Raw genomic sequence first — 56553 nt, 5'->3', positions numbered from 1 at the left:
GCGTACCGGGCGGAGCGTTTCGAGCTTGCGGGCGGCGCGCAGCATGTTGAGTTCGGCGGTGACGTTGAGCCCGTAGCCGGATTTGATCTCGACCGTCGACACACCCTCGGAAAGGAGCGTGTCGAGCCGCGGCAGTGCGCTTTCGACAAGCTGATCGACGGTTAGCGCATTTGTCGCCTTCACCGAGGAAACGATGCCGCCGCCGGCCCGCGCGATCTCTTCATAGGTGGCGCCTTCAAGCCGCATCTGGATTTCGCGAGCGCGGTTGCCGCCGTGCACGAGGTGCGTGTGGCAGTCGATAAGGGCGGGCGTGATCCAGCGGCCTTCGCAGTCGGTTGTGCGACTGCTTTTAACCAGCTCACGAGGTAATAGGGCTTCCGGACCGACAAATTGAAGCTGACCATCATCGACGATGATCGCTCCGTTTTCGATGATGTCTAGGGTCTCCCTATCGGAAGCGACCGTGATCAGATGCGCGTTTCTCCAGACATCGACCACCCGCACCTCCTGATTTTCTCGTTGCTCCCGTACGATTATGTATATATCTATTCAGACAATTTGCAAGATGAAAAAATCCATACAAGTCAGGAAGAGAAATGGATCAGCTATATGCGTGCAACGTTCTTCTGCCCTCCGGATGGGCAAAAAACGTCCAACTATCTCTCAAAGAAGGGAAAATCGCTGCGATCAAGTCAGACGTTCCGCCGGAGCAAGCCGTCGGCGAACGTCACGACGTGCTACTCCCAGCGATGCCGAACCTGCATAGTCACGCATTCCAGCGCGCAATGGCAGGTCTAACCGAGACGCGTGGGGCTGGTGTTGACTCATTTTGGAGTTGGCGTGCGCTCATGTACCGGTTTGCACTCTCGATGACCCCAGACCAGATGGAAGCGATTGCTGCGCAGCTTTACATGGAAATGCTTGAAGCCGGTTTTGGTCGGGTCGGCGAATTCCATTATCTGCATCACGATAAGGATGGAAACCACTACTCCAACGTTGCAGAGATGTCAGAGCGGATCGCCGCGGCCGCCAATGACACAGGTATTGCTCTGACGCTGATTCCGGTTTTTTACGCCCATTCCGGATTTGGCGCGCAGCCGCCGGGAGAAGGACAGCGACGCTTCATCAGCTCGACGGAAGGGTTTGCTCGACTGACAGAAGCAGCTGCAAGTTCAATTGCTTGCTTGCCTAACAGTCGGATCGGCATCGCACCTCACTCGTTGAGAGCGGCAACATTGGATGAAATCCGTGCGATCTTGCCGGTAGCGAATGGCGGGCCGATTCATGTCCATGTCGCCGAGCAGACCAAGGAAGTCGAAGACTGCGTTTCGTTTTGCGGTGCACGACCCATCGAATATCTTCTCGCAAACTTCTCCGTTGATGACACCTGGTGCTTAATTCATGCCACTCACATGACGCCCGAGGAAACGGTCGCTGTTGCAAAAGCAGGAGCCGTCGCCGGTCTTTGCCCGATTACCGAGGCCAATCTTGGCGACGGTATATTCCCTGCGACTGATTTTCTGGCTGCCGGCGGCTCATTCGGGATCGGTTCCGACTCTAATGTTTTGATTGCGGTCAGTGATGAGCTACGCCAGTTGGAATACTCACAGCGTCTAGCTCACCGTTCGCGCAACGTCATCGCATGGCCAAACCGCTCAACAGGTCAAACCTTGTATGACGTGGCGGTGAAGGGCGGCAACAAAGCCTTGGCAGCAGCATCGAATGTAGCACCAGGGGAGCCCGCCGACTTAGTGTCTTATAATCTTCATCGGCCCTGGTCCAAGGATCACGCAATCCTCGACCACATCATATTTGCCGGCGCCCCAAAGCCGGATTGTGTTTGGGTGCATGGGGTGAAGCAGGTAACGGGGGGGCGCCACCATCATCGTGAGAGGATCGAGCGGCGTTTTCGCACTGCGTTAGAGGCCCTGATGTCTTTATGACGCCGCCTTCTTACAAGGCCCAAAGCTCACCGGGGACCTAGCTGCTCGTCGAGGTCGGGTAGCTACATAGATGCGACACGAGGTGAATGGAAAATTACATCTTGCAAGAGGATAAAAATTTCCATACATTGAATTTGTCTTACCCAAACCTAATAAAAGGGGAACTCAAGTGAAGACCATCTTGACTGCTACCGCGCTCACTCTCGCGATGGCGACTTCCGCATTGGCTCAAAGCAAGGAATTGGTCGTCGCGGCCTTCGGCGGCGCCTATACCGACGCCATCAAAAAGAACATTGCCTCGTTCGAAAAGGAAAACGACGTCAAAATCACATTCGTGCCTGCGTCGGGCGCCGATGGTCTTGCAAAGGCGATGGCCAAAGAAGTCGATGTGGTACACGCTGACATGGCATGGGCAACCCGCGGCGAAGCGCAGGGTGCTTTTGAAAAGCTTGACCCGGCAATTGTAACGAACTTGGAGAAGCTATACCCGAAAGCGCGTTTTTCGGATTACGGCGTGATTACCAACTTCGGCCAGTACGGCATTGCCTACAAGCAGACGGAAGTTAATCCCGCCCCCACTTCCTGGTTGGACCTGTGGAACGATCAATATTCTGGCGCTGTCACAACGGCCGGGTTTGACGCAGCAAACATCGAGCTGCTCGTCCTCATGGCAAAGCTCAATGGCGGGAGTGAAGACAACATCGACCCCGGCTTCCAGAAGTTGGCGGAGTTGGGGAAGCACATCACAGTCTTCTATAGCCAGCACCCGCAGCTCCTGGACCTCTTCCGAAACGGTGAAGTCGTGATGGCTCGCTGGCTGCGTGGACGCGTCGATTGGGCCAACAAGCAGGGCGTTGAGCTCCAGTTCGCTGTGCCGAAAGAAGGTGCGATTGGCCTAGTTTCGACAGTTCATGTCGTGAAGGGCCGCCCCAACACGGAGCTTGCCATGAAGTTCGTGAATAATCTCCTCGGAGAGGCAAGCCAGAAAACCTACGCGACGGATCTCGGCTATACACCGGCACGTATGGGCCTCGATCTGTCGGGCGTCAATGTGCCTTACAGTGATGAGGTCGTAAACTCGCTGCTCATTTCCGACTGGAGGAAGATCGTTCCCCAGATGGACGCATGGAAGGAGCGGTGGGAAAAGGAAGTCGTCGCGCGATAATCTCACCGGTCAACTTTCCGATGTGCCCGGCGTCTCTTCGCCGGGCCCTTTCTACAAAACGTATGGTGATGTGATGGGCGAGATTAGCGTAAGAAACATTACAAAAAGCTGGGCGGATTTCGCAGCGCTCAAAAACATCAACCTTGATGTGCGCGAAGGCGAATTCCTGTCTATCCTGGGACCCTCCGGTTGCGGAAAGAGCACTTTGCTACGCATTATCGCCGGGCTTGAAAACCCGACCGGTGGGGACATTGTGATCGCCGGCAGGCGCGTTACGGATGATCCCGTCTGGAAGCGCAAAATTGGCTTTGTATTTCAGAACTTTGCGCTTTGGCCCCATCTTACGGTCTTCCGCAACGTTTCAATGGGATTGGAGCTTCGTAAGACTCCTAAGAATGAGGTCCATGAACGCGTCATCGAAGCACTGCGCATGGTCCAACTTGAGGCGCTTGCAGATCGGCTACCTTCCCAGCTGTCCGGCGGTCAACAGCAACGTGTCGCGCTTGCGCGCGCAATTGTCCTGAAGCCCCATGTTCTCTTGCTCGATGAGCCGTTAAGTGCCCTCGACAAGAACTTGCGCCAAGACATGCAGGTCGAGCTGAAGGCGCTGCAGCAAACCTTAGGGTTGACCACCGTCTTCGTAACCCACGACCAGGAAGAGGCGTTATCGCTATCTGACCGTGTCGTGGTGATGAACCGTGGGGTGATTGAGCAACTCGACACCCCGGACAACATCTACAACAAGCCTGTTTCTGAGTACGTTGCGCGGTTTGTAGGCGAGGCCTTTTTCTTCCGCGGGGCTTTAGAATGCCTTCGTGGTGGCAAACATCTCAGGATGCAAGATGGCAGGTCTGTCCCAGCTAACGCGGAGTTTGAAGCGAGCCCTGGAGAAGCGGTCGGGTTCGTTCGGCCGGAATGGATCTCGCTCAGCAAGCTGGATGACCCTAATCCCGATGTCCTTCAGGGAAAAGTTGAACGCCTGATGTTCTTCGGGCAATCGAGCGACTATATCGTTCGCGTCGGTGATCATCCCATGCGCGTCAAGCGGAGGAGTGACGTGCCGACATTGTCCGAGGGTGACACCGTAGCTGTTCATTGTACTGCGCGGCTACTTCCCAATGAGGGGAAAGCCCGATGAAAAAACCCGGTATTCTCTTCCTACCCGCACTCTCGATTCTCGCTGCGTTTTTCGTACTTCCGCTGATCTGGGTCTTTATTCTCAGTTTCATGGGAACCGGCCCCACGGGCGAGGTGCTGAGCGAATTCACGCTTTCCAACTACGCCCGGTTCCTCGGGGATAGTTATTACTTGGATGACCTGCTTTGGCGGACTATCAGGATGGCGGCCGTGGCTACGGTGTTTTCCGTTGTCATTGGTTACCTAGGAGCCTTCTTGATCGTTCGAGCTCACGAGCGTGCCCAGACATGGATGATCCTCCTCGTGATGCTGCCGCTTTGGGTAAATCTGGTCGTACGGACCTTGAGTCTTATGGTGGTGCTCGGCCGCACGGGCCCAGTCAATCAACTCCTCGTAGGTCTCGGATTAACCGAACGGCCGTTGCAACTGCTTTACAACGAGACATCCGTGATCATCGGTATGGTGCAGGTCGCGGTACCCTTTGTCGTGATGTCCATCTACGGAGTGCTACAATCCATCCCGCGCCAACTAGAGCATGCTGCCATGACTGTCGGCGCGACACCAGTCGAAGCATTCAGGAGGGTGACTTTGCCGTTGAGCGTGCCGGGAATCCTGGCAGGTAGCGTCCTTGCCTTCGGCATCAATGTCGAGTCGTTCGTAGTGCCGATCCTGCTCGGTGGCGGCCGTGTCCGGTTTATGAGCGTGGCAGCCTACGAGACGGCGACGCAGTCGAACAATCTGCCATTTGCCGCCACGATCGGCGTCATTCTCCTGATAGTTACGATGGTGATGCTTGGTGTGTACCAGTGGGCGGTTCGCTCCGCCAGCCGGCCAGCCACGCTGGCGCCGGCAACCTGAAAGGCGATCCTATGCAAAAGACATTTCTCACGACTGCGCTTTGGTATGTGGGTGCCGTTCTCTTCTTCGGCTTTCTACTGGCCCCGCTGCTAATTCTCATCGCTGTTTCGTTCAACCCAACCGCAATGGTGTTCCCGCCCCAGGGCTTCACCTTGAAATGGTACGGGACGATCCTCGAGAAGCCTGATTTTCTCACAGCGGCTGTTGCAAGCACGATCCTGGGAGTGGCGACAGCTGTCGCTACGACCGCTCTGGGCGTGCTTGCCGCGATCGGCCTGCAGAGATACACGGGAGCTGCGAAGGGCGTGGTGTCATCACTCTTGATGTCGCCGCTTTTCATCCCGGCCGTTATCGTCGCGCTGGCATTGTTTCAGATCATATTCATGATGGGTATCGTCAACAATGTGTGGACACTCTTGGCAGCCCACATCGTTGTAACGCTTCCCTATCCCGTCCGAAACGTCATGGCCCAGATGGAAAATTTCGACGCTCGGTTGGAGGAAGCCGCTCTAAGTGTTGGTGCTACGCCGGCGCAAGCATTACGGCGCGTCACTCTGCCGTTGCTTAAATCAAGTATAATTCCATCTCTGATTATCGTCTTCGTTCTGTCGTGGAACAACTATACGGTATCGGTCTTCTTGGCCAACAAGGATTGGACAACCCTTCCCTTGCAACTTCGCGCTTACTTACAATATGAATACGAACCTTTCGTCGCGGCAATGTCGACGATCCTAATTGTTGCTTCGATCGTTTTGCTCATAATAGTGGACCGCACTGTCGGTCTGGGAAGCGTACGCAAGCCAAGCAATTAATGGAATACTCCAGTCGGCCTGCTTTGTGGCCGACTGGATTTAGGGGACTGTACCCCCTGGAGGGAAAGCTTGGCGGCTGAAGTCTCTGAGGCGTAACCATGCCCCCAAGGCCGCAGTTTGCTTTGACTGATCTTGCAGGTTTTCGTTGAAAACGGCCGAGGAACGTCGGCAAGACAGGGAATTGGATCCACGCAGTTGGCTTGCCAGTAATTGCCACCCGCCCTTAGCATCACGATCCACGATCAGCGCTTGGTGACGAATGCTAAATCACGCGACATCCGGAACTAACTGACAAAAACCTTTCGGCGCTTGGACGACCGGTCGATCGAATCCAGTCGCTTTTGAGCCTCTCCGTTCATATTATTGCACATTGCATCCAATAGCACGGACACGAGGGCAGAAGCCGCCGCGTAGGAATCGAAAACCAGTCTGCTGTCGACGCGGGCCGTCAGCAGAAAATCGGCGATCCCCTCATGATCAGTGAAGCCGGAGTCCGCTATAATGGCTATCTTCATGCCAGCATGGCGCGCCAGTTCGATCGCCTTCAATGTTTCCCGAGGATGCAGTGGCATCATGAAAACTAACATTGTGCGGCCGCCGGCAGCATAACATTGTTCGATTTGATCCTCGACTAGGGAGCCGCCCGAAGCCAGCAGTCGAATGTCTGGGTGTACCTTCGCGGCAAAATACGCGAACTGGGTAGCAAGACCAGCTGATGCCCGCAGGCCGAGAACGGCGAGAGGCCGCGAGTTTGCCAATGCCTTGCCAAACTGATCAATTGCCTTCTTATCTGAGAACGATTGCGCAAGCTCTGTTAGATTTGCCGCTTCTGCCAGCAACGCGGTCTGGAAGCGGTTTGCTTGTGTTTCGGAGGGCAAGTCCGACCCCGCGTGCGCGCTACGCAAGAATCGGCGCATTTCGAGGTAGCCGTCGAAACCAAGTGCTACGGCAAAGCGCGTAACCGATGGCTGGCTGACATTCGCCAGTTCGGCGAGTTCCATACTTGATAAGAAGCCGAGCTGCGCGCTGTTCTCGATCATCTGCTGCGCGATCCTGCGGTGTGCAGGTGTCAACCGCTGACCAGCCGTTCTGCGTTCGATCTCCGCTCTTAGCGCTTGGCGATCGGACGGTTGAAGATTTGAGGTGCTGTTTGCAAGGTCCTCGTCAACAATCACAATACTGCCTTCCGTCACGAAAGACCTCCGCAGGTTCATAATGTATCAAAATATTCAAAATTGAGTCCAACGTATAGCCCTGTTTCGCTCTCGACGCAAAAAACCAACCCGCATTCTCGAAGCCGCGAATTAAAGGAGGCCGGATCTCATGCGTCGTGTGTGTGGGGGGTGCTCCGCCGCCGCGGCAGACGGCAACTTTGGTCGATTCGAGCAAACTGGCTAGGCCATTCGCAAAGGAGAAGTAGCGCGAATGCCGGCTGCCTCACACTGGTAGATGATTTGGTATGGAAATATTCATGAAATAGTGTATTGTTAGTTTCAATGCAGAAAGGGGGGGTCGTATGACGCCGATAGACGCACCTGAATTCAATTATCTACCGGTCCGGCTGTCCCTTCCGATGCTGGAGGACTATCAGACGTTCGACAGCCCTGCCATAGCGCTGGTAAACGCATTCTGGGGCCGTCCACTAGCCATCGCATTCCGTGCAGCTGTGAGGACCCTTGTTCGAGCCACGTTAAACTGGCGCCTCTTCGGAACGGCTGGGCGCTAGCCTGGCAAGCATCGTCCCCGGTGGGCTCGGATCGCCGCTTGGTGACCAGGGTGGTCGCCTCGGTAAGCACCAAGTGAAGGCTACTGACATCCTCAGTTCGCCCTCGTCTACCTTTGGTTGTGGCGAAGAACAAGTTCGCTGCAGTTACCGGTCGGGGTGTGTGCCCCGCTTGGAGGTACGAGATTTGCTGAGCGGTCATTTTCCCGCGATGGACGGGATTCCAACGAAAAAGCCTCGGTGTTCACCGAGGCTTTTTTTGCTTTTCATTTGCGCACAAAATCAGAGCGCAGAGACGAGCTTGCTCACGGCCGTCACTTCGTTCGGCAGCCGATGCGGGAATGCAACACCCAGATTCCACGGGAAGATGAAATGGATCCAACGGTGCATACGAATGACGTAGGTCATCATAGCGCCGGTCAGTTCGACATACTGTTCCTTCGTCTCGAGGGTATCGAGAGCGTCGGAATACATCTGTCCGATTTCATGCATGTTCGTCAGACCCAGGTCGGTCATGAATTCGAACACGTTGAAGGTACCCGTGAGGAACTCGCGCGTCAGCCTGTTCATCGTGGCAAGCTGCATGTCGTCGTACTGCGATACCTTGAGGAAGCGGTACATTACGTCAGCGCCTACGAGCATCAGATACGCTTCGAGGTGGACAAGAACAGTAAAGGACTGCTCGCGCGTACCTGCGCCGCTGTCGATGATGCCCCAGCGAATCTTCTGGATTTCGCTGGGCTCCTCGAACCAGACGCGATCGATCTGTTGCTCAATGATTGCCTTAGCTTGGCGCCAGTCACCCTCGAATTTCTTGATAGCGGACATTAAGAAGCCCTCCGGACATTGATTTCGATCACATTGCGGCGCGGCAGAGCAACTGTCTGCTCATATACGAGTTCGCCGAGTTCCTGTAGCGTTGCGAGATCTTCCTCAAAGACCTCCGCGAACTTGTTGACGTTCGCACTCTCGGTGATCTTGCCGTAGGTTAGGCAGATCGTTTGACCCGGAGCGTAAAGGTACACAGCGCCCGGATGACGCTGAACCATGTTACTGCGTCCGAGATGGACGATGCGGGTCGGCATCCAAATTGCTTCACCGGAGATTACGACGTGGCCAAGAACGCTTTTGAGCGGTAGCTGCGCCAGAACCTGCTCCACGACATCAGGGTTTTCCTGTGTTAACAGTTTGGCCCGGAACGACTTTCCGACACTTGGCGCGTCGAACAACAAAATTTCTGAGGACGGCATGATGGCTCCTTTTCGCGATTGAATAAAAAATTGCCGTAGAAATATGTATGAATAAAACTATACAGAATGTCAATGAATGGATGAATTCATTTTTGCGCGAGGTTGCCGGTTCTCGATCCCGACAGGCCGAAATACCGTGCGTCCCGCTCAGGTCTGGCATCGTCTCAGCTCGTTTGTGACTGGAAATGATCTGTTGGAAATTTTCGCTTGGGCAATGCAACCCGGCTACAACCCTGTGCGTCGCCCGAATGACCAAACCCAAAATCTCGCTTGAGGCGTAGGTCCGCGATCGGGAGCACCGGCGATGAGGAGGTGCGGAGCATGCGCCACGCCTTAATGGAAGCGCTCAGTTGAGCGCTGCAGCTCACCAAAGGCCTGAACTGGCGCAAGCATCGTCAGGCGGTCACCGAACTGGGCCGCATGTCGAACCGCGAACTGCGCGACCTCGGCATCGAACGCGCCGACATCGACCGCGTCGCACGCACGGCCTTCGCCCGCTAAGGCGACCTACACAAACTGACTAATCTGCCAAGCGCCTGCATCTCCTGCGGACGCTTTTGCTTTGTGGGGACATGACGTGCAAAAGAAAACCCCGCCGGGGAAGGCGGGGCAAGGCTCGCGCACCAGTTGGCTCCCTGGGACGCGGGGAAGAAACTCCATCAGAAAACTGACACGCGCACATAGCGGAGAACGAAACACGGTGGGAAGGTCGCTTTCCGTGAATCCGGTACGCTGCCGCTAATATATCACTCGCTTAACTGTGCGCCGCAACTCCGTGGCACATTGCCTGCTAGATTAGGCGAGCTTTGGTTCTTCCGTGATCTCATAAGCTTCCGTCGGCCCTTCCATTTCTCGCACGCCCTTGAATGAAGGATGTCGGAGCTTCCCGTCTTGCGTCCAAGTACGATACTCGACATCGGCGACCAGGAGTGGCCGCGCAAAGACTGCTCCTTTGCGCCTCAACGTTACCGCCGGCCTGTCGGCAGGAATCGCGTTCAGTAACTCCCGTAGAGCGGTGGATTCCTTGTTGCTCCACCCGGTTCCGCATCCGCCGACATAGACAAGGCCTTCGCCCTTTCTCGCAGCTAGCAGCAGCCGGCCGATCGCGCCTGGCATCGTCGATGGCTCATATCCTACGATGACGAAGGTGTCTCGACGCGCGCATTTGATTTTCAGCCACTCCGGTTGGCGGCCCGATCGATAGGGCTTGTCCCGGCGCTTGGCGACGATGCCTTCAAGCCCATGCTCGCACGCGACGCGGAAGAAGGATTCTCCGTCGGCCTCGACCTCTTCGGAGAAGCGGATCGCGCTGGTGCGGCCGGCGACGATCGGCTCAAGGAGACGACGGCGCTCGGCCAGTGGCAGCTTCCGCAGATCAAGCCCGTCGAGATATAGAAGGTCGAAGGCAAAGAAGACGATATCGCTCGCATCATGTGCGCTGGGTCGTTTGCCGACCGCGCGCTGTAGCAGGCCGAAATCGGAACGGCCCTGGTCGTCGAGGACAACTGCTTCCCCGTCGATGATCATGGAAATGTGGCCGAGCTCGCGCGCCTCGGCGGCGATAGATCCAAACTTCTTTGTCCAATCGTAGCCGCCGCGGGTGACCGCCCTCACCTCACCTGGCTCGACATGCACCGCGAGCCTGTAACCGTCCCACTTCACCTCGAAGGCCCACTCCAGTCCGGTCGGTGGCTTGTCGACGAGGGTTGCCACGCATGGTTCGACGCGCCGTGGCATCGGATCGGCCGGCGTCGCGGGAACTGATTTCTTTCGAAGTGTTTTAGCCATGGCGCATTAACGCACGAAACACGGAAAACGTCTAAGCTGCCACTCAGGAGGAACCCCATGCCGAAGCCGCCGATACTCTCGTCACCGAAGCGCGGTGGCGCCTATCCAGATCGAGATCTGGATTGCCAAATGGCGATTGAAGAATTCTTCCGGACAGTCGCCGAGAAAGCGCAGGTGGCAGGCTGGTCTGAGCGAGAGGTCGCTGACGCACTGATCGAACTGGCGCATCATCACTGGTTTGCCCTCGACGCCAAGGATCGAATGTTCGAGGACGCCGCCGGCGTGATCATTCGGCGACCGAAGATGTCGCCCGTGCACTGACCTCCCTATTTCTCGGCGTTGACTCTCGCCTCGCATGAGAACAATATAAGAACATTCGAAGGCGAAAACCGCCGCCTACCAGCCGTCTGAAGATTGAAGCACTCCGGCGCAATCCGGAGAAGGAGAAGCCATGTCCGCCGTCCTGCATCGAAGCGAGATCGAAGAGAGCGAGGATCCAGTCGACGAGTTTGTCGCCGCGCTCGCGTGGCACCGAGGCGACAAGGACGCGACCATCCGAACACTCCTCGAAGACTGCAGGCACCTGCGCGAACAACTGACGCTGGCCGGCGCGACGATGAGCGTCGGCTTTGCCCGCGGCTGGCGACCGGCCCTTGAGCGCTCGTTGGATGCCGAGGCATGACCAACTTCGCCCTGAAACATCGATGGCGGCCGGCATGAGTGACGAACAGCCGGGCGCGCAGAGGTCGATTGAAGGACCATGGGTGCATCTATGCGAGCACCCTGGGTGTACGAAGTGGGGCGGTTTCGGTTTCTCGGCCGGCAAAGGCCCTTCGAAATGGTTTTGCTTCGAGCATCGGCCCAAAACATGGCCGCCAGCTCGGCAGCAGTAAAGCACATCACCGGCGCCGCGGCGGCCGCCAGCCACTCAATGCGGGCAAACTCGGAAAGGTTCAGGTGCCTGCGATGGCGCGCGTCCTATATGCAAACCACTCCTATCCTTCGCACCTGAAACTCGTCTGCCTCAAAGCCGATTGGCAGATTTGCTTCCAGGCCAACGGAACGCTCGACGGTCGCCGTATCCGCGCATGGCTTCGCAAGGTTGACGCTCAATTCGTTTGCGAAGTCGGCAAGGAGTGCCAGGTCGAAAACATGCCGGAATTCGAGCGACTGAATTTCTTTGGCGACAGATACCACCTGTCAATCGATGAAACCGACGATGCCGGCAAACGCACGAAGTCGCTTGCCGGCGCGGACAACATCCACGCCGCTCGCGCCGCGTTCGACGCACTCGTTCCGCAATATGCAGGCCGTCGCATCATCCTTCGCGAAGGGGCGAGGATCCTGCTCGTCGCGAAAGGCGGCAAGATCGAGGGTTAGGCCGTTGAACCCAAGCCGCGCCGCAATACTTGAGAACGTCGGATGAAACATCACCGGGGAATTGAGTTGGTTTCCGAACGCCGCCAGATCGACCCTGAAGAAGGCATCGGCCATATCCGCTTCTGCGACCTTGCCGAATGGGAGATCGTCGGCGCCCGGTGCGCCAAGTGTGGCTTCAGCAACTGGCTTGACCGCTGGAAGCTCGCAAATAAGTATGGCGCCGAAACGCCGATCGCCGTTCTCCGTCCATACCTGCGCTGCAGCAAGTGCGGCAATCGGGACGGCAACGGCCTGAGACTGGGTGCGATCAATCGCAACGCCTGAGAGGACGCATGTGGAATAAGTACACGATCGAAGTGCTCTTTGACGAACTCTGGCGCCGCTCGAAGGCGACGCGGGATATCACCAACCGAGCGAACCCGTCGCAGGAAGCCTATCCTGATAGGGTCGCGCCGGTGGTTCGGAATACCCCCGATGGCGAGCGCGAGATTGCGAACCTCACTTGGGGCATGCCATCGCCATTATTCGTCACCAAAGGTAAGCCCGACTATGGCGTGACCAACTTCGCAACGTCGAATCCCCGCACTGGCGGCGCTGGCTCGGCGTGCAGAACCGCTGCCTGGTGCCATGGACCGCCTTCATTGAATGGGAAGACACGAAACCGAAAAAGACCGAACGGCAGTTCGTGATAGACCCGAGCAAGCCACTGGCCTTCTTCGCCGGCATCTGGACGCCTTGGAAAGGCGAACGCGGCTCGCAGAAGAACCCGCGCGCCGGTGAGCATGAACTGTTCGGCTTCTTGACTTGCGAAGCGAATGCTGTCGTCAAGCCGATCCACGCCAAGGCTATGCCGGTGCTGCTGACCAGCGAGGCCGACATCGATCTATGGATGACAGCCGAATGGGACCTGGCAAAGGTGCTGCAGCGGCCATACCCGAACGAGGAGATGGCCGTACTTCCAGCGGCAACGACGACGACGGAGCCCCTGTTGATCTAATCCTGATCATATCGGTGCAAAAAGGTCACGAGATCGATAGGTTAGGCCGATCGTCAGCAGCTTCCAAAACGGAATTCTTCTCATTGGCATTCAAAGTGCCTCGCGTCGCGATTAGGTATGCCGCCATATAGGTTAGCTTTAGCCTCGATTCCCGGTCGCCCCGCGGCTTGTAATTGACGATCGCCAGCCAACCGGCTTCTTCATCGCGCGCAACGTCCAATAGGCCATTTGCGTAGGCGACATCCGTGACCTCGCCGGCCGCCCTGCGTCCGTCCCACGCGCGAACCGCATCCGCTGCCGCGCGTTGCGCCGCGATATGGCGATCCATCAGCTCGCGAAGGGAAACAGCAGGTACCGCCGCCCTTTCTTCTCCATTTCCGCCTCTGTCGGTCTCTATATGAAGCGCTGACAATGACAAAATTGGCATGGTTGAGTTTCTCACCGATGGCAAAAGGAGCCCTCCTCCCGGCAGTTGCACGCTTCATCTTGGAAGCGCCACAAAGTTGCGTTCAACAGAAAGGGCCGTAGATTGAGGGCAGAGGCACGATAGGAAACGAAATCCAGCGAAGCGAAACGAAACCAGGGCCTGTAAGCCGTTGATAAAAAACGGAAAGTTTTTTCTTCCACCGTCGAAAGACGGGAGTGATTTCAAAGAGCTATTCAAACAATTGGCTGCGGCGGGCGCGGGGCGGCCATTGGGCAACGATGGCTTCCCGGCTGGCCCATGGACCCCTGATCTGCTTGCCGAGGCGATTTCCCAGATCGATTCCAACCGGATCGGGGTCGATCTGCGAACAGTGCAGCTCTGGTTTCAAGAGAACGATAAAGGAATTAGCACGGCCAACATTCGTTGGCTGGCAAGGGTTTTTGGGTGCGATGATCCGGCGGCAACCAGCGAATGGCAGATAGAGCTTAGTGCGGCGCAATCTCGGTTAACCGCCAAGAGGCGATATTCGAAGAAAGCGGGAAGCATCGTCGCGCTAGGGGCTCCTGATCTGGAACGCACTGCGACCGCCGATGATGAGCCAGAGCCGCCGGCAGAGCTGACGCAGGATACAGACGGCCAGGGGCCGAGTCGGCGTATCAGTTTGGCGAGTAGATCGGAGGCGCTTTTTAGTCGCGGATCTCCCTTGAATTTACCGGCATCGGTGTTTGCGGGTGCCACCGCTCTTGGGTTTTTGTCTTATATTACGGGGATTCACAACGCTACTTACAGCCGGGCAGATGGCCTGGTTAAGCAGGTTGGATTCCTTTGGGCGCCGAATTGGACATTCGTCTTCATGGTGCTTCTACCGCTGTTTTTTGCGTTCGTAATAGAGCTGCTGGTCTTCTGGAAATATGAAGGGCGCTTAAAGCTTGTAGCGCAGGGCGACCGGATGGAAAGCGACGAGGCTTGGGCGCGCAACGTTGAAGCTTCTTCGTATACATTTTGGGCGGTTTTTTTAATCTGTGTGTTGTTCGCCGGTCTTTTTCAGTGGATCGGCGTGTCCTTGATTCCGTTGATCAAGGGTGGAGGCAACTACGCGATAGATTGGGGCAAGCTAGCAATTGTGCGCCCTGAGGTTATATCGCTGCCGATGCAGATTGTATTCACAGGGCTCGCTTACCTCTACATGTGCCTATGCTTCTATCTGTTCTTCGTAGGTCTCATTTTGCTTCATACATTGGTCCATGACCTTTGGAAAATTGGAGAAGAATCGAAGGATCGGCCGGGAGTGGATTATCAATACGAGGTCTATAAAGTCAGCCCACGGGTGATGCGCGGAATTTTTCGGTGTACTGTTTTGGGGATTCTGATCGCCATATGCATGAAGGCCCAAAGCTCTTACCTGACATCGACTGGCGAGAATATTGCGGCTTGGTTGGTCAGCGATATGTCTTCAGCCCTGTCCGAGCCTAAGGATGTGAGCACCGGGTTTCGCTATAGGATGCCGACGCATTACACCAGCCTACTTATCGCTATTTCGACCTGTGTTGTTTTTCTGTATGGCTCCATCCGTTTAGGCGCCGAAAGCCGATTTCATCTGCCCTTGTGGAAGATGTCGGCGGTTGTAGCGTTACTCTTTGCTGGCTACCTGCTAATCGGTGCGTTTGCAGGCTTTTCGATCCTCCTGGGCATTGGAGTGCTGCTCGCAATATACGGCCTAATCGATCCAGGGTTTGGCCGATGGCGAGCGAGCGAGTTAGGAAACAATCAGAGTGTATCATAGCTGGCTTGATCGGTGGGATGAGCGGCGGGCGCGACGCGGCGAGGAAGCGAAGAAAACAACCGATTTCATCCTTGACGCCGACCGCGCCTTTCCAGGCGCGAAGAACGTAGCGACTATCGAGGAGTTTTGTGTCCTTGCGGACCAGGCTGTGGCTGATCAGGCCTATTTCGATGAGCCCGGCGGGGACCATCAGCGTTTTCAACGGCAAGACGGGTGGCTCAAATTTCCTTCGGATATTGCCACTGACGTTGAAGAGAACAACGCCGTCTGGGCGAAAATCACAGAAGGCGGGTCGGTCGATAAGGCGATGGTGATTTTTCACCATTGGAATGCAAGCGCTCGCAATCGTCAGATTGCCAGCTTTTTCTCGCGGCGCGGGATCACGGTTGTCGAAATGGCTTTGCCCTATCATTTCGAGCGCAGCCGTTCCGGCTCCCCGTACGCCGATTATATGCTTAGCCCTAATCTCGGCCGAACGATCCAGTCTGTAAGGCAGGCAGTCTGGGATGGGCAAAAGCTCATACGCTGGCTCAAAAGCGAAGGCTATCGCGAGATTTCGGTTCTCGGCATGAGCTTGGGTTCCTGGGTCGCTGGAATGATCGCCGCGCACGACTCCGCAGTGTCCAAAGCCTCGTTGTTTCTGACGGCGGGGAGTCTCGCGGACATGGTTTGGACGGGGCGCGCGACACGATCGATACGTGAAAGCCTTGAGCCTAAGATTGAGCTGACCGATCTAAGAAGGGCCTGGGGTCCACTGAATATGGAGAACTACGTGCAGAGCTTGGCGCGGTCCGATCTCGAACTTCACGTTGTGTTGGCTAAGAGAGACAAGGTTGTCTTGCCAGAGCTATCGGTGGGCTTCATGCAGAAGCTGAAGGACGCCGGAGCCAGGCCAAATATTCTGCAATTAAACTGCGGTCACTATTCGCTCGCCATGCCGCCTTACATTTTGTTGGCCGGTTTGAGCTTGAAGCGGTTTCTGTCGAAAGCTGACAAATCGGCCCGGCGAACATGAGCTTGACGTTGGAATCTCGCTCTCCAGCATGACCCGCTCAGACCGGCGCATTGCCATTTTCGGCACCTCCCTGCAAAGGATCAACAACCGACGGAAGAGATGGCGCGGCTAGCGCCGCGCCGTCACCCTCGCCTCCGTTGCTATCGATGGTCGTTTGAGACTCAATGTGATTGAGCAGGCTCAGAACGTCGCGCAAGGTTTCCTCGTCGAAGCTCCGGAGCTTTTCGATCGAGGCCAACAGGAGTTCCGCGCAGGTTTCCGTTTCACCCCAAAGGTGGCGCGCCGGCGACGATAGAATCTCTTCCGGACTCGCCCCCAGGACCTCGCAAAGGTGCACCAGACGGCCGACCGTCAGACGGGAAACGTTGTTTTCGTAACGCTCATAGACCCGCTCGCTAAGACCAAGCAAGGTCGCCACCTTTTTCCGCGCCAGTCTTCGCCGATCCCGTGCTTCCCTCAGGCTTGAGCTGATTTGGCCTTCAAGTTCCGCACTGAGAATAACCCGACCGTCGATGGGCTTGCGATAGATAGGTTTACCGATTTGAGGGTCTTCAACTTGCTGTAAACCGAGGTCTAAAATCCATTGCTCGAGAGACGGTCCTGCCAAGAGTGATCCTGCCCGTAGGTTGTTAGTGGTCCAGATCTTTCTAACCCAAATGGTTGTATCTTTGGACCCATTAAAACGTCTTGTCTCGAATCAATTTGGCGCATCGCTGACGCGACCCGCTCTATGCCTTCGGCACGAAGCCCGCTGAAAACGGTCTTCGCCCATGCGGGTAACGATCGGTTGCGCAAGAGCCACTGCGCGGCCGCCTCGCCTTGACTGCACCAATTTGCCTCCAAATCCCGTTTACAGCGCGCTTGAAAATCAGCATATTGCCCGCCGGAAAAACCAATCAAGAGTTGGTGATGGCAAGTCGCTAGCCCTTCTTGTCATCCACCTGGGGGGCCGTCCTGATCTAACGAGGCAGGGCGGCCCTTTCCGTATCTGAAACGGCGGCCGCCAGGCGGCCGGCTCTGTCTTCCGTAGGAGGGAAAGAGGGCGCCGCCCTCTCTCCCTCACAAGTGAAAAAACGGTCTCCCCGTCCTTCCTCCGCTCGCCTTCATCTCGCTCCGTGCAGGATCGACGCGGATCCGCATACGCAGATCATGCGTCGCCCCTTCGGCTTGCCTCGGGCGGGCGAACCCCCTCCGTTTTGTTCCCTTGCCTCCCTCTCTCCCGCTGCTCCGCGCGAGCTCGGGGAGCAGGAGCGGGGCTCCTGCCCCTCGGGCAAGAGCTAGACCGCTTCGCGGAAAGGAAAGGGCTAGAACCATGATGCGCGTGAACATTGCTTACCTGTTGGACCCGGAATCCACGATTTTTAAGCCTGTCGAGCTTCTCGTTTCGATGGGCATCCGGCCGATTTATGACGTGATCGGTTGCCGCTTGCTCGAAGCCGTGCGGTTTGATGAGAAGCACACGCTTTACGTCGACGAGGAAGGATTGCAGGACGGCCTGACCGCCTTCACCATCTTTGAAGGCTTCCCGCAGCCGATCGCCGGCAAGATCGTGCTTGTCGGTGGCGATGGCAGCACACCTTACACGTCCCCCCTCATCAGCCTTGAGGATGCGGCAAAGCATTTCAAGTGCTGCCGCCCGGTCCTGGACCCGGTGTTTGCCAAGGCCGACGAGATTTCACCGGGCGGGATCATCATCGCCGGAGCGCTCGCAGGCTTGCAATGCCGCATCGAGCGCCGCGCCCCTACCCTTGTGGAAGGAGAGGCATGATGAAAATCGCAGCCTTTGAAAACAACATCCTCGCCATCGTCGCAGGAACCTTCGCCGCAACCATTGCGGCGGAGGACATCGAGGCGCAGTTTCACGCCCTCACCCACTTCCCCGACCGGCGCACGAAGGCCGAGCTTTCCGAGCTTGCGGAGCGGTTGAACCAGTTCGCCGCTTACGTGGCCGAGCTTTGGGACAAGGCCTGCGCACCTATTCCGGAACCGGAAATTGAAGCCTTCGCCCGCCGCCACGTCGAATTGACGCGGCGCTATTGGGCGGCGGAAGGCCGTTGGATGAACTGGTTTATCACCGGCCCCGCCCGCTTTCCCGTCGCCCGCAATGAAAAGCGCATGAGGATTGCCGACGCGCGCCGCGCCGACCTCAAAGCGCACGAGGCGATGGCCCGCAAGGCAGTGAAGCGGAAGGCGTTCCCGCATGGCACGGATGATGAGCCGATCCGTTCCGGCGATCCGGTCGCCCTGCAGAAGATCATGACGCGCATCGAGGAGACGGCGCTTGCCATCGACCGGATGAAGGCCGCGAACGCGATTATCCGGCGCATGGAAAAGGACCTCGTCAGCGAAGAGGACATGATTGCCGCCGTCGTGGCGAACACCGGCCTTTCCCCGGAAGCCGCAGCCGACGGCATCAAATTAGCGCCGTGGCAGTCCCGGCGCGGTTTCACGACGACCAACAGCCGCGCCGAGCTTCGCCGCCTGCAACAGCGCCTTGCGGTCCTCGCAAGGATGAAGGAGCGCGGCACTCAAAGCCAAGAGGTCGAGACGAGCGCCGGAGCCGTCGAGATCAAGGAGAACGCCGACATCGCGCGTATCCAGTTGATCTTTCCCGGCAAGCCCGATGATCCGACGCGGCGCGTCCTCAAGGCCAATGGCTTTCGCTGGTCGCCGTCGCAAGGCGCGTGGCAACGGCATTTGAACGAGGCCGGGCGCTACGCGGCGCAATCCGTCCTGAAAAAGATCAGCGGCGCCGGCGCCGCTTGATCAACCGCCCCCAAATTCGAAGGAAGGACATTCCGATGACCCAGGCAATTTATTTCGTCATGGAGTTTCACGGCACGGGCGATCCCTATTTCGGCGGCACGGCCGCCGATTGGGCGCTCTACAAGACCGAGGACGGCGGACAGGCGTTCATCAGTGCCGCCGACGCGCAGCGCCGGAAATTGGTCATGGCCTATTATCCGACCACGACGGAGGCGGAACATGCCGGAAACGCAGCCAGCACAAGGAAAGGTCGGATTTCCGCCCTTCCGGCCAAGCTCCGGCCGGAGGTGCCGACCGGGCAGATTTCTTGGATTGTCGGCAACAAGCATGTCGGTGAGAACGATAGCGAGCTCGCCGAGGATATGGCCGACAGGGCGAAACGGGCGGGCGCGACCGATCCGGACATGGTGGCGCAGATCGTCGCCTATGCCCTTGCCTGCCACCGCGCCAATCAGTCGCTTGTCGCTTATTTCAACCTGTAGGGAGCGGACATGCGACACCAGCGCCGCAACGTCGAGGTTTTCGATACGCCGTCAGGCATGGGCGGAAGCTTCACGGTTTCCATTGTCGAAGAGCTTGCCGCCGATAAAGTGCGGGTGCGCGTCTGGTACGGACGCGCAACCGCGAAGGGTTGGGAGGCTTGGACGGATTGGGACGTGTGTGGACGCCCCGGAAGATGCAAGCGGAATCTTACTTCGGTACAGGCATGTGGTCAGGCGCTGACGTGTGTCCGGCCTCATGTGGCGAGATCGAGACGCCGCGGGCCTTTATGGAGTTCGTGGATCGGATCCCAATCGGCTACGCGTGCTTCTCAGCACTCATCCCACTGCTGGTTTATCCGATCCCGTTCTCTGACCGATTGCCCATAATCCTCCGTTAGACCTCACCACATTCCCGACGTCTCGCGACTTCTGGCTGCTGCGTCAGGCAGAGCCAGGGGCCGGAGCTTCGTAGACGCCCCCGCGGGCCATGAGAGCCCAGGCGATACGCGCCAATTTGTTGGCCAGAGCGACTGCAATCAGCTTTGGCGGTTTCGTCAGAAGCATTCTTGCCAGCCAGGTACCAGCCGGAGCGCCGCGTCGCCTCGCCCACCGGACGACGGTCGTGGCTCCAATGATGAGCAGCCGCCGCAAATCCCGCTGCCCCATTTTCGATGTCTTTCCCAGACGCTCCTTGCCTCCGGACGAGTTCTGTTTAGGCGTGAGCCCGATCCACGCCGCAAAATCACGGCCCTTGGAAAAGGCCGCCGCCGATGGTGCTAAGGCTTCCATTGCTGTGGCGCAGATCGCACCAATCCCTGGGATAGTGGTCAAGCGCGAGGCAACCTCGTCCTGTCGAGCTCTGGTCCGCAAGTCTTGCTCCACGACGTTGATCTTGTCCGTGAGAGATTCGATGTGCTGCAAAAGTCCGAAGCTGAGGCTTCTGGCGATCTCTGGCATGTCCGGATGCGTTTCGATCAATTGCCGCAGACGGGGAACGTTTTGCATCCCTTGCGCGGCGACTAAGCCGTATTCCATCAGATGCCCCCGCAACGCGTTGATCGTTTGCGTTCGCTGTCGGACCAAAAGGTCGCGAACCTTGAACGTCATCGAGGAGGCCTGCTTTTCAGCGCTCTTGATCGGGACGAAGCGCATGGTCGGACGGGAGGCAGCTTCCGCGATGGCTTCCGCATCGGCGGCATCGTTCTTCTGGCGCTTGACGAAAGGCTTCACATAGGACGGGTTGATCAGCCGAACCTCATGTCCCAATTTGCCGATCTCTCGTCCCCAGTAATGCGCGCTGGCGCATGCTTCCATCGCGACGATACAGCATGGGAGCTTGGCAAAAAACTCGAGCATTCTGCCGCGCCCCAGCTTCTTTCGGAGGACTACCCTCCCATCGGGGCTCGCGCCATGGATCTGGAATACTTGCTTTGCCAGGTCTAAACCGATGATGCCGATCTCGTTCATAACCATTCTCCTTGAAGGAACACCCTCCACATACTGTCACATTCGAGACCGTCGGGGGGCGTCCACCCCATCGGCTACGGTTTCGAGACGGAGCGAGCCGCCCTCACCAACCAGCGGACAATGCCGCTTTTCAAATAGATCGAGGCCGCGCCATGGCGCGGCCTTCCCCCGAACCGACCAAGAGGAGCCGACATTGAGCCGCTACACCGTTGAAGTGAAATCCGCCACCAAGGCCGACCCGGAAGCCGCGATCGGCTATGATCGGCCGCTGAGGACCTTTTTTCTACAGGCGTTCCTCGACCCGGAAACCGACGAATGCGCCCTCTGGCTTGGCGCGTTCCTTGAGGAATACCCGAGCCTGGAATCGATCATCGAGACCGCGCGGGGGCAAGGCTACGAGGTTCACGGCATCACGTGCGAAATGATGCTGGCAATGATCAAGGAAGCCGGACCGCTATCCCCGCCGAGCCTTGGTGAACGACTCGGCATAGTGCGGTAAAGACTGCGATTAAGCGCTGGCCGTTCCAATCCCGCATCGAGCGGGCCAGGAACAGAACGAGGGGCGCCCCTGACGCCCCTCCCCTCGTGCTCCCCTCCCCCACCCACGGCGGCCGCCGCGCTGACGCAGGCAGGCTCACTTCGGCTTGTTGTCGTTGTCGGCCGTCGAACACTGGTGCTCGCATAGATCCCCGCTACAGCAAAACCGCGACCGAGGATCCGGCCTGAAGGCCGGATGGCGATTTGCCGATTGACGGCGAAGGCGGCGGACCGGGACTACGAAGGCCGCGTTTTCCGGCCTCTCCTTAGTGGCTGTACGCAATCTGTTGCTGCGCACGATACGTCAGGGTCGGCCTTGGCGTGCAACCCTAAAGGGTTCTCCTCTCCGCTTCGCTCCGTTGCGACCGCTTCGCGGTGCACTCGGCCGTCCCAGCCGTATTCGAGCTTCGCGATTACGCACAACCACTAAGGAGGATCACCCTAATGAAAACGCTCGTAACCTTCTGCCAGAAAACCGGCCGCCGCCTTCGCCTCTACATCAATCGGCAAATCGCCAAACTGTCCCATAAGGGCCAGTTGAAAATCTCGGTCGCGGTCTCGCTTCCGCTCATCGCCAAGGTCGAGGTCAGCTACCAGTGCGAGTTCGACGGTAAGGCCGACAACGACAACAAGCCGAAGTGAGCATCGCCGCGCCCTGCGATGCAGGGCGCGGCTTTCCGCCGTGGCCCGGACTGCATGGCTCTTGAAATCAATGGCCGAATGCACCACCATTTCGAGCATCAACTATAAAGGGACAACCACTCCTACGCGAGCTGGCGTGTGCCGTCGCAAGAAGCCTTGGGAACAAAGACGATGCTTTTGGACAAACTCACTGCGAGCAATATCCCCTATCAGGCCGACGGGCTGCCGACTTTGTACGGCCGGGGTGGCGTTTGGGAGACGGCGCTACCCATGCCGCTGACCTCGACGCTCTGGCATTCGTTGGTTGCTCTCCCTCACCCAGGGCGAGGCTACGCCAGCTTTGCCGAGCCCGGCGAGATGCCGGTCTATCTCGAGAACGACGACGGCTCTGACGATGCGCCTGACCCCATCATGCTCGAAACGGCGCGCTGGCTAATCGCAAACGATTCAGCGGTGGAAAGGGCAATTGTTGAAACTATCCTCAATGATCTGCCCTCGCTGCGCAAAATCCAGAACCAAGTCACCATTGACCCCGATGAGCAGCTTCCCGAGAGTTGGGATGAGCCGCTGCTACGCCCAATGATCCGGCTCCTTCACCTCACGCTCCCCCCCCTTCAAGGGCGGCTTCCCTATTTCGGCGCGGAGCTGGCCTGCACCTGGGAGCGCGAGCATGGCTACGGCATCATGTTTCACGGCACTGAAATCGTAAGAACGGGCGGTGGCGACGTTCCGAACCTTTCTTGGATCGCAAACCGGCATGCCGAGGGGCGTGAGTGAAGTCAGGCTAGACCCCCGACAAAGCCGCTCAGCTCGTCAAGCCTGACCATCGACAGCCGCACGGCACCACCGCAGCCGCGCGCCCTGCAGACGGTCTCGCGTTCCAGCTCGTCGATATAGAGAAATTCGCGCTCCGGCGAGACGCACACGATAGCCCGCGTCAGGTAATGGACGTGGCCGCATTTCTTGCAGCGCGCTTCCAGTTTTTGATGATCGGCCAGATCGCCGATACGGATATTTTTCTTCCAGCTCTTCATCACCAGAAATCCTCCGCGGATGGAATGCGCGTGTAGCTGATCTTACCGCCGACGTGCCCGCCGGCCGGCGGGCGCCACGGACCGAGGCTGACGACCGTGCCGGCATAGCGGGTGTTCAGATTGTCGATCGCATTGCTGGCGCTTTCCCAGCGCCGGCGCGTGCGATCGTCGTTGAGGAGCAAGTCGAGCTGGCGCTCGTGCGACGGCGACAGATCGTAAAGAGTGACCCCGATCCGGAATATCGTGATTCCGCGCGGATGATCACGGCGAACCTGGTCCCACAGTTCCGCCAGTCCCGAAAGGATGGCCTGGTCATCATTGACGACCGGCAGATGGCGCTTGCCCATCCACGAGCCGTCGCGGATCGACAGCCATAACCATAAACCGCCGGCATAGAAGTTTTCCCGGCGCAGCCGCCGCGCCGCCTTGATCAGCAGCAGGCGCGAAATCTCGCGTGCGCCGGTGAGCGTCCGCGCCTCTGGCGGAAGTACGCGGCCATGTCCGAACATGCCCCGGCTCGAGGCCGGGGCCTGAATGTCGTAACCGTGCAGCGCATACCAGAGCCGTTCTCCTGTGACATTGCCCCACAGCTTGCGCATGTGCTTCGGCTGAAGACTGTAGAGCTGTTCGGTCGTGTAGATCGCCGACCGGTAAAGTCGCTTCGCCATATTGCCGCCGACGCCCGGAATATCTTCCATCGCCACCGCAAGCAGCGGCGCCGGCATGTCTTCCGGCTGCCAGATGGCGAGCCCATCGCCGTATCGGCCGCCGTTCCGCTTGCCTTCCTTGCAGGCGATTTTCGCGAGCTGGCGATTTGCGGCAAAACCGATCGAGCAAGTAATCCACGGGCCGACATTCTCCGCGATCGTCGACTTGATCGCCGCCGCCAAGCCGTGCGGATCCGCCCGGCCGGCCTCATCGAGGCGGCACGTCAGCTCGTCGATCGACTTGGCCGTGTCGATCGGAATGATGGTTTCGATTTCCGACAAAAGCGCATTGTGCGCCCGGCGATAGAGGTCTGGCTTTTGTGGCACCAGCACTAAATCCGGACAGAGCCGTTTGGCCTCCTCGATCGGCATCACGTTCTTGACGCCGAAGGCTTTCGCTTCTCGCGAGCAGGCGATGACAGCCGTCCTCGTCGTTCCCGCAAACGGCACGACGCCGACCGGCCGGCCTCTCAAACGCCGGTCGCACTGCTGTTCGACCGATGCGAAGAAGCCGTCGAAATCCAGATAGAGGCGTTCGATCGTCTCCGGCTTGCGCATGTTTGCTCCTGTCGATATGAACAAAAGCAGAACACCCGCGCATAGTTCCTCGTCAAGGGGAATTTTTTCCTATGACCATTTCGATTAGGTCTGGGTGTGGACAAAGCAGGACGATAAGGCTAGCCGACAGGCTTGTCGCCATTGCGGAGCTTTTGCCGCGCGCGAGCTTCCCGGACCGCCCGGACGTCACGCAAACCCATCCCTGGTTCGCGAAGTAATTCGATGTCGGTCATATTGTCGAAGTCGCTAAGCCGGGTGAAGCAGGCGTTGCGCAACACCCGTATGACCTTTGCCGGCAGATCCGTGTTTTCGAGTAGGTCGGGATGATCTTCCGGCAGGAATTCTGGCGACATATGTGGGATCGGCATAACTCATCTCCACCGATGGTTGGCAGTCCTCCGACTAGATATCGCGGAACCAAGGATGGCTACTGTAGAATCCTACAGGGGATCGCAACGCTACAGTCGTCTGGAGATCGGTGGCCGACACAAACGACGTCGCTTGAGACTGGCGTGCGTTAATTCAAGCTGGCATCAGTCTCGGCCATGAAGCGCAAGCCCCTGTCCGTTAGGCCCAGAGACGTCAAGCTTCCTTGCGTCAACACGGGATGCTGGACCATCGCAAGCTTGTGATCGAGCAGGACACGAATGCGCCGCCACGGTATGTCGAGTTCTTCGCCACGCACGACCGCGGCCATGTCGGCCAAGGCATCGCGGCGTTGAGGCTCTGTCATTGGCGGTGCTTCATAATGATCGACCATGCTCATGCGGATCCTCCAAGTTCCAGCGGTAGGCCATGATTGCCAGCGGAGTTCGCCGGCGACGCGGAGCGCTCCATACTCGGAGCGGCGACGGCGAACGGACTGTCTCCGGTCGATACTACATGGAACCGCTTGCCGGGGGCAGTCGGTCCCGGTTCCCGGCCTTCGGCCGGCGCTATGCTGAACCTCCTGCGGCTGCCCTATTAACCGGTCAAGCGGTGCGCGAACTGGCTTCGGCCGCTGCGCCGCCTTCGCCTGGTACGCTCATTGTTTCATTCAGTGGGGAAAGGGCGCTCTGCCCCCTCTCCCCTGCAAGTGGAAAATCGGTTTCCCCGTCCTTCCTCCGCTCGTTTGGCTCGCTTCGTGCAGGATCGACGCGGATCCGCATCCGCGGATTTCTGCGTCGCCCCTTCGGGCGGGTGATCCCCCTCCGATTTGTCCCCTTGCCCCCCTCTCCCCGGCTGTTCCGCACGAGCTCGGGGAGCAGGAGCGGGGCTCCTGCCCCCTTCGGGCACGAGACCGCTTCGCGGGAAAAAGGGAAAAGGGAAACCATCATGACCGAGATCATCACCGTTGCATTGAACAAGCTGGACGCCGATCCGAAGAACGTCCGCAAGACCTACAGCGTCGAGGGTATCGATGCGCTTGTCGCCAACATCAGAAAAGACGGCTACCGGCTTTTGCAAAACCTTGTGGTTCGCAGGGGCGACAAGAAGGGACGCTATTTCGTGACGGCGGGCGGAAGACGCCTTGCAGCGCTTAATCTGCTGGCGGAAGCAGGGGAGATCGCCAAGGATTTTGCCGTCGAGTGCAAGGAGCGCGACGGCGAGATTGCCACGGAAATCAGCCTTGCTGAGAACATCATGCGCGAGGACATGCACCCGCTCGACCAGTACGAGGCATTCGATGCGCTCGCCAAGCAGGGGAAGGACGTTGCGGACATCGCGGCCCGTTTCGGCACCACGGAAACCGTTGTCCGCAAACGGCTGGCGCTCGCTCGCGTGTCGCCTGTCCTGTTGCAGCTTTACCGCGACGAGGACATGAGTTTTGCGCAGCTATCGGCCTTCACTGTCAGCGACGACCACGAAAGGCAGGTGACGGTATGGAACGCGCTCTCCTCTTGGAGCCGCGAGCCTTATGCGATCCGGCGAGCGCTCACCGAGGAAATGATTGCCGCGACGGATAAGCGCATGCAGTTCATCGGCGGGCTGGTGGCTTACGAGGAGGCCGGGGGAGCGGTCAAACGCGACCTGTTCGATGACCGTAACGCCGGATATGCGACGGACGCCGCCTTGGTCGAAAAGCTGGTGGCGGAAAAGCTCGAGGCGACCGCCGCCAGCGTTCGCGCCGAAGGCTGGAAATGGGTGGGGTGCTCCGCAACGGCCCCCGCTGGCTATCATGCCATGAAGCGCCACTATCCGGAGGCGATTGCTCTTTCCGAGGAAGATCAGGCCGCGCTTGATGCCGCGCAGGCAGAATATGACGAGCTCGCCGAACTGATCGAAAACGGCGTGGCCGACGACGAGGCAGAGGAAAAGTTGGCTGACGCCGAAAATCGGATCGACGCGCTCAATGCCCGCACGGAAGCCTATAGCCCCCAGGCTTTTGAACAGGCCGGAGCCTTCGTTTTCCTCGATTATTACGGTCGTCTTGCCATTGAACGCGGTTTCGTAAAGGCAGACGAAACCGCCGAGGCGGAGGACGATGACGGCGAGGGCCTGCCGAGCGGCAAGGGCACGGTAGAACGCAAGGTCCCGACCATCAGCCATTCGGCTGCCCTGATCGAGGACCTGACGGCTCACAAGACCGCCGCGCTGCGCATCGAACTCGCGAACAATCCTGACGTGGCGCTTGTCGCGGTGGTTCACGCGATGCTGTTGCGTGTGGCCTACTCGTATCATTCGGAGCAGAGCGCCCTTCAATTGTCGCTGACACACGAGCGTTTGGAGCCGTCGATCAAGGACGCCGAAAGCTGCAAGGGGCTTGCCGCCTTTAACGACCTTGCCGATAACTACGGCCATCACCTCCCCGGCAATCCTGCCGATCTGTTCGACTGGTTGTTGGAACAGCCGCAAGACACAGTGCTTTCCCTGCTGGCATTCGGCGCGGCGCACTCGGTCAATGCGGTAGAGAAGAAGTTCACGGATCGGAAAAAGGGCATCGAACAGGCGAATCAGCTTGGCCGAGCGCTCAAGGTGCATATGCCGGATTGGTTCGAGACGACCGGCGACAGCTACTTCAAGCACATCAACCGGACGACCATTGAACTTGCAGTGGCCGAGGCGAAGGGCGGTGAAGCGGAATTGTCCGTGAGAGCCGCCACCAAGAAATCCGAGGCGGTGACGATCGCGGATCGCCTCGTTGCCGGAAGCGGCTGGCTACCGGCCCCTGTTCGCATATCCTCCCCCGAACAAGCCGACGACGGCGAAAGCGCCGCCGAAGACGAGCAGTTCCCCCAAGCGGCTGAGTAACATCAGTCGCGGGCCGGTCACGCTTCCTTCCCGCGTGATCGGCCCTCCCGCTTTTTGAGCGCACCGATGATTGCGGGCAGGATCGACCTGGCCCGCAATCATGTTAAGGGGAGGCCCGATCCCCCTCCCCTCAACACTCCCCTTCCCGCCCGGATTCGGCCGCGCGAGTTCGTATTTACGTTGATGAGGATATGAAAAAGAGGATATGATAATATCCTCGAAAGGATATGCTGCCATGCCGCTCTACATCAAAGACCCCGAGGTGGACAGGCTCACCGAGGAGCTTATCGGTCTCACCAAATCCAGCAAGGTTGAGGCGGTCAAAACCGCGCTCAAGCATGAGATCGCCAGCCGCAGGGGCAGTTTGCCGATGCGCGAGCGGCTTGCCAAGTCCCTCGCCATGGCGCGCGAGGCTGGCCCGTTCGCTCCGGGCGACCACAAGCGCGAAACCGATGAAATGTGGGGCGAAGACTGAATGCTGTTTGTTGATGCGTCGGTCGTCGTCGCCATCCTCTCCCAGGAGCAAGACGCCACCGAACTCATGGGCCGGTTGGAGCGGGACGGCGGCCCCTACTACGTGTCAGCCGTGGTCCGCATGGAGGCCACATTGTCGCTGACGCGCAGGCTCGCGGAAACGACAGGCAAGGACAAGCCCGCCACTGCTGAGATGATGGAGATCGCCCGCCGCCTGGTAGATCAATTCATTGCTGATCTGGAAGCGCGCGAAGCGATGATTTCAGGCGACGTAGGCACCAAGGCCCTCGATGCTGCTCAGCAGTTTGGAAAGGTTGTGAATCATCCGGCCAAGTTGAACATGGGCGACTGTTTCACCTATGCCTGCGCCAAGGCATATCGAATGCGGATCGCCTACAAAGGCGACGATTTCGGCCAAACCGATCTAGGCTGGTAGAATCACACGCAAGGGCCTTGACGTTCGATTTCCAGTCCGAGCCACATCAATTTGCTGCAACACGACATATGCGGCGCGACCTATTCGGCGTCATCTCAAGTCGATAAACCCTGAAAAATCAGTGTTTTCACGCGGAAACATGCGCCTCGAAGGTTTCGATGTGTAGCACGTTATTGCGCCATTATGCTTAACCGCGCTATGGTTTCAAATCGGCGGAGTCAGAGCTGATTTCGGCGCTAACGCATTCTGACCAACTTAACGGAGAAGACACACCCGACCAGAAAAAGAAAAACCGCTCCCGGGAAAATCCGGAAGCGGTGGGTCTACAGTGAAAAAATAAGCCAAATCCTTTCTCGCAGACCCTCCCTTCCCTGTCAATTCTAAAAAACACCTTTTCGGTGAGCGGCGAAGCTTTGCCTGGTCTCTAAACGGAGACGAAGAATGGGGAACACCCATATAGATCGGCGGCCCATCGGCCGCAGGATAACGCCGCAGCGCGCCCATTACCGACGACTAGCGGATTCGGCGGAATTCGGGACGATAACCCGCGCCCAATTGGCTGTTCTTGCACAAAATCTTCCATGCACTGGCTTGATCAATGGGACGGAAAGCCATCTATTGTCGGCGCTCATAAACACCGCTCCGAACGACGCGTTCGATAGATCGGGACGTCCGATCGTATTCAAGTCCAACCAGCAACTGGCATTTGAAATTGGACGGTCGGTTGGCCGCGTCAGCCGTTTACTGTCGCGGCTGTTCGACGCCGGAGTGATTACCATGCAGGACAGCGGCAATTACAAGCGCTACCCCATCCGCAACGGCGATGGCGAGATCACTGACGGTTGCGGGATCGATCTTCGAATCTTGATAGTTCGATACACCGAGCTCGACGAGCTCGTAAGACGGGTTCGTGCCGAAAAGAAATCCGCCGACGCGGCTTTGCGGCGCTATCGCGGGGCTCTTCGCAATGCGCGGCAGGCCCTCACGGCCGCTGCAGAGCATTCCCAACGTGCTGCCCCCCGCCTCGCCGCCCGCATTCATCGCGTGAGCGATCTTGTCGGGATTGCCGGCAAGGCTGCGAGCGGGGTATTGCGCCGAGCAACAGCCCTCCTGGAGTGGTTCGTGGAGCGCTTGATGCAGCTTCCGCGCCGGTCAGAGAAAGCGCTTCAACCGCAAAGAATGACATGCCCGTATGTCGAAAACGACACGCACAAACAGATTACAACCCCTGAACCTCTTGGAGAGAGTAATGATGAACGGCGTTCGGCGAACGCCGAACAGCGCAATTCGCTAAGGGCTGGCTCCGCCAGCAAAGGGGCTTTTGAAGAAAGCCTGAGGCGACGCCCGAGCGAAATCAACCAGCCACAGTGCTTGCCGCAGGCAATGGTGGCCCTGCAGGATGTCCTGAGGGCGGTGCCAGCGTTGAAGACCTACGGCTTTGCCCCCACCAGCTGGGCCGATCTGGCGCGGGCCGTGCCGTTGATATGCCGGTTTGCCGGGATCTCCGAGGATGCCCGCCGCCGCGCCGTCGATGAAATGGGCGAGCAGCAAGCCGCCGTCGCGGTCGCCGTGACGCTCGAGAAATACGAGCGGCAGGAAGTCAGCTCACCGGGAGGCTATTTGCGGGCCATGACGGACCGCGCAAGAGCGGGCGAATTGCATCTCGCCCGCTCCATCTTCGGGCTCGCCGCCCGCAATTCCATGGAGATCACACATTGAGACATCATGCCCTACCGGCGCTTTTCGCCGCTCTTTCCGTCATTTGTGGTTCGGCCGTGGCCGCCGATTATTCGGGCCGCGCCCGTGTCATCGATGGCGACACCATCAGCATCGGCCACGAGCGCGTCAGGATCGCGGCCATCGACGCGTGCGAGCGCGGTCAGACCGGCTTGAAGGACGGAAAGGTGTGGCGGTGCGGCGTCGCAGCTCGAAGCTATCTCGGAAAAATGATCGACGGCCGGCATGTCCGCTGCGACATCATCGATCGGGACCAGTATCGGCGCCTGGTGGGACAGTGCTTCATAGGCGAAACCGATATTGGCCTTGCGATGGTGAAGGCCGGACTGGCGGAGGCAATGTTGCGCTATCTGCCGGCGACCCACTCCATCAACGAGGTCGAGTACGGCCAGGCCGAGAACCGAGCCCGCGATAACGGCTTCGGCATGTGGTCGGCCGAGATCGAAAGCCCGCACGTCTACCGCCGTTCCAAAACATCCGACATGCAGTGACCGGAGCGATAGCCAATGTGGCGCAGTGGCGAAAGTGGCGTCGATAGCCATATTGCTTCAAGTTGCCTGTCGAATCACAGCAATAACTGTTGATTAGGCCGTTTTCGTGATTAATATTGGCGTAGAATTTGCGGTGTATATGTCGCTGAGGAACGGGGGAACGTTGCCAAAAAGGTTCAAGCCACACTCCTCCAGAGCGGTTGCTTGTGACGCTCGTTCGCACGTCGTCGCGATTTGCGCAAAGCGGGAGGGTACAAAAATTTCCCCGCCTTCGGCTTCCTCGCGAAGCAAATTTTCGCACCCTCCCGCTTCCTCCGCTCCGCTCCGGCCTACGGTGCCAATCGCTTACCGCCGTGCCGATTGAACGATCATCGCAACCACCAAAGAGGAGTGAAAGACATGAACATCACCAACTACATCCAGTTCGACGGCGACAATCTCGAAACCGCAAAGGGCGCCGGCCTCATCTCCACCATCGACCGGGACATGGACATCAAGGTTGTGCCGTTCGACTCGGACAACGACAAAGCCCCGACGCACCGCCTCTATGCCAAATCGCCCCGCGGCCATGACATCGAGGTCGGCGGCATCTGGAAGAAGGAGAACCAGGAGGGCAAGCCCTACTACACTCTTTCGATCCGCAAGCTTCGCTACAACGCCAATCTCGGCCGGTTCCCCGGCCAGGACGATGCCTCCCTGCAGGCGATCATCGAATGGGAACCCCGCGATTGATCCGCGAACAGCGCCCGGCGACCAGCCGGGCGCGCACCCCCGAAAGGCCGAAAGATCAGGCAAAACGCTGGATTTACAGCATTTTTTCTGCTAGGGTGGTCTGCAACTGGAGATTTGTCGATGAACGTTCATTCCCGCCGTCCGGATCGGTCCCCGGAAGCCGTCGCGAAGCGTCAGAAGGCCGTCGAGCAGGCGCGCGCCGCCAACATTCGCCAAGGCTACACCCACGATCCAGTGCTCGAGGCGGCAAATGCTCGCTACATTGCCGGCGACATCACCACAGAAGAGTTTCGCGAAGAGATGCTGGCGCGCTTCAAGCGCGCCTGATTTGCAAACTTCTATTTTAGCAAGCCGCCTGGCTTTACCGGGCGGCTTTTTTCATGAGGAATCGATTGGCAAACGAGCAACCAAAGGGCTCTTATACCTACCCTGACGTTCCCGGCGATCCAGATCGCACCGGCGTCTTGCGCAACAAGCTCGGACTGACGACACATTCGGCATTGCGGACAGCCGAGTACGCACTGACGAACATTCGGCAAGTGGAGATCGCCGAGGGCCGAGGCCCAAGCGGCAATTTCGACAAGGCGCATCTGAAGGCAATTCAAGGCTACATCTTTCAGGACGTGTACGAGTGGGCCGGTCATACCCGCAACGAAAGCCCTGTGGTCGACGGTGAGCGGGTGGAGCCGATTGGCGGCTTGTCGAAGGGCGGCACAGCGTTCCTCCACGGGTCCCGCATTGAAATGGGACTGGACGAGGCGATGAAGCCGATCCGGGATCCGCAGGCCCTCCGCAATGCTTCGTCTGAGGAATTCGCTGAGCGGGCCGGAAAAGTGCTCTCGGAGCTCAATTACGTGCATCCTTTTCGAGAAGGCAACGGGCGCGCGCAGGAGGCGTTCATTTCCGAGCTGGGTCGCCATTACGGGCATGAGGTCGATTTCACCACCATCAGCAAGCCGCGCATGATCGAGGCGTCGATCGAGACCACGAACGACCCGTCCAGTCCTGCGATGAAGCACGTCATCGAGGACGCGATGGACCCGAACCGACGCGAAGCCATCCGTGCCGCATTTGAGGATTTGCGGGAACTCGGCGAGGAGCCGTTGCAACACAATGTCCGCACCGCCCGCGCTGGCGAGGAAATCACCGGCACTGTTCTCGGCCACGACGATCGAGTTGCGAGCCTCGTGACGGATCAGGGGATTGTCGTCGCCGATCGCGCGGACCTCCCGGAAAGGTTGCCTGACGACGAGCAAATCACCTTCAACGCCCGGTCGGACTTTTCGCGCCTGGGACGCGAGCAGCCGGCGCAGGAGGCGCACTCGCAGGCTCAGCCTGCCCGCCAGACACAGCAGGATCAGAACCCGGAACTGAAGGCGATCGAGGCGCAGATGGCAACGCAGCGAAACCGGGAACGCGATGACGACGAGCGCGACCGGTAATCGGCGCCGGCGGCGACGAGCTGCAAGATGCTATCCATGTTCGGGAGGCGCCAATGTTCTGTGCCCTCTCCTTCCGTCGGATGATTGACGGACAAGCTACGATAGCCCCTCCCCCATGCAACCGCTAACGCGGTCCTCCACTTCATTGCGGCCCTGCAGGTGCATGGGCTCGTTTCGGCTATCTCCGTTTTTTGCCGTCAACCACGGAAGGAGACGGCCATGCAGAACATCAAGGACACCTACCAGCGCATCACCGATGCCATCATTGAGCAGCTTGAAGTCGGCACCAAGCCGTGGATCCGGCCCTGGCGCGGCAATAGCCGCGGTTCCCTCGTTCCGCGTCGCGCAACCGGCGAAGCCTATCGCGGGATCAATGTCCTGATGCTGTGGCTCGCAAGCGAGCTGGCAGGCTACGAGGAAAACACCTGGATGACCTATCGCCAAGCTCAGGATCTAGGCGGCCAGGTCCGAAAGGGCGAGAAAGGCGCCCTCGTCGTCAAATACGGCACCTTTACCCCGAAGGAGCGCGAAGATGATGACGAGCGCGCAATCCCCTACCTCAAAGGCTACACGGTCTTTAACGTCGAGCAGATCGAGAACCTGCCGGAGCAGTTCTATCGCTCGGTCGAGGAGCTGCCGACGACGCCGGTCCCACATCTGGAAGCCGTCGAAACCTTCGTCCGCAATACCGGCGCGGCGATCACTTACGGCGGAACGACCGCTTGCTATCGCCCCGCCCCCGACGACATTCTCATGCCCGATCGGGCACGCTTCGTTGACGAAGTTCACCTTTACTCGACCCTGCTGCACGAAATTGGTCACTGGTCAGGCGCAAAGCATCGCCTGGACCGGGACTTGAGAGGCAGATTCGGCAGTGAAAGTTACGCCATGGAGGAGCTCGTTGCCGAACTATCAGCTTCCTTCCTCTGCGCAGATCTCGGTGTCGCGCACGATCCCCGCGACAATACCGCGACTTACCTGGAAAGCTGGCTCAAGGCGTTGAAGAGCGATAAGCGGTCGATCATCACCGCGGCCGCGAAGGCCCAGGCAGCAGCCGACTTCCTGCAAGGGCTGCAATCGCAAGAGCAGAGCAGGGCCGCTTAGCGGCCTTCGCTCCTCTGCCTTCCTTGGCACGCCAGCGAGCGAGCGTCTGTGCGACATTAGAGCCGGCCTGACTGCTTGGAGAAAGCCTATTCCTTGAGGAAGGCGATCGCTTCTTGACCGGTCAGAACCGGTCGCGTGTAGCCATTAGGCACATTGGTGAGTCGCAATACCTGCAACCGATTCGGTCGCGAAAGCGTATTCGACGGCGGCTTTAGGTCGGCGCTTCTACTGGAGTTGTCACCTGACAATTCATATAAGTCATTGATATTACGCATCGAATCGAATTCGCCACAACTGTTAATTTCAGTTAACTAAAAACTCCTTGACGGCAACGCGCGATTGAAGATCATTTGCGGAAACTTCAATGAATTTCTGGATTTTGCGTGAATGGCGACAAAAGCTGCGATTATTGAAAACCGACAGAAGCGCTCTCGTGTTTCAATCGACGAAACCATAGCGCACGACTCGGCCTCGCTTAGTGGCCAGTTGCAGATCTTATTCGAGAAGCTCTTTTCGCCAAACGCCAAGAAAACGTTGCGGCGATTCAGCAGCACGGAAGCCGCAAAGCTTCTCGGCGTCACAGACAGCTACGTCCGCCATATCGCCTCGCAGGAAGAGGCCGTCACATCCGAAAAGACCGCGGCAGGCCGAAGGACATTCTCGCTTGATGAGGTGAACACCATCCGGCAGCTTCTCGGACGAACGAAGCCGGCGTACTTGCCCGGACGCCGGGAAGGCGATCACCTTCAGGTGGTCGCAGTGACCAACTTTAAAGGTGGTTCTGGTAAAACAACGACCGCTACACATTTAGCCCAGTATCTTGCCTTACGCGGCTACCGTGTTTTGGCGGTCGACCTAGATCCTCAAGCTTCTATGTCAGCCATGCTCGGCTTCCAGCCTGAGTTCGATGTGCACGACAACGAGACGCTCTATGGCGCAATTCGCTACGACGCCGAACGGCGTCCTGTAGGGGAGGTGGTCCGGCAAACTTATTTTGCAGGTTTGGATCTGATTCCGGGGAACCTGGAGCTTCACGAGTTTGAGCATGACACGCCGCGGGCACTCGCGTCGCGGGATTCCGCCGATACCGACATGTTCTTCATGCGTGTCAGCAGCGCGCTCATGGATCTACAGGATCGGTACGATGTCGTAGTCATCGACTGCCCCCCGACTCTCGGCTTCCTGACGCTATCGGCGCTTTGTGCGGCAACCTCGGTTCTGATTACCGTTCACCCTCAAATGCTCGATGTAGCATCGATGAACCAGTTCCTGTCCATGACCTCCGATCTGCTCGGAGTGGTTAAAGAGGCTGGAGGTGACCTCGACTACGACTGGATGCGGTACTTGGTGACCAGGTACGAACCGAATGACGGGCCTCAGGCACAAATCGTTGCGTTTCTCAGAAGCCTTTTTGGTGAACGCGTGCTGACTTCGATGATGGTGAAGTCGACTGCCGTATCCGACGCGGGCCTTTCCAAGCAGACGATCTACGAGGCGGGCCGGGAAACGATGCACCGCCAAACTTACGACAGGGCCGTCGAAGCGATGGACAGCGTGAACTCTGAAGTGGAGACCCTTATTCGAACTTCATGGGGTAGGGCATGAAAGGCAGAGACATCCTCAAGAGCATGGTCACCTCGGCCGAGCACACCAAGACGGAAGCTCCGCATGCGCCGGTGGCACACAAGCCAGCCGGCGCTGTCCGCGCTATGAACCTGTCGCTCGGTCGTTTGAACGAGGAGGCGGCCGCCGCCAAGGAGTTGCGCGAAGCGATTGCGGCGGGTGACAAGGTGGTCGAACTCGATCCCGCTCTCGTTGAAGTCTCATTCATTCGGGATCGTATACCGATCGAAGCGGATCCGCAGTTCGATGACCTGAAGGCATCCATCGCAGGCAGCGGCCAGCAGGTGCCTATCCTCGTCAGGCCTCACCCTGACAGGCCGAACCATTATCAGGCGGCCTACGGCCACAGACGTCTGCGTGCTGCAGCCGACCTCGGTCATTCCGTCAAGGCGATTGTCCGGAATCTGACCGACGAGCAGGTCATTCTCGCGCAGGGCCAGGAGAACGGTCCTCGTGTCGATCTGAGTTTCATTGAACGAGCTCTCTTCGCACGACGTTTGGAAGAACACGGGTTCGACCGCGATACGATTGCCAAGGCATTGTCTGTCGACAAGCCGGAGATCTCCCGGCTGTTGCAAGTTGCCGAAGGTGTCCCATCTGAAATTATCCTGGCTGTAGGCCCGGCCCCGAAAGTCGGGCGGCCGCGCTGGCTGGCTTTCGCGGAAAGGCTGAAGGACAGCGCGTCGGCCAAACGGCTCGAGAAGGAAATGCAGGCGCCTGATTTTTTGGCGGACGAAACCAACAAGCGGTTCGATCGTCTATGGAAGGCTTTGACGGCAACCGAGAAAAAATCGAAGGACGTTGAAGCGGTGCGAACCAAAAAGGGCTTGCCGCTCGCATCAATCGAACGCAACGCCCGCGGTTCGAGGATCACCGTAACATCGGCAGAATTCGCAGAATTCCTATCCTCGCACATGCACGACTTCGTTGCGATGTTTGAGCAGGAAAAACACGGAAAATCAGCGGATTAATCGAATTGTCAGCTGACAATCGGAGCAAATTGGAGACAGAGAACCGCAAAAGAAAAAGGCCCCCAAACGTCGCCGTCGTGGAAGCCTCTCTCATATCTAAGCAATCTGAGAATCGCATTTCCACGAATCCCCGTCAAGAGTCTTTGGCGCCGTTTTGGTGAGCGGATTTCTTTTGCCTTCTGAAAGGTGAAGGAAATGCAGGTTGGAAATGTGACGACGCCCTTCGGGCGGCGGCCGATCTCGCTTGCCCAGGTGAAAGGGCAGATGCGAGCGGCCGAGATTAAGCCCGGCAAGACCGCCGACAAATGGAAGGTGTTCCGCGACGCCTGCGAGGCGAGGGCGGTGCTCGGTGTCCAGGACCGAGCCCTAGCGGTCCTCGATGCACTGCTGACGTTCTATCCGGACAACGAGCTTTCCGAAGACCGCGGCCTCGTGGTCTTTCCGTCGAATGATCAGCTCTCGGTGCGCGCGCACGGTATTGCCGGTACGACCTTGCGGCGACATCTCGCGGCGCTCGTCGACGCCGGTCTGATCCAGCGGAAGGACAGCGCCAACGGCAAACGCTACGCTCGCAAGGACGAGACCGGCGCGATCGAGGAGGCGTACGGCTTCAGCCTGGCGCCTCTGCTAGCGCGTGCGGAGGAGTTGGCACACGCGGCGCAACGGGTTGCGGCGGAGCGCAAACGCTTTCGGATCACCAGGGAAGCGCTGTCGATCTGCCGACGTGACGTACGCAAGTTGATCAGCGCCGCGATGGAGGAGGGGGCTGCCGGCGACTGGGGACGCATCGAGGAGCTGTTCCTCGATCTGACCGGGCGCATCCCCCGCACGCCGACGATCGCGGATATACAGCCAATCCTCGAGGAAATGGAGATGCTCCGCGAGGAGATCATCAACAGGCTGGAAATTCAGGAAGATTCCGAAAAAACGACCAGCAATGCTGTTCAAAATGAACGCCACATACAGAATTCAAATACCGAATCCAGCAATGAACTTGAACCTAGCTCTCGAATAGAGCAGGGGGCGAAATCGAACCCGGCCATGCGACCGATGAGGGAGCCGATAAAGGCGTTCCCGTTGGCTATGGTGCTGAAGGCTTGCCCCGAGATCCGCGACTACGGGCCAAACGGCGCTGTCGAAAGCTGGCGCGACCTGATGTCGGCGGCCGTCGTCGTGCGATCGATGCTCGGCGTCAGTCCGAGCGCCTATCAGGAGGCCTGCGAGATCCTGGGGGCGGAAAACGCCGCGACCGTCATCGCGTGTATTTTGGAGAGGGCAGGGCAGATCAACTCGGCCGGCGGCTATTTGCGCGATCTGACGCGAAAGGCCGAGCGTGGGGAGTTTTCGCTTGGACCGATGTTAATGGCGTTAATGCGCACATGCTCTAATCAGGCGCGAAGGGCCTCATGAGTTGCGTGGGGCTATTGCGCATTCCCAATCGCCGCGGCTTCATGTTCACCGCCGACAATGTGGCCTTGCTGCTCAAGGCGCAGGTCAAACCTTGATACTCACCAATTGTTCTTCAATTTCATATGGGGATGTTGAAGACAGCGTAGCGGACGTAACGACCGAACTTTGCAGCGACCGTTCTCTCCTCACCTAGTCCTAGGAATTAGACCGTCACTTGCGTCAAGCCCTGCCGACCACTTGGAGGCCGTTGCGCAACACATCAATGGGCATGGGGGGAACCTCCTCAGCAATAAGGACGCTCGTAGAGCCTTCGGCCCCCAGATCGATGTCGTATCGACGGCCAAGTTCGTCGGTTGTGCTAACCAGGCGCCGGCAGAGGAGATCGGCCAAGGCAGGGTCCTCCACAGCGCAGATGATCTGACGTCCATCAAGACGGAGCGCGGCAAGTACCTCTACGAGATGGAGCGCGCGGAAGTCGTCGATGTGCTGGACAGGATCATCAAGTAGGAGGGAGCGGAATGGCGTCCAAGCGCGCGCCAAATGGACGGACAGCAAGAACGCCAATCCCGCCGCACGCCGTTGACCGCTGCTGAATACGAACTGGGGGTTCAGCCCGTCTCCCACCTTCAAGCTCAGGAAGCGTTTTACATCGCCCCGGATACTATAGTCGATTGTCCGCCAATCCGCATGGGGGCGCAGACGCTGGTAGAGTTCGTTGAGCAAGGGGCTGATCTGGGCCAGCCGCTCGTCGATGATCTCGGCGCTGACGCGTTTGACCGAGCGTTCGATGTCTCGAGCGAAGGATGCGGCGGCCTGCGACTGGCTGACGGCATCGGCGAGCTTGTCGAGTTCTTCGCGCAACCCTTCAATATTTCTCTCGACCGAGGCCATGCGGGAAACCGATTGGGACGCCTCGAGCACGAGTAATGCCCTTTCAAGGTTGATCAATCTGTCGCGTTCGGCTTCGAGATGACCTTCGAGGCCTTCCGGGTCATTCAAGAAGCGTTGGTCTATATTCCAGCGATCAAAGAAAGCTGCTTGTGTTTTCTCTGCCTCGCGCAAGGTGCGCTCCTCGGCCTGGTGGGCGGCGTCCTCGGCCTCCGCGATGGCGAAGGTGGTGGAGCGTTCGCGCGCCTCGTCGCTGGCCGCAGCCAACGCTCTCCGCGCTTCCTGTACGCCGGAGGCGAGGCTCGATATGCGCCGCCGCGCGGCTGCAAGACCGGCGGCGAATTCTTCAGACGTTCTTCGGGCAGCGCAGAGAGGACAATGCTCGTCATGAACGCCTAGGCTCTCGCCATGCTCGACCAGAATGGCGAGAGAGGCGGCCACTGCATCAGCATCCACTTCTCGCGCCAATAGCGCCTCCGCTGCGGCGACCGCCTCGTAAGCGATATCCTTTGCCTCTCTCGCAGTTTCCAGCTTCGCAATCGCGCTCTGACGCACCGCCACGGCATCCGGCGCATTGAAGGTCTGCTGGAGCGCGAGGAGTTTTCGCCCGGCCTCGACCGCTTCGGTCATCCGAGCAGTTTGAGTACGCCCGTCAGCAAGGGCGCCGCGAGCAGCCTCAAGGCGTGCGATTATCTCCGCTGGAGCATCGGGAACGGCAGTGGCTACCGTTGCCAAAGCGGCCGTGACATCACCCGAGCGGCTGAGTGAAGCTTGGATCTCGGACTGCTGGGTCAGGCGTTCACCCAGCCGCGCGCGTGCTGTTTCATAGGCGGTTTCATTGCGGTTGTGCGCAACATCGGCTGCAGTCACCATCTCTTTGGCTTTCGCGGCGGCTTCTGATCCTTCAAGTGCGCCGAGCGCAGAGCGGACGAGATCGAAACGCTCAGTCTCAGACAGGTCCAGGCTCAAAGCGGCGATCCATTCGTCGCGAATGATGGACGTCCGCGTCAGTTGGCGCAGTGCGTCGTCAGGCGCAGGGCCGCTGCACAAGGCTGCATGGATTTCCTCTGGCGACCGGTCGGCGCCGCCTTCACGGGTTCGCGTGATCGCGAATTGTTTGCCATCGTCGCGTATAAACGAGGCCGTAACGTAATACGCTTTCGGAATTCCCTCACCACGCCACCAGAGATAGTCGGCGAGGCTCTCCTTGGCGGCCTTCTCGACGGCGTATTTCTCAATGAACCCGGTGATGGCGAACTCGACGGCATCGCACAGAGTACTCTTTCCGACGCCGTTCCGGCCCGTAATCACTGTGAAGCCGCCACCGAAGTTTATCCGCACCTTGTCACGGAAGCCCCTGAAGCCGCAAACCTCTACGTAGTCGAGCTTCATGACTTGGCTCCCAGAATACGTGCGACATCTGCCGCGGGCGTTTCGTTGAGGAACGCCGTTACGGCATCAGATGGCACATCCTTCAATCGGGCTCGAAGCCGGTCTTCGAAGTTTGAAGCGCCCAGCAGCGGTTGCGATCGGATTGCCATCAACGGGAGAAGCGACCTCTCCACATCCTCAGCCGTTGTTATGGACGTCCGAGCGATCTTGCGGGTGAGCGTGAAGTCCTCTTCGATCCGTTCAATGGCGCGGGCGAGCGAAGGCGCGCGATCAGCGGTGAGGAATACCGAGTAGACGTTCCAGGCCTTGGTGCCAGCACCTCGAAGCGAGACGGCGTGACGCGCCAGCGCGGTCTTCTGTCTGGTCTGCCATTCGGCCATGAGCGCTTCGGCGCTTTCGAGGACATGTACAAAGCCCATGACTGCGGTGCTTTCGAAACATGTGACGGGGCCGTGTGGTCCGGACCAGGACCATGTTTCGTACCGTGCGTTGCGCAATGCGATTTCCGCTTGAGTCGAGATGTCCATTAGATGTTCAGCTCCGCTCTGGCACCGTTGAGGTCGAACCAATCGCCGGCGGCGTCGGGGCGTATAAGGTCACCGGTTCGACCACCCCGGACGACATTGCTCGGAAGGCCAAGATCGGTAGCCCCCACCGCTACGACGATGTCCGAGGCGGCAGCAACGGGAGGTTCGATGAATTTCGTCCTCAGAGAGCCCAGAATTGCTTCGGCGCCATTGATCACCCGAATGCTACGACCGTTCAGATCGTAGCCGTCCGGGCGCTGCGTCGCGCCGGCCTGACGCAGCAACAGATGGAAGTATCCCAGGGCCTCAACGTTACCAGGCCGGATGCGAGTTGCCGGCTGTACGGCTGGCACACCTTCTGCATCCCTGCGCAGCCCATACAGCGTCTCGCTGTCGTAATCGGTAACCTCGAGCCAGTCGGGGTTGCATTGGACGCCTGTCGACTCTTCGAAGACGGCTCTGCCTGCAGCCAGGACCTGACGGAGGTAGTTCATTGAGAACGCCCGTCGCAACTCATCCAGGACGTCCGCTCCCGACTCGCGAACATGTTCGAAATAAACATTCTGTGCATGTGCGATCTGCCAGAGCTGAGGCGCCTTCGCCTCCAATGCATCGGTCGGCGAAAGATCAACGACGGTGACTGAGAGCGGTTGCACATCCACAAGCGCGCCGCCGATCACCGCGTTGAGATATTCCCAGTCGGACCAGAAGCCGACGACCAACAGGTCCTTCTGCCGCAGGTTTGCCGCCATCCAGGTCTTGCTGCGCTCGATGCGGGCCGAAATGACCGGGTCCTCAAGCTGGGACGGTGCCCAGACCGTCGACCCGCGATCGCGGTGCGCGCAACCGTGAAATTTTAGCAGCGGCGCCTGGTGAGCCGCATCGACATTTGCCTCGTCACCGTCAAGAGATCCTCGGAAGTCGGCCCCATAGTCCCAGGCCCTGCGTTCGATGAGGGTATCGTAGTTGCTGGATATGCCTGCCGCCGCTGCCCGCGTCAGCAGGAAGTCTGCGATCGCAGCGTGACCGGGGTTGGATGGCCGCACGAATGCAGGCCATGGCACGAGATGATCGATGAAAACGGACTGGAGCGTGTTCGTGGCCACGAAATGCTCGGCCAGCGCTTCAAGATTATCACGCAGCCCGATATCGCACCCAGGATTGACTTCAAGCCGGTACTTCTCGAAGCAGCGCTCCGACACGGTCCGTGCTGAAGGCAAGCTGCTGGGCGGCGCCATCGAGAGGCCCGCCCCGCATACCACCAGTAGGCGGCCAGCGTTCATTGATGCGAGAAGTCGCGCTAGCGTCTCTGGGCTCAAATCCTCAACTCCCACTAGGCAAGTTTTATGATTTAGATTTATCTGATTGCAGGCGGCAAGGGGAAGTCCTTCGCACATTCAACTTTAATGCGGGATTGCTGAATGTTCTTTCCACGCGGACAGGGAAACGGGCACCGTCCGTATGAGGTGCTTCAGCCAGAGTAAATCTCTATGACGCAGCGGTTTTGAGAGTGGGCTAAGTGACGGATGCCTCTGAGAGGGTATGGGGTAGTCACGTTTTCAGCCTAGCTTCGGAAGCCCGCACATCCCGCCACACAATAGTCGAACGTTTGCCACGTGTTTCTGAACCATATCTATATCCGCTTGTTGACCTCTCTCACCAGAAGCGGACAGTCCCCTCCCGGCCCCAAACTCACTAATCTCGCCCAATGTCAGCTCTTCGCACATTCCGGCCGAGGGCGCGGCTGTCCCCTTACAAAGAGCCGATAGGGTAGGGGCCAGGCCGTTTTCGCTTCGCTCTTGCGACGTGTTTTAGCTGCCATCGCTCCTGCTGGCGGAAACAGCATCGGTTGCTTGTTCCCCAGGCGTCATGCGTTTCAAGAGCCGGATCAAGTCGCGCGTGGTGTCTGGTGGCAGCAGTTCAATCAGCCTCGTCAACGTTCGACGTTCTTCGGCCTCTTCCGGCGTTTTGCCCCACAGGTGCGGAGCAGCTTCAAAGATCATATCTATGGGCATGAAGCCCATCAGCTCGCAGAGATGAATCAGGCGAGGAACAGTCATGCGCGATTCCGCGCGCTCGTACCGCCCATAAACGGACACAGAAAGCCCGAGCAAATGAGCCAGCTCTGCCCGGGAGAGATTTTTGGATTCACGAATGTCCTTGAGAAAATTCGAGATCCGCTCGTCCATTTCCTTTGTGGTTTGGATGCCTTCGAAGCCGGGCTTCCGGTAGACCGGCCTCTCCAGCTCCGGATCGCTTGTTTCAATTAAACCCCGTGCGCTTTTATAGCTGCTTAGATCAATCACGATCCTTACCTTTTTTGTGAAAGCCGCCCTCGGCGGCCACTATGCACCAAATTGAAGCAATTTGGCACATCTCCCTCCCCTGAAACACAACGGTAATTCCTACCTATTTGGGGGGATTTTTGAAATAAGATCTTCCCACAGGCAGTGAACCGAAATGCTTCAAGTTATGCCCACCATGCGGACCAGTAACATTGTCGCTAAAACGAAAAAAAGCAATTAGCGATTCTTCGCGGCTACCATCTTCCAACCGTCCGGTTTCGCTTGAAAAACCGCTTCAATTCGCGTTTCACCTTCAATCCAAGTGAGCCGCGCCATCAGCTCGCAGGCCATCTCGCTCGGTGAAATTCGGATACAGCGGTTAACGCTCACCTTTGCACCAATGCCATGCTTTTTTAGGTCCCATTTGGATAAATCGAATAGCCCGGCCTTTGCTTCATCGTCAGTCGGCCACGTAGCCTTTTCGGGTACAGCTTGCGCAATATTCACTTGAGGCAAAATGGTTTCTGAAATGTCTCCTCTCGTGGCGGGCGGGCGGCCGAGATGAGGCGCAATGTAGACGCCGAGGACGCAGCCGAAAGCTACGCCGAGCAGGAAGCCGCGGCCGATCATCGATCAATAGCCGTTGTCTTTCAGGAATTGATCGATTGCCGCCTTCATGATCACCGTCATTTTGACGTCGTTCTCGAGAGCCGCTTTTTCCAACCGCTTCTTCGTGTCGTAGTCCAATGGGCAGTTGACGTAGTGCTTGGATTCACGGTCGCGTGCCCTCTTCAGGTCACGCAACCGAACTCTCGATTCCTCTCGCTGCAGCGCTTTGGTAGTGGCCCGCTCGCGCCGCGCTTCTTCTGTCGGCGCAATCAGCCGACTCACGGGCTGATCTGCCTCGCCGCCGATGGAGGCAGGCCCTTGAGTTTGATCTTCGGCTCCTGGCGCCTTTGCCGAGGCCTCTGCCGCCAAGGTAGCGGCATCGTCCTTTGTTGCGGCCTGGCCCACACGGCTTCGACGCGGTGCGACTGCGAAATCAGATACTGTGGTTTGACCCTTAGCCATTCGCTGCTACCCCCTTCTCGCCCACCAAAAGCGTTTCGATGTCACGAACGAGGCTAACGACTTCCGCCCTTGCCTTTTTTACGGAGTCCGTGAGATCAAGCATCTGCAGCGTGCCGTATCCGTTTCGAATTTCGCGATAACAATTGCGCTCCATTAGCTCCGTCTGGAGCAGATAGGAGTCGTAGCCGCCTTCTTGCAGGTTTTGCACGAATGGCCTGATCAAGCGATATGCTTCCAGCAGTCTCGACGGCATGGTGATCCTCGTGACAAAGTTGGCGTGGGGTATCACCCGCCCTACCTTGTCGGAGATGTCGGCCGTATCGGTCGCCGCTTGTCCTGCTGCCTTGATTTCATCCTGGTTCGGCTGAATCGGTGTCAACACAAGATGAGAGCCGGCAATGATGGTGTCCCGTAGAACAGTGTCCTGGCCGGGCGAGTCCATCAAGACGACGTCGTACTTGGTCGCATCGTTTTCCAGGAGCTGCTGAATGGTCGTCTGGCGGGCTGCGGTAATAAGGTCGATGTTGTCTGGCAGGTTGTCCTTTGCCTCACAGCGCTTCCACCATTCCTGCAGGTTTTGGCGTCCGTCCGCGTCAATGAGAAGGACGCGCTTTCCCTGAAGCGCATATTCTCCGGCAATCAATATTACCGCCGTAGTCTTCCCCGCTCCACCTTTGCCGCTTACGGCAGAGAGACATAAAGGCATGCGTGCTGACTCCTTTCGCTGACCTAGAGCGTGTGTTTGAGCGGCTCGTTCAAATGATATTTCAGCACGATGCGAACAATCGCTCACATGACGGGACAACATGCCGCAATCATACGATGTGGTCAATCTAACATGTTAAGCCACGTTCACATCGTGTGGCACTTTTCATGTCGCTAACTCGTGTGACTAATCAACACGAGACGTCCATATTATTGGGACAGGACGCGGCGATTGGTGCGGCGTCAATCAAGCCCCGCCGGTGGAAGAGTGAACCCTGGAGCCGCGCAAGGCCGTCACCGACGCTCGCACGGAAGCCGCAAGGGCGAAGAGCGAAGCGTCCCTTGCGGCTGAGTACGAGGGGCGGACAAAGGCCTTCAGAAGCGGATTTCCGAGGTGAACCCTGGTGAGCGTTCCCACGTTAAACGACCCGGCCGCAGGCGCGGTTCGAAAAAACAAAACTACCGAGCGGAGCGAAGGTCCCCTCGAAGTGATTTGGTTGCATTTCCCTCTATTGAGATTGGCAGGATACGGAAAAATGTGCTACGCCCTTTTCCGCAATCGAGGGACGAGCCCTCGATCGACTGTCGCAAGCGCCAGTAGGGGGCCAAAGGCCATATGGATGACGGGAAATTCAACGCTCCCTTGGAGCCAGTGAAGAAAGATCGAACCGTGCATGTTCGCGTTACGGGCGACGAACACGCGGCGATCGAGAAGGCGGCCGAGGAAGCGAGAATGACCGTATCCAGCTTTTTCCGGTCTTTGCTCTTGGAGGGCGCGGGCGTTCGCCCGATCCTGACGGGCGATGACCGCCTGGTGATGGCGGCGCTACTCGAAGACATGCGGATGATCGGTATCAACCTCAATCAGGTCGCAAGGGCGCTCAACAGTGGCCGGGGCGTCCATCCAAGCGAGCTGAATATCAACCTTGAGAACGTGCAACGGATTCAGGCGGCGGTGATGAGCGAGCTTCGCTCTTTGTCTCGACGGGCTGGATATCAGCGCCGGGGGGAGAAGTAGCCCTTGGAAATCTTCTTCGGCGCATTCACCAACGAATGGGAGCAGCGGCGCGCAGCGCTGTTGCATGAGTTGGCGTCGGGTGGACGTGGTGCCGCGGCCGAGGAAGAAATGCGCAAGCGCCTCAGACAATTGGCGCAACTCGGCGCTGGCGGTGGAGGAGGTTCTGGTGGCGCTTCTCTCGGAGGGGGCGCTGGATCGAAAAGCCGTAGGGCTCCTCGAACGCAGACCATACCGGCGACGGCGGCAAGCCGGCCGATGGAGGCGAGGCTTGCCGCCGTCGCCAAGGGAAGCCAGCCGGCCGTTGTCAAAATGGCATCTTACGGGGGCGGAGCGCGCGTTGGGGCGATGCTGAACTACGTGTCCCGATCCGGGGAGCTGAAGGTTGAGGACGAAAACGGCAGGATCCTTGAGGGCCGCGAGGAATTGGCCCGGGTGCGCGGTGATTGGGAACATCTTTTCCAGAATCGCGCCGAAAGCCGCGACATCGGGAGCTTCAGCGTCGAGATAGCGGTTTCTGGCCTTACGTCCGACGACGGCTTGCATGAGTTGGTGCGCAGCACGTTATCGAGCGGCTTTGGCGATCGCCGCTATGCCTATGTCGTAGAGAAGGTAGAGGACGGTTCAATATCCGTTTCGGGGCTCGTGGTCCTCAGAAGCGGGCAGGGGGAGCGGCTGACAGGAGACGCCAAAGCTGCCGGCATCGTCCAGGGCCGGCATGACGCCAGTGCGGCCGCCAGCGTGGCCGGCGCGACGTTCTCGTTTCATGGGTACGGGAATGGCGTCGAGTTCGGCGCCAGCCGTGTGCGCGGCCTGGTCGAGCAGCATCAGGACGTTCGCGACGACCGCGGCCGGCCAGTCTCGGACGAGAAGGCGGCCGGCGATCTGGTGCAGAAGGAATGGCGCGGCGAGCTGCACAGCCGAAAGAGCCGCGACGTGATGCACGTCATCATGTCGACGCGGGCCGGAACGGACGTGGCGGCATTCGAGGGGGCTGCACGCGACTTCTTGGCCCATCAGTTTGCGGGCCATCGCTACGTCTTCGCCATGCACGATCCCGCCAGCGACCCGAAAGAGGCAGGGGAAGGGGGTAAGCGACCGCATGTCCATGCGCATGCGATCATCGCCATGAAATCGGATTCCGGCGATCGCATAGAGACGACGCCGGCCGTGTTCCGCGAATGGCGATCGGTCATGGCCGAGAAGGCGCGGCAACACGGCATTGAGATGGAAATGACCGATCGGCGCGAGTTCGCCAGTCCGCCGGCATTCACACGCACGCAGGTTCGGCCGGTGAGTCGCGAGGGTCGCACGGAGCATGTCGGAACGAGCGAACCGGCACAGGCGCGGTACGACGCCAAGCGCAGCGGCCGGCGCACGTCTGCGAAGAGCGACCGGAGCCGGCAGTACATCATAAAGGCGCAGGAATCGTGGCAGAAGGTTGCGCGGGCGAGTGGTGATCGTCAGACCGTTGCCTATGCTACACAGCACCGAGAATACTTGGAAACCGGGCTTTCAGCGGCAACGACGGAGGCAAGTGCCAGCGTCATTCATGCAGATTTCGGATCGAATTTCCGCGCCAATTTGGTTACATTGCAGGAAATGGTTTTGGAGGGTCAAGAATTGCGCGAAACGTCACGAGCAGAGTTTGAGGCCTATGAGAAGAAGGTCGAAACGGCGTTGTTCAAACTGGAGCGCACCGTAGCTCCGGATGACCGGGCCGACTTTGATGAGGTCGCGGGCCTGGCGCGAGACTTCGTCAATCAGAAGCGGGAGCTGGTCGAACTCTACGAACAACGCAAGGATGCGTTGGCGGAGCAGGGCGGGCAAGAGGCGCGCGACGAGCCCAGCGATCCGGTCAACGAGCCATGGGATGCTGCGGTCGCCAAACACGGCGAGGCTGTCGTCGAGGCCGGCAATGAAGCCATGATCAACATCGACCACTACCGCGACGGGCTTGATCGGATCGAGGCCGGCGAGTTTTCGGCTGACGGTAGAAAGGCAATGCAGGCCGGGCTTGATCAGGCGGTGGAGCGGGCCGCGCAAATGGCGATCGACGGCAACAGTTACCTTCGAGAGGTTGCCGAACAGGATCCCGAACTGCAACGCGCAATCGATCAGGTGGAAAACAATGCCGATCGTCCGTCTGAGGCAAGGGATAAGGGGACTTCGACTGCAGAGGCCGTCGACGAGCAGCAGCGCGATTTGCGTGCCGAAGAAGAGGAGCGGACGCCGGTCGATAACGACGCGCGGGAAGCTCACGACCTGGCTTCCACCGTCGATGCTACAAATCGCCTGCAAGATCGGTTAAATAAGGATCGGGAAGCCGCACAGCGTAGCGGAGAGACGACACGGACTGATCCCGCCCAACAGCACGTTCCTCGTCTCGAGGAGCTTGAGCGGGAACAAATGGAACAGAGGGAACGCGACCGCGACGATCGGGACCGTTAAGAGATATGTTGAACGATAACCGGCAACAATACGTTATCCAGACCAATGACCCGAAAGGCGACGAAGGGTTTGGTAAGTTCTTTGCCGTCGTTATCCTGTTTGTGTTTTTTCTCGGCTGCGTCCAGGTGGCCTTGGAAACCGTTACGGCCTGGTATCGCGACACCTTGGCATGGGTAAACGAGACAGCAACCTACTTGGGAAGCTTCTGGCCGTTCTAAGGCCGGCTTATTTGTCCAGGTCGGCATGAAGCATGCCGACCTCATACGCCGGTGATCGACACTGACCGCTCCCAATAATTCTCCACGGTCGAGCGGCAACCGCCGGAAAGCTACGAGGCGATCGACGTCGTGGTGCATCGGCTGACAGATAGATTCCGGTCTTACTCCGAAGGCTCTCTTGCCAGCGCTTTAACCACGTCAACGATTTTCCGTCGGATCTTGTCGTCCTGAATCTTCACAAAAGCGCGATTGAGCGACAGCCCCTCGACGGAGTTCAGGAACTGCGTGATTTCCCTGCCGGCTCCCGCCTCCGACCCTTGCGAAGTCGAAGAGCTCACAGGACCCTCCTCGAAAAACCAGGCAACCGGGACGCCGAGAATGCTGGCAATGGCCTGTAGCCGGCTCGAGCCGACCCGATTTGTGCCCTTCTCGTATTTCTGGACCTGCTGGAAAGTAACGCCGAGCCCTTCGGCCAGTGTCGTCTGGCTCATTCCCTTGAGCGTGCGCTGCAAGCGGATACGGCTGCCGACATGAACATCAATGGCATTTGGCGTCTTGGTCTGCGGTTTATGGGACATCATGACCTCAAATAGGATGCGCGGCCAATGGAATGCGCCACGCCGCCTACTGTCCCTTCTCTGTTACGATGTTGCCTGTGGGCACGCAACGTGACACATCAGGCGTCTCGCGGAGACCTGATCCGATTTCTTGCAATAAGCACTTCGCCTGTTCATGAGTAGATACCAAGTCCGCGTTGGCGTCGTGCCAAGGCTCGAAAAGCTCTAGGCGCCGCTCTCCAAGCGACCGATATGCGGCTCGGAAACCTTCGCAATCTTCCGGGCTGAGTGAAGCCTTCGATAGTTTCACCGCCCATATATGCAGAATGACCCGCTCTTCGGCATCCAGCGCATTCTTCCGTTCTTGAAGCGCGTGAAAGTGCGCCTCCGCCTGCCGGTAGGCACGCAACGCTGTCGCGGCTCTCTCCGGCAAGCGCAAAGAGATACAGCATCGATTTCGCCACCACCAGTCCCCCATTGGTTCCCCGATTTTAATCCCTGATCAGTATTCGGCTGCCACCCCAACCTCGACGGGATCAGGAATCGTCGTGTTGAAGATGTCCATGTAATTGCGGCGCGTAGTCGGTGATTTATCGCCGAGCTTTTCGACCTTCGTTTCGACCGTTGCTTTGAGCTGTGCAGCCCTTGGTGTCAGGCCCTCCTCAACCGCCTTTATCCGGGCCTCCATGGCGGCAAGGCTTGCGGACGCTTCCATCTCCGTCTTCGCAGGCGACGGTTTTGGCTTTGGTCGCAGCGCCTTTTTGTTGACGGTTCGCTTGGCGGGTGGCGCAGTCTTCTCGACTGCGGCCACGTCCTGCTTTGCGGCAACCGGCTCGATCGTCGCGGCCGCGGCCGGCTTCTCTTCTTTCATGGGCACCGGCGAGGGCATTTCGACGGAAGGCTCGCCACCCTTGGCATATTCCGGGGTCGTGGCCGGAACGGGTTTTGGAGGCAGATATTCGACCTCCGGCACCTGCGGGATGTTGGCCTGCGAAAATGCTTCCGCCGACTTGAACGGCTGCGTTTGGAAGAACCTGAGCTTTTCCCCGAAGATCGGCCTTTGCCCTTCGATGAGCAAAATCATCTTGTTCTCAGGCATTTGCCGGACTTCCTGCGGCATCATCAGATCACGTTCGCGAATCTGCTCTACCTTCGTGCGGCGGGGCAGACCCAACAATTCGATCGTGCGCGACTCCGACTGGTAGCGGATCGTGCGCTTTCCGAGCGCCCGCGACGCATATTCGGCCGTGGCCTGGTCGTTGGCGCCGAGGACGAGTTGATAGCCGCAATTGCCGAGCAGCGAATGCCGGGAGGTTTCGCCATAGATCTCGTCGAGGTTTTTCAGGTCCTGGATGATGAAGGCGAGCTTGATGTTATAGCCGGCCACATAGGGCATCTTTGTCATGATTTCGTCCATCCGCTTCAACTGCCGGAACTCGTCGAGGAGGAAATAGACGGGAAGGGAACTGGGATCGTGCTCGAGCGTGAGGATGTCCATCACTTGCTGCACGAACAGAGTGAGGAGAGGGCGCAACAGGGTTATGTCGGTGATGTTCGGCGCCAAATAGATTGACATCGGCCGGCGCTTCATCGCGCGCAAATCCATGTCGGTGACATTAGTTGCCGCGACGATCCGCTCATTTTTGAAAGGCCGCATGGCCTTCTGGATATCCAGAAGCGCCGAGGCGGCCGCGCGTTCGGATAGAGCGATATAGGAATTGAAGCTTTCGACGGTGAACTTCGACAGGTAGGGCTCTTTTTCCTTGATGTACTTCATCAGTGCCTGGAGATCGACACCGCTGCTGAAGAAGGAATTGACCTCGCCGAGGTTGCGCCGATCCTTATAGAAGGGGCTTTCGGTGATGTAGCTGATCACGCCGGCAAGGACTTGCTGCGCCGTCGCCTGCCAGACGGAGTTTTCCGATTCCGTATTTTCAGGCACCAAAATGCTGGCAATGTTTTGAATGTCAGTGGTGCGATTGCCGCGCTCAGGCCGTACAAAATCGAGCGGGTTATAGCGATTGGTCTTTTCCGAACCAGGCGCGAACAAAAAGACCTGGCTACCATTGTGGCGTCGATAGCCCGAGGTCGCCTTGAAAACCTCGCCCTTGAGGTCGGTGACGATCATCGAGCCTTCGTGCATCAGCGCGTTCGGGATGACATAGCCCGCGCCCTTACCGGAGCGGGTAGGGCCGATGATCAGATGATGCCGATCGTCCTTGGTGCGGAGAATGCTGCGCCCTATGCGTCCGAAGATATGGCCCTGTTTACGGAACCACTTGCCGCGCCGAAGCGAGGCAATGTCCTGAAACGCCGCATCTCCCAAGGGGCTGCTCGTCGGTTTCAGGCCGATATAGGCGGCCAGGCCGGCGACGATCAGCGCCGGCACCATCGAGCCAAGCGCGACCTTCTGCAGGGCAGGGCTAGTGCGGTAAATCCAGAACTGCTGAATGGGAACAAAGGGGTTGCTCGTTATCGTCTCTTCGAGAACCCGCCCGTCTTTATAGAAGACCTGAAGACCCAGGCCGTACCCGAGCATCCAGACAACGAATGCTATCCCGACGCAAAAGAGCAGGTAGAAGGCCTGGAGCCCCTTGGTCATGCTTCATCCCGAGCAAAGAAGATTTCGGAGACGCCGCGCTTGCCGCCGTCACGGCGGAGCTGGATGACGATCGGGATCACCATCTGGATATAGGACATGAGATCCTGCTTGGAAAAACCCGCCGACATGCCGGCTTGCTGCATCATCATGGCGAGCTGTTCATAGGCACCCATCGGGGTATCGGCGTGAACTGTGGACATACTGCCCGGATGCCCGGTGTTGATCGCGCGCAGGAAGGAGAACGCCTCCGCGCCCCGAATTTCGCCGACGAACAGACGATCTGGACGCATGCGCAACGACGACTCGAGCAGGTTTTGAATGGTCACGTCTGCGGTGCCCTGGTCACCCTTCGACGCAATCATGTGAACCGTGTTCGCCTGAGGCGGGAAGAGCTCGCGTGTGTCCTCGAGCGTGATGATCCGCTCATGTGGATCCACACTCTTCAGGCAGGCGTTGAGGAAGGTCGTCTTGCCAGATGACGTGCCGCCGCTGATCAGGATAGAAACCCGTTGAATGATGGCGGTATGGATGAAATCGTAAATCCGGCTGGCGCGCAGATGCCCGATCAGCTCCCGGTCGATGTCGCTGAGGCCGCCGACGGCCACAGATACTTTTTCGAGCGAACCGTTGTCGCGATACTCCTCAAGCGTGAAGTTATTCACCACCTGCTTGCGGATCGAGATCGTTCCACCGTCTGGGGCGGCCGGCGGCAGGACGATCTGAATCCGTTCGCCGGTTGGAAGTGCGGCGCTGAGGATCGGCTTGGAACGGCTGATAAACTGGTTGGTCGCCGCTGCAACACGCTCGCCGATGTTCTGGATTTCATCGGCCGTCAGGGCGTCGATCAAATGGTGCTCCATATGATCGGCCCCGAACCGCTCCACATAAACGTGGCCCGGCTTATTGACGGCTATTTCGACCACCTTCGGGTCATCCAGGAATTGCTTGATCGGTTCGAGGGCGCGATTGAGGAAGTAGTGCGGATCGCGTTTGATCGTGTTACCTGCCGCGACGTTCACGTCGGATCTCCTTCATCGCTTCGGTGACCGGATCGTCGTACATGGCGCTGAAATCGAGGTCCTGGCGCACGTAGACAAAGATTCGCTCGCCTTGGCTGACGCTGATCGTGGGAGGAATACGGAGGTTTTCACTGAGAACCGTATTCGCCATGTCGCTGAAGGTCTGCGCGATGGTCTCCCGCGCGATCTCTTCGCCCCGTGCGGCATCGTCGCTGTTGTTGGATGCTTCCTGACTGCCATATCCGGTCAGATAGCTGGCAGCGCCGCCGACGATAGAGAGCATGATCGACGCTCCGAACCGTTCGCGGAACTTGTTGTCGACATGACCGGTCAAGCCAGACCGGCCCAGGCTGTCCGTGCCGATCGAGTTGAGGCGCACGGAAACGCCATCATCGCGAATAAGCCTGGTCCAGATGACGAAGATGCGTTTTTGTCCGCGGGTCACCTCCGACTGATATTCGCCAATGAGGCGCGTTCCGGTCGGGATCAAAACACGCCGGCCGTCGAAGGAATAGACATCCTGGGAGGTGATGGCGCGGATCTGGCCGGGCAGATCGCTGTTGATGGCCGTCTCGAGGATTCCGGGGATCAAGGTTCCCTCCGGTATCATCGCATCGATGCGCTCGATCTGCCGGGCCTTGGCGGTTCGGTCCGCGAGGCCCGCAGCCGCAGCCAGGTACTTGCTGTTGCGGTCCTCGCCGGCAACCGTCAATCCGGTATCGTCTTCGCCTGTCAGGCTGCCGTTCCCGCTCCCGTTTCCTTTCTGGTCGAGCGAAATCAGGCCCGATTTATACCGCTCGGGAAACTCTTCGACCGGCGCGGCTTCGGGCGTTTGTTCGACGACCTCTGGCGGCGCTGGAACCTTGAACTCGGTCGTATCGACGGTTTCCTCTACCACTTCCGGAGGCGTTGGCAGGTTGATGACTTCTTGTTCGGGCTCCGGTTCCGGCTTCTCTTCGTCGCGGACAAAGGACGGTGGCCGAAAAGTCGTCGTCTGAAACTCCTCGTCGCTGTCGGCGACATCACGCGGCTTTTCGCCAGCCGTCGCAAGGACAAAATAGGCTGCCACAGCGCCACCCAAGAGAAGGGCGGCCATGCCGAGAGTTTGATTTCGTCCAGCATTCCGATTGCTGATCGCCGTTTCGTCGGCCGTCGTCATGGCCTCAAGTTCGGGGCTGCGCTTCATTAGTTGCCGCTCCTCCTACGTTTCGTCGCCTTGGTGTCATGAGCCGGACCGAGAATGTCCGGATCCGGAGCGCCGAAGTCAGGCTTGCGAAGGTTGAAGATGCAGGTCCACTGGTTGCCGTCGCGGAGCGTATATTGTGTCGCGACACCATCGACGACGATGTATTCGCCCTCCTTGCGGAAATTGCGCAGCGTCTCGGAAAAATCCGACTGTACGGCAAAAATCGCCGGCACGCGGCTGCCGAACTTGAAGAAGGTCTTTTTCCCGTCGTCGAAGATCATCGTAGGCTTCAGCGATGGGTCGCCGGAAAACGAATAGTCGATGTTGACGTTTGCCTTGTCGATATTCGCCATATTCGGGTTCGCCGCCCGGTACTCCGCCTCCTTGCGGAGCGAGGCGTTCAGGTCCTTCTCTGGGTAGACGAACCGGATGCCGAAGACCTGTTTGCCGTCGGTCGGCGCATGGTCGTTGAGCTCGAGGAAATAGATCCTCTTGCTGGTCACGACGTTCATGTTGGTGGCGACGTTCTTCGCGATCGGCTTGACGAACAGAATATTGCCCTTCTCGGAGGGGGCAACTTGCCAACTATCGGTGTCGCCGAGCGAGATCGTTTCGAATTTTTCGTCCTCATCAAAGATGATCATGGTGGAGATGCCGTAGGTGGCAGAAACCTTCACCACATTGTTGGACTGGTAGACGACGCTGGTGACACGCGAATCGAGCGAGCCCGGCCGTGGTGCCTGCGCAGCGTGGACGTGAGTCAACATACCGGCCGTGAAGGCCGCAGAAAGCAGGAGGCGCGTGATCATTTTTCGCCTCCGGGTGTCACCGTCTCTTGGTCGCGCCGGTAGTTATAGACCTGGAAGCCCAACGGGTTTTCGAAGCGCCATTCATTGGTCGCCGGGGTGTCCGTATAGCGATAGCGGACGACCGAAATAAAATGCCGTGTGATGGAGTCGGTGTCGGATTTCTCGGTCGTCGAAAACCGCACCAGGGCCGTACTCGCATTGGAGAAGGTCACGGACTTGATATCGACGGTGACACTCTTGTTCTTTCCCAGGGCCCTGGCCGGGTTGTTCGGATTTGCCGCACTATAGAGCTCCTGAAGCTCCCGGGCCGCATCTCCCGTCGAGAGCAGTGCGGCAATGCCGAAATTCTGCTCAATGGCAAAGGGATCATAGCCTTCACGCGAACGAATGTAGCGTACGACGTTGGCCTGAGTGACCGCTTGTTGATCCGTGAGGTTTGCTGACTTCGTGAGCCCGGTCTTGACCTCCATATAGCCGGTGTTTTTGTCGACCTCGACGATGTACGGTTCGAAACTTTTCAGCGGCACGAGCATGACCAGCGCCGTCAATGACAGCAAGGTTATCGCACCGAAAATCGTCGTGACGAACCATGCGAGCGCGCGCGATCGCTTGGCCTTCTTTACGATTTCCTGCTCCCAGCGATCGCCGTCCTGAAAATAGGTCCGAAGAACTGCTTCATTCGTATCTGCCATTCGTCTAGCCCTTAAACCTAGCCCTTACGTTCGCGCCTCAGCGAGGCGTGCTGTTGTTGCTGATGCGGTTCTGCATCGCCTCAGCAGCGGCGTTTCGAATATTGGTTTTCATGCCTTCTTGCGTTCGCGCTCTTGCCTGCATGCCCGCGTTGCCAACGGCTCCCGCTAGCTTTTGCCCACCCGACAGGGCGGATATCGGCGCGGATATGCCGGCATATCGGCCGATAGTGCGCGCAACGTTGCCGACGCCGGCGGCAACACCGCCAGTAATGCCTTGCGCGAGAACCTGAATGTTGAAGAGGACAAACGCGCCTGCTGCACAGAGCAACAGGAAGGCGGAAATGTCGCTAAGCTGAAGGCGTCTTTGGTTTGCGGCGTTGCTGACCTTCGTCAATTCCGGGTCCATAGCTGCGATCAGGAATGCCGCCACGACATAAACGAACAGCGGAATCAGCGCATACATCAATACCTGCTGGAACCATGCGACGCCCAAACCTCTCGTCTGCTCGAACAGCATGCAGCCGATGAAAATTGGCGCGGTCCCGATCAGGACCCACATCATCACCTTGGCAAGCAGCAGGATCGCCAGCGCCACGGCAATGAAAACCGCCACCGCAAACATGATCAGAAACCCGACCATAGACGGTAGCACCGAGAAGTAACCGGACTGCTCAGCGAATGCAGAAGCCGCCTCGTTGGCCGTTCTCCAGATCATCGACAGGCCGTTCGTCGGTTCCGTGATACCGGTTCCCGTGGCGGTCAGGATCGCGCGGCCGACATCTTCCGGCGTGTCGTTCATCCAAGAGTAGAAAAGCGTATTGAAGTAGTCCCACTCCCTGACCAGCGCAAGGATGATCAGCATACGGGTCACGCGGCCGATGATCTCGGCGACGCTGACGCGGGCGGTTCCCATGAAGAGCTGCAGCCCGTAATAGGCCACATATGCAATGAACATGATGGTGAGCAGCGGCACCACCTCGTCGCCAACGATCCCGTAGGCTCGCGAGGAGAAAT

General features: G+C 58.5%; 60 protein-coding genes (1 of these 60 only partly in view). 34 read left to right on the top strand and 26 right to left on the bottom strand.

The window, feature by feature from the left end; genetic code table 11:
- Nucleotides 1-498, bottom strand: the beginning of a protein-coding gene (gene hutI / locus IB262_RS31760; RefSeq protein ID WP_348646945.1) for an imidazolonepropionase. The gene continues 720 nt to the left of window position 1, outside the view; 498 of the gene's 1218 nt are visible here — the first part of the coding sequence; it begins with the start codon at nt 496-498; its stop codon lies beyond the left edge, outside the window.
- 98 nt (nt 499-596) lie between these two features.
- On the opposite strand from hutI, the gene IB262_RS31755 reads away from it, so the two are divergent.
- From IB262_RS31755 to IB262_RS31735, 5 genes are all read left to right on the top strand, one after another.
- The gene (locus IB262_RS31755) at nt 597-1943 is read left to right on the top strand and encodes a formimidoylglutamate deiminase (RefSeq protein WP_192494282.1); all 1347 of its coding nucleotides are present in this window, start codon (nt 597-599) and stop codon (nt 1941-1943) included.
- 169 nt (nt 1944-2112) lie between these two features.
- Nucleotides 2113-3108, top strand: a complete 996-nt coding sequence (locus tag IB262_RS31750; RefSeq protein WP_192494281.1) for an ABC transporter substrate-binding protein — start codon at nt 2113-2115, stop codon at nt 3106-3108.
- Nucleotides 3109-3181: 73 nt separating this feature from the next.
- Entirely contained in the window at nt 3182-4246 is a 1065-nt protein-coding gene (locus tag IB262_RS31745) for an ABC transporter ATP-binding protein (RefSeq protein ID WP_192494280.1), read from the top strand.
- Complete coding sequence (locus tag IB262_RS31740; RefSeq protein WP_192494279.1) at nt 4243-5103, top strand: ABC transporter permease; 861 nt, start codon at nt 4243-4245, stop codon at nt 5101-5103. Before IB262_RS31745 ends, IB262_RS31740 begins: the two co-directional genes overlap by 4 nt.
- Nucleotides 5052-5915 carry an ABC transporter permease gene (locus tag IB262_RS31735; protein ID WP_192494278.1) on the top strand — a complete coding sequence of 288 codons (864 nt, stop codon included), beginning with the start codon at nt 5052-5054 and terminating at the stop codon, nt 5913-5915. The genes IB262_RS31740 and IB262_RS31735 overlap by 52 nt, the downstream gene beginning before the upstream one ends.
- A 284-nt stretch (nt 5916-6199) precedes the next feature.
- Here IB262_RS31735 and IB262_RS31730 read toward each other — a convergent pair whose 3' ends face one another.
- The 3 genes from IB262_RS31730 to IB262_RS31720 all read right to left on the bottom strand — a co-directional run bounded on the left by IB262_RS31730 (nt 6200) and on the right by IB262_RS31720 (nt 8888).
- Nucleotides 6200-7108 carry a MurR/RpiR family transcriptional regulator gene (locus tag IB262_RS31730; RefSeq protein ID WP_210337749.1) on the bottom strand — a complete coding sequence of 303 codons (909 nt, stop codon included), beginning with the start codon at nt 7106-7108 and terminating at the stop codon, nt 6200-6202.
- Nucleotides 7109-7920: 812 nt separating this feature from the next.
- The gene (locus IB262_RS31725; RefSeq protein WP_192494276.1) at nt 7921-8466 is read right to left on the bottom strand and encodes a hypothetical protein; all 546 of its coding nucleotides are present in this window, start codon (nt 8464-8466) and stop codon (nt 7921-7923) included.
- Complete coding sequence (locus IB262_RS31720; RefSeq protein WP_192494275.1) at nt 8466-8888, bottom strand: DUF3830 family protein; 423 nt, start codon at nt 8886-8888, stop codon at nt 8466-8468. The genes IB262_RS31725 and IB262_RS31720 overlap by 1 nt, the downstream gene beginning before the upstream one ends.
- A 357-nt stretch (nt 8889-9245) precedes the next feature.
- Between IB262_RS31720 and IB262_RS31715 the strand changes: the two genes are divergently transcribed.
- The gene (locus IB262_RS31715; protein WP_192494317.1) at nt 9246-9389 is read left to right on the top strand and encodes a DUF1127 domain-containing protein; all 144 of its coding nucleotides are present in this window, start codon (nt 9246-9248) and stop codon (nt 9387-9389) included.
- Nucleotides 9390-9683: 294 nt separating this feature from the next.
- On the opposite strand, the gene ligD is transcribed toward IB262_RS31715, so the two are convergent.
- Nucleotides 9684-10625, bottom strand: a complete 942-nt coding sequence (gene ligD / locus IB262_RS31710) for a non-homologous end-joining DNA ligase (RefSeq protein ID WP_192494316.1) — start codon at nt 10623-10625, stop codon at nt 9684-9686.
- Between the two features lie 108 nt (nt 10626-10733).
- On the opposite strand from ligD, the gene IB262_RS31705 reads away from it, so the two are divergent.
- From IB262_RS31705 to IB262_RS36785, 5 genes are all read left to right on the top strand, one after another.
- On the top strand, nt 10734-10997 hold the full coding sequence (locus tag IB262_RS31705) for a hypothetical protein (protein WP_192494274.1): 264 nt from the start codon (nt 10734-10736) through the stop codon (nt 10995-10997).
- A 130-nt stretch (nt 10998-11127) separates the two neighbouring features.
- Complete coding sequence (locus tag IB262_RS31700; RefSeq protein WP_110880428.1) at nt 11128-11358, top strand: hypothetical protein; 231 nt, start codon at nt 11128-11130, stop codon at nt 11356-11358.
- A gap of 284 nt (nt 11359-11642) precedes the next feature.
- Nucleotides 11643-12056, top strand: a complete 414-nt coding sequence (locus tag IB262_RS31695) for a hypothetical protein (RefSeq protein WP_192494273.1) — start codon at nt 11643-11645, stop codon at nt 12054-12056.
- A gap of 42 nt (nt 12057-12098) precedes the next feature.
- Nucleotides 12099-12380: a hypothetical protein gene (locus IB262_RS31690; protein WP_192494272.1), complete on the top strand. Its 282-nt coding sequence runs from the start codon at nt 12099-12101 to the stop codon at nt 12378-12380.
- 280 nt (nt 12381-12660) lie between these two features.
- Nucleotides 12661-13053: an SOS response-associated peptidase family protein gene (locus tag IB262_RS36785; protein WP_348646944.1), complete on the top strand. Its 393-nt coding sequence runs from the start codon at nt 12661-12663 to the stop codon at nt 13051-13053.
- 25 nt (nt 13054-13078) lie between these two features.
- Here the strand turns inward: IB262_RS36785 and IB262_RS31680 are convergent, their stop codons facing one another.
- Entirely contained in the window at nt 13079-13381 is a 303-nt protein-coding gene (locus IB262_RS31680) for a hypothetical protein (RefSeq protein ID WP_192494315.1), read from the bottom strand.
- Between the two features lie 268 nt (nt 13382-13649).
- Here IB262_RS31680 and IB262_RS31675 point away from each other — a divergent pair, with 268 nt between their 5' ends.
- Together IB262_RS31675 and IB262_RS31670 are read left to right on the top strand one after the other, a co-directional pair.
- Nucleotides 13650-15263 (top strand): hypothetical protein, encoded by a 1614-nt coding sequence (locus IB262_RS31675; protein WP_192494271.1) that lies wholly within the window; start codon nt 13650-13652, stop codon nt 15261-15263.
- The gene (locus IB262_RS31670; RefSeq protein WP_192494270.1) at nt 15253-16278 is read left to right on the top strand and encodes a dienelactone hydrolase-related enzyme; all 1026 of its coding nucleotides are present in this window, start codon (nt 15253-15255) and stop codon (nt 16276-16278) included. Before IB262_RS31675 ends, IB262_RS31670 begins: the two co-directional genes overlap by 11 nt.
- 37 nt (nt 16279-16315) lie before the next feature.
- On the opposite strand, the gene IB262_RS31665 is transcribed toward IB262_RS31670, so the two are convergent.
- Entirely contained in the window at nt 16316-16885 is a 570-nt protein-coding gene (locus tag IB262_RS31665; protein WP_192494269.1) for a helix-turn-helix domain-containing protein, read from the bottom strand.
- A gap of 705 nt (nt 16886-17590) precedes the next feature.
- On the opposite strand from IB262_RS31665, the gene IB262_RS31660 reads away from it, so the two are divergent.
- Genes IB262_RS31660 through IB262_RS31650 form a run of 3 tightly spaced genes read left to right on the top strand, consistent with a single transcriptional unit; the run spans nt 17591 to nt 19526 of the window.
- On the top strand, nt 17591-18046 hold the full coding sequence (locus IB262_RS31660; RefSeq protein WP_192494268.1) for a protein psiB: 456 nt from the start codon (nt 17591-17593) through the stop codon (nt 18044-18046).
- Nucleotides 18043-19044, top strand: coding sequence for a hypothetical protein (locus IB262_RS31655; RefSeq protein ID WP_192494267.1), 1002 nt, complete (start codon nt 18043-18045; stop codon nt 19042-19044). Before IB262_RS31660 ends, IB262_RS31655 begins: the two co-directional genes overlap by 4 nt.
- A gap of 35 nt (nt 19045-19079) precedes the next feature.
- The gene (locus IB262_RS31650; RefSeq protein ID WP_192494266.1) at nt 19080-19526 is read left to right on the top strand and encodes a hypothetical protein; all 447 of its coding nucleotides are present in this window, start codon (nt 19080-19082) and stop codon (nt 19524-19526) included.
- A gap of 441 nt (nt 19527-19967) precedes the next feature.
- On the opposite strand, the gene IB262_RS31645 is transcribed toward IB262_RS31650, so the two are convergent.
- Nucleotides 19968-20993, bottom strand: coding sequence for an IS110 family transposase (locus tag IB262_RS31645; RefSeq protein ID WP_192494265.1), 1026 nt, complete (start codon nt 20991-20993; stop codon nt 19968-19970).
- 193 nt (nt 20994-21186) lie between these two features.
- On the opposite strand from IB262_RS31645, the gene IB262_RS31640 reads away from it, so the two are divergent.
- The 3 genes from IB262_RS31640 (at nt 21187) to IB262_RS31630 (ending at nt 22949) form a co-directional block, all read left to right on the top strand.
- Complete coding sequence (locus IB262_RS31640) at nt 21187-21492, top strand: hypothetical protein (RefSeq protein WP_192494264.1); 306 nt, start codon at nt 21187-21189, stop codon at nt 21490-21492.
- 482 nt (nt 21493-21974) lie between these two features.
- Complete coding sequence (locus IB262_RS31635; RefSeq protein WP_192494263.1) at nt 21975-22172, top strand: hypothetical protein; 198 nt, start codon at nt 21975-21977, stop codon at nt 22170-22172.
- A gap of 171 nt (nt 22173-22343) precedes the next feature.
- Nucleotides 22344-22949 (top strand): hypothetical protein, encoded by a 606-nt coding sequence (locus tag IB262_RS31630; protein WP_192494262.1) that lies wholly within the window; start codon nt 22344-22346, stop codon nt 22947-22949.
- A 2-nt stretch (nt 22950-22951) separates the two neighbouring features.
- Here the strand turns inward: IB262_RS31630 and IB262_RS31625 are convergent, their stop codons facing one another.
- The 4 genes from IB262_RS31625 to IB262_RS31610 form a co-directional block, all read right to left on the bottom strand.
- Nucleotides 22952-23206 (bottom strand): hypothetical protein, encoded by a 255-nt coding sequence (locus IB262_RS31625; RefSeq protein ID WP_192494261.1) that lies wholly within the window; start codon nt 23204-23206, stop codon nt 22952-22954.
- Nucleotides 23206-24471 carry a type VI secretion protein ImpB gene (locus IB262_RS31620; protein WP_192494260.1) on the bottom strand — a complete coding sequence of 422 codons (1266 nt, stop codon included), beginning with the start codon at nt 24469-24471 and terminating at the stop codon, nt 23206-23208. The genes IB262_RS31625 and IB262_RS31620 overlap by 1 nt, the downstream gene beginning before the upstream one ends.
- A 119-nt stretch (nt 24472-24590) precedes the next feature.
- A complete protein-coding gene (locus tag IB262_RS31615) occupies nt 24591-24839 on the bottom strand; it encodes a hypothetical protein (RefSeq protein WP_192494259.1) in 249 nt (82 codons plus the stop codon).
- 149 nt (nt 24840-24988) lie between these two features.
- A complete protein-coding gene (locus tag IB262_RS31610; RefSeq protein ID WP_192494258.1) occupies nt 24989-25237 on the bottom strand; it encodes a hypothetical protein in 249 nt (82 codons plus the stop codon).
- A 116-nt stretch (nt 25238-25353) separates the two neighbouring features.
- Here IB262_RS31610 and IB262_RS31605 point away from each other — a divergent pair, with 116 nt between their 5' ends.
- The 12 genes from IB262_RS31605 (at nt 25354) to repC (IB262_RS31550) (ending at nt 38122) form a co-directional block, all read left to right on the top strand.
- Nucleotides 25354-27702 carry a ParB/RepB/Spo0J family partition protein gene (locus IB262_RS31605; protein WP_246802773.1) on the top strand — a complete coding sequence of 783 codons (2349 nt, stop codon included), beginning with the start codon at nt 25354-25356 and terminating at the stop codon, nt 27700-27702.
- Between the two features lie 235 nt (nt 27703-27937).
- Complete coding sequence (locus IB262_RS31600) at nt 27938-28177, top strand: type II toxin-antitoxin system VapB family antitoxin (RefSeq protein WP_192494256.1); 240 nt, start codon at nt 27938-27940, stop codon at nt 28175-28177.
- Nucleotides 28178-28612 carry a type II toxin-antitoxin system VapC family toxin gene (locus IB262_RS31595; RefSeq protein ID WP_192494255.1) on the top strand — a complete coding sequence of 145 codons (435 nt, stop codon included), beginning with the start codon at nt 28178-28180 and terminating at the stop codon, nt 28610-28612.
- A gap of 441 nt (nt 28613-29053) precedes the next feature.
- Entirely contained in the window at nt 29054-30331 is a 1278-nt protein-coding gene (gene repC, locus IB262_RS31590) for a plasmid replication protein RepC (protein ID WP_192494254.1), read from the top strand.
- Nucleotides 30328-30840 carry a thermonuclease family protein gene (locus tag IB262_RS31585; RefSeq protein WP_192494253.1) on the top strand — a complete coding sequence of 171 codons (513 nt, stop codon included), beginning with the start codon at nt 30328-30330 and terminating at the stop codon, nt 30838-30840. Before repC (IB262_RS31590) ends, IB262_RS31585 begins: the two co-directional genes overlap by 4 nt.
- A 399-nt stretch (nt 30841-31239) precedes the next feature.
- A complete protein-coding gene (locus IB262_RS31580; protein WP_192494252.1) occupies nt 31240-31572 on the top strand; it encodes a DUF736 family protein in 333 nt (110 codons plus the stop codon).
- A 120-nt stretch (nt 31573-31692) separates the two neighbouring features.
- The gene (locus IB262_RS31575; protein ID WP_192494251.1) at nt 31693-31899 is read left to right on the top strand and encodes a hypothetical protein; all 207 of its coding nucleotides are present in this window, start codon (nt 31693-31695) and stop codon (nt 31897-31899) included.
- 65 nt (nt 31900-31964) lie between these two features.
- Nucleotides 31965-33014 (top strand): Fic/DOC family protein, encoded by a 1050-nt coding sequence (locus tag IB262_RS31570; RefSeq protein WP_192494250.1) that lies wholly within the window; start codon nt 31965-31967, stop codon nt 33012-33014.
- Between the two features lie 219 nt (nt 33015-33233).
- Nucleotides 33234-34118, top strand: coding sequence for a zincin-like metallopeptidase domain-containing protein (locus tag IB262_RS31565; protein ID WP_192494249.1), 885 nt, complete (start codon nt 33234-33236; stop codon nt 34116-34118).
- 387 nt (nt 34119-34505) lie between these two features.
- Nucleotides 34506-35723, top strand: a complete 1218-nt coding sequence (gene repA, locus IB262_RS31560) for a plasmid partitioning protein RepA (RefSeq protein WP_192494248.1) — start codon at nt 34506-34508, stop codon at nt 35721-35723.
- Entirely contained in the window at nt 35720-36712 is a 993-nt protein-coding gene (gene repB, locus IB262_RS31555; protein WP_192494247.1) for a plasmid partitioning protein RepB, read from the top strand. The genes repA and repB overlap by 4 nt, the downstream gene beginning before the upstream one ends.
- 195 nt (nt 36713-36907) lie before the next feature.
- A complete protein-coding gene (gene repC, locus IB262_RS31550) occupies nt 36908-38122 on the top strand; it encodes a plasmid replication protein RepC (protein ID WP_192494246.1) in 1215 nt (404 codons plus the stop codon).
- A gap of 219 nt (nt 38123-38341) precedes the next feature.
- Here the strand turns inward: repC (IB262_RS31550) and IB262_RS31545 are convergent, their stop codons facing one another.
- The 7 genes from IB262_RS31545 to IB262_RS31515 all read right to left on the bottom strand — a co-directional run bounded on the left by IB262_RS31545 (nt 38342) and on the right by IB262_RS31515 (nt 44991).
- Complete coding sequence (locus IB262_RS31545; protein ID WP_192494245.1) at nt 38342-40402, bottom strand: AAA family ATPase; 2061 nt, start codon at nt 40400-40402, stop codon at nt 38342-38344.
- Nucleotides 40399-40929: a hypothetical protein gene (locus IB262_RS31540; RefSeq protein WP_192494244.1), complete on the bottom strand. Its 531-nt coding sequence runs from the start codon at nt 40927-40929 to the stop codon at nt 40399-40401. The genes IB262_RS31545 and IB262_RS31540 overlap by 4 nt, the downstream gene beginning before the upstream one ends.
- On the bottom strand, nt 40929-42167 hold the full coding sequence (locus IB262_RS31535; RefSeq protein ID WP_192494243.1) for an SIR2 family protein: 1239 nt from the start codon (nt 42165-42167) through the stop codon (nt 40929-40931). The genes IB262_RS31540 and IB262_RS31535 overlap by 1 nt, the downstream gene beginning before the upstream one ends.
- A gap of 573 nt (nt 42168-42740) precedes the next feature.
- On the bottom strand, nt 42741-43235 hold the full coding sequence (locus IB262_RS31530) for a helix-turn-helix domain-containing protein (RefSeq protein WP_192494242.1): 495 nt from the start codon (nt 43233-43235) through the stop codon (nt 42741-42743).
- A gap of 216 nt (nt 43236-43451) precedes the next feature.
- Nucleotides 43452-43844 (bottom strand): hypothetical protein, encoded by a 393-nt coding sequence (locus IB262_RS31525; RefSeq protein WP_192494241.1) that lies wholly within the window; start codon nt 43842-43844, stop codon nt 43452-43454.
- A 3-nt stretch (nt 43845-43847) separates the two neighbouring features.
- Nucleotides 43848-44285, bottom strand: a complete 438-nt coding sequence (locus tag IB262_RS36150) for a hypothetical protein (protein ID WP_246802772.1) — start codon at nt 44283-44285, stop codon at nt 43848-43850.
- The gene (locus tag IB262_RS31515) at nt 44278-44991 is read right to left on the bottom strand and encodes a ParA family protein (RefSeq protein ID WP_192494240.1); all 714 of its coding nucleotides are present in this window, start codon (nt 44989-44991) and stop codon (nt 44278-44280) included. The genes IB262_RS36150 and IB262_RS31515 overlap by 8 nt, the downstream gene beginning before the upstream one ends.
- 615 nt (nt 44992-45606) lie before the next feature.
- Between IB262_RS31515 and IB262_RS31510 the strand changes: the two genes are divergently transcribed.
- From IB262_RS31510 to IB262_RS31500, 3 genes are read left to right on the top strand one after another with little or no spacing between them, the layout of a single operon-like run.
- Nucleotides 45607-46008: a MobC family plasmid mobilization relaxosome protein gene (locus IB262_RS31510; RefSeq protein WP_192494239.1), complete on the top strand. Its 402-nt coding sequence runs from the start codon at nt 45607-45609 to the stop codon at nt 46006-46008.
- Between the two features lie 3 nt (nt 46009-46011).
- Nucleotides 46012-48456: a conjugal transfer protein TraA gene (locus tag IB262_RS31505; protein WP_192494238.1), complete on the top strand. Its 2445-nt coding sequence runs from the start codon at nt 46012-46014 to the stop codon at nt 48454-48456.
- 5 nt (nt 48457-48461) lie between these two features.
- Nucleotides 48462-48674: a hypothetical protein gene (locus IB262_RS31500; protein ID WP_192494237.1), complete on the top strand. Its 213-nt coding sequence runs from the start codon at nt 48462-48464 to the stop codon at nt 48672-48674.
- A 161-nt stretch (nt 48675-48835) separates the two neighbouring features.
- Here the strand turns inward: IB262_RS31500 and IB262_RS31495 are convergent, their stop codons facing one another.
- The 7 genes from IB262_RS31495 to IB262_RS31465 form a co-directional block, all read right to left on the bottom strand.
- Nucleotides 48836-49255, bottom strand: a complete 420-nt coding sequence (locus IB262_RS31495; protein WP_192494236.1) for a helix-turn-helix transcriptional regulator — start codon at nt 49253-49255, stop codon at nt 48836-48838.
- A 478-nt stretch (nt 49256-49733) separates the two neighbouring features.
- The gene (locus tag IB262_RS31490) at nt 49734-51833 is read right to left on the bottom strand and encodes a type IV secretory system conjugative DNA transfer family protein (protein ID WP_192494235.1); all 2100 of its coding nucleotides are present in this window, start codon (nt 51831-51833) and stop codon (nt 49734-49736) included.
- Complete coding sequence (virB11, locus tag IB262_RS31485) at nt 51830-52852, bottom strand: P-type DNA transfer ATPase VirB11 (protein ID WP_192494234.1); 1023 nt, start codon at nt 52850-52852, stop codon at nt 51830-51832. Before virB11 ends, IB262_RS31490 begins: the two co-directional genes overlap by 4 nt.
- Nucleotides 52833-54038 carry a type IV secretion system protein VirB10 gene (gene virB10, locus IB262_RS31480; protein WP_192494233.1) on the bottom strand — a complete coding sequence of 402 codons (1206 nt, stop codon included), beginning with the start codon at nt 54036-54038 and terminating at the stop codon, nt 52833-52835. Before virB10 ends, virB11 begins: the two co-directional genes overlap by 20 nt.
- Nucleotides 54038-54847, bottom strand: coding sequence for a P-type conjugative transfer protein VirB9 (gene virB9, locus IB262_RS31475; protein WP_192494232.1), 810 nt, complete (start codon nt 54845-54847; stop codon nt 54038-54040). Before virB9 ends, virB10 begins: the two co-directional genes overlap by 1 nt.
- A complete protein-coding gene (locus IB262_RS31470) occupies nt 54844-55539 on the bottom strand; it encodes a type IV secretion system protein (protein WP_192494231.1) in 696 nt (231 codons plus the stop codon). Before IB262_RS31470 ends, virB9 begins: the two co-directional genes overlap by 4 nt.
- 37 nt (nt 55540-55576) lie before the next feature.
- The coding region (locus IB262_RS31465) for a type IV secretion system protein (protein WP_192494230.1) at nt 55577-56553 on the bottom strand (977 nt) is incomplete at its 5' end.

This window comes from Ensifer sp. ENS02 (genome assembly GCF_014851885.1).
In the GTDB taxonomy this organism is placed as follows: Bacteria; Pseudomonadota; Alphaproteobacteria; order Rhizobiales; family Rhizobiaceae; genus Ensifer; species Ensifer adhaerens.
The sequence above is the reverse complement of the archived record's forward strand: the minus strand, read 5'-3'. Positions and strand labels throughout refer to the sequence as shown.

Bases quoted from the DNA above. Each gene is read 5' to 3' on its own strand.
- IB262_RS31755 (WP_192494282.1), top strand. From the start codon at position 597: ATGGATCAGCTATATGCGTGCAACGTTCTTCTGCCCTCCGGATGGGCA.
- IB262_RS31745 (WP_192494280.1), top strand. From the start codon at position 3,182: ATGGGCGAGATTAGCGTAAGAAACATTACAAAAAGCTGGGCGGATTTC.
- IB262_RS31740 (WP_192494279.1), top strand. From the start codon at position 4,243: ATGAAAAAACCCGGTATTCTCTTCCTACCCGCACTCTCGATTCTCGCT.
- IB262_RS31725 (WP_192494276.1), bottom strand. From the start codon at position 8,466: ATGTCCGCTATCAAGAAATTCGAGGGTGACTGGCGCCAAGCTAAGGCA.
- IB262_RS31720 (WP_192494275.1), bottom strand. From the start codon at position 8,888: ATGCCGTCCTCAGAAATTTTGTTGTTCGACGCGCCAAGTGTCGGAAAG.
- ligD (WP_192494316.1), bottom strand. From the start codon at position 10,625: ATGCCACGGCGCGTCGAACCATGCGTGGCAACCCTCGTCGACAAGCCA.
- IB262_RS31705 (WP_192494274.1), top strand. From the start codon at position 10,734: ATGCCGAAGCCGCCGATACTCTCGTCACCGAAGCGCGGTGGCGCCTAT.
- IB262_RS31700 (WP_110880428.1), top strand. From the start codon at position 11,128: ATGTCCGCCGTCCTGCATCGAAGCGAGATCGAAGAGAGCGAGGATCCA.
- IB262_RS31695 (WP_192494273.1), top strand. From the start codon at position 11,643: ATGGCGCGCGTCCTATATGCAAACCACTCCTATCCTTCGCACCTGAAA.
- IB262_RS31690 (WP_192494272.1), top strand. From the start codon at position 12,099: ATGAAACATCACCGGGGAATTGAGTTGGTTTCCGAACGCCGCCAGATC.
- IB262_RS31680 (WP_192494315.1), bottom strand. From the start codon at position 13,381: ATGGATCGCCATATCGCGGCGCAACGCGCGGCAGCGGATGCGGTTCGC.
- IB262_RS31660 (WP_192494268.1), top strand. From the start codon at position 17,591: ATGATGCGCGTGAACATTGCTTACCTGTTGGACCCGGAATCCACGATT.
- IB262_RS31655 (WP_192494267.1), top strand. From the start codon at position 18,043: ATGATGAAAATCGCAGCCTTTGAAAACAACATCCTCGCCATCGTCGCA.
- IB262_RS31650 (WP_192494266.1), top strand. From the start codon at position 19,080: ATGACCCAGGCAATTTATTTCGTCATGGAGTTTCACGGCACGGGCGAT.
- IB262_RS31645 (WP_192494265.1), bottom strand. From the start codon at position 20,993: ATGAACGAGATCGGCATCATCGGTTTAGACCTGGCAAAGCAAGTATTC.
- IB262_RS31635 (WP_192494263.1), top strand. From the start codon at position 21,975: ATGAAAACGCTCGTAACCTTCTGCCAGAAAACCGGCCGCCGCCTTCGC.
- IB262_RS31630 (WP_192494262.1), top strand. From the start codon at position 22,344: ATGCTTTTGGACAAACTCACTGCGAGCAATATCCCCTATCAGGCCGAC.
- IB262_RS31625 (WP_192494261.1), bottom strand. From the start codon at position 23,206: ATGAAGAGCTGGAAGAAAAATATCCGTATCGGCGATCTGGCCGATCAT.
- IB262_RS31620 (WP_192494260.1), bottom strand. From the start codon at position 24,471: ATGCGCAAGCCGGAGACGATCGAACGCCTCTATCTGGATTTCGACGGC.
- IB262_RS31615 (WP_192494259.1), bottom strand. From the start codon at position 24,839: ATGCCGATCCCACATATGTCGCCAGAATTCCTGCCGGAAGATCATCCC.
- IB262_RS31610 (WP_192494258.1), bottom strand. From the start codon at position 25,237: ATGAGCATGGTCGATCATTATGAAGCACCGCCAATGACAGAGCCTCAA.
- IB262_RS31605 (WP_246802773.1), top strand. From the start codon at position 25,354: ATGGAACCGCTTGCCGGGGGCAGTCGGTCCCGGTTCCCGGCCTTCGGC.
- IB262_RS31600 (WP_192494256.1), top strand. From the start codon at position 27,938: ATGCCGCTCTACATCAAAGACCCCGAGGTGGACAGGCTCACCGAGGAG.
- IB262_RS31595 (WP_192494255.1), top strand. From the start codon at position 28,178: ATGCTGTTTGTTGATGCGTCGGTCGTCGTCGCCATCCTCTCCCAGGAG.
- repC (WP_192494254.1), top strand. From the start codon at position 29,054: ATGGGGAACACCCATATAGATCGGCGGCCCATCGGCCGCAGGATAACG.
- IB262_RS31580 (WP_192494252.1), top strand. From the start codon at position 31,240: ATGAACATCACCAACTACATCCAGTTCGACGGCGACAATCTCGAAACC.
- IB262_RS31575 (WP_192494251.1), top strand. From the start codon at position 31,693: ATGAACGTTCATTCCCGCCGTCCGGATCGGTCCCCGGAAGCCGTCGCG.
- IB262_RS31565 (WP_192494249.1), top strand. From the start codon at position 33,234: ATGCAGAACATCAAGGACACCTACCAGCGCATCACCGATGCCATCATT.
- repA (WP_192494248.1), top strand. From the start codon at position 34,506: ATGGCGACAAAAGCTGCGATTATTGAAAACCGACAGAAGCGCTCTCGT.
- repB (WP_192494247.1), top strand. From the start codon at position 35,720: ATGAAAGGCAGAGACATCCTCAAGAGCATGGTCACCTCGGCCGAGCAC.
- repC (WP_192494246.1), top strand. From the start codon at position 36,908: ATGCAGGTTGGAAATGTGACGACGCCCTTCGGGCGGCGGCCGATCTCG.
- IB262_RS31545 (WP_192494245.1), bottom strand. From the start codon at position 40,402: ATGAAGCTCGACTACGTAGAGGTTTGCGGCTTCAGGGGCTTCCGTGAC.
- IB262_RS31540 (WP_192494244.1), bottom strand. From the start codon at position 40,929: ATGGACATCTCGACTCAAGCGGAAATCGCATTGCGCAACGCACGGTAC.
- IB262_RS31535 (WP_192494243.1), bottom strand. From the start codon at position 42,167: ATGGCGCCGCCCAGCAGCTTGCCTTCAGCACGGACCGTGTCGGAGCGC.
- IB262_RS31525 (WP_192494241.1), bottom strand. From the start codon at position 43,844: ATGATCGGCCGCGGCTTCCTGCTCGGCGTAGCTTTCGGCTGCGTCCTC.
- IB262_RS36150 (WP_246802772.1), bottom strand. From the start codon at position 44,285: ATGGCTAAGGGTCAAACCACAGTATCTGATTTCGCAGTCGCACCGCGT.
- IB262_RS31515 (WP_192494240.1), bottom strand. From the start codon at position 44,991: ATGCCTTTATGTCTCTCTGCCGTAAGCGGCAAAGGTGGAGCGGGGAAG.
- IB262_RS31510 (WP_192494239.1), top strand. From the start codon at position 45,607: ATGGATGACGGGAAATTCAACGCTCCCTTGGAGCCAGTGAAGAAAGAT.
- IB262_RS31500 (WP_192494237.1), top strand. From the start codon at position 48,462: ATGTTGAACGATAACCGGCAACAATACGTTATCCAGACCAATGACCCG.
- IB262_RS31495 (WP_192494236.1), bottom strand. From the start codon at position 49,255: ATGATGTCCCATAAACCGCAGACCAAGACGCCAAATGCCATTGATGTT.
- IB262_RS31490 (WP_192494235.1), bottom strand. From the start codon at position 51,833: ATGACCAAGGGGCTCCAGGCCTTCTACCTGCTCTTTTGCGTCGGGATA.
- virB10 (WP_192494233.1), bottom strand. From the start codon at position 54,038: ATGAAGCGCAGCCCCGAACTTGAGGCCATGACGACGGCCGACGAAACG.
- virB9 (WP_192494232.1), bottom strand. From the start codon at position 54,847: ATGATCACGCGCCTCCTGCTTTCTGCGGCCTTCACGGCCGGTATGTTG.
- IB262_RS31470 (WP_192494231.1), bottom strand. From the start codon at position 55,539: ATGGCAGATACGAATGAAGCAGTTCTTCGGACCTATTTTCAGGACGGC.